Origin of the sequence: Brevibacterium sanguinis, assembly GCF_039528855.1 — a bacterium.
In the GTDB taxonomy this organism is placed as follows: domain Bacteria; phylum Actinomycetota; class Actinomycetes; order Actinomycetales; family Brevibacteriaceae; genus Brevibacterium; species Brevibacterium sanguinis.
Map to the genome: position 1 here is coordinate 45,298 of NZ_BAAAMB010000005.1, position 48,081 is coordinate 93,378.

At 69.6% G+C, this 48,081-nt stretch carries 45 protein-coding genes and 1 tRNA gene; 14 read left to right on the forward strand and 32 right to left on the reverse strand.

What is annotated here, in order from left to right; translation table 11 throughout:
* On the forward strand, nucleotides 1–1,641 hold a 1,641-nt coding region (locus ABD154_RS05050), incomplete at its 5' end, for a preprotein translocase subunit SecA (RefSeq protein ID WP_344250457.1).
* Between the two features lie 54 nt (nucleotides 1,642–1,695).
* Here the strand turns inward: ABD154_RS05050 and ABD154_RS05055 are convergent.
* The 5 genes from ABD154_RS05055 to ABD154_RS05075 form a co-directional block, all read right to left on the reverse strand.
* A complete protein-coding gene (locus tag ABD154_RS05055) occupies nucleotides 1,696–4,386 on the reverse strand; it encodes a DEAD/DEAH box helicase (RefSeq protein ID WP_344250459.1) in 2,691 nt (896 codons plus the stop codon).
* Complete coding sequence (gene tatC, locus ABD154_RS05060; RefSeq protein ID WP_171006939.1) at nucleotides 4,383–5,171, reverse strand: twin-arginine translocase subunit TatC; 789 nt, start codon at nucleotides 5,169–5,171, stop codon at nucleotides 4,383–4,385. Before tatC ends, ABD154_RS05055 begins: the two co-directional genes overlap by 4 nt.
* A gap of 56 nt (nucleotides 5,172–5,227) precedes the next feature.
* Entirely contained in the window at nucleotides 5,228–5,509 is a 282-nt protein-coding gene (gene tatA, locus ABD154_RS05065) for a Sec-independent protein translocase subunit TatA (protein WP_232623596.1), read from the reverse strand.
* 74 nt (nucleotides 5,510–5,583) lie between these two features.
* The gene (locus tag ABD154_RS05070) at nucleotides 5,584–6,471 is read right to left on the reverse strand and encodes a WYL domain-containing transcriptional regulator (RefSeq protein ID WP_198498779.1); all 888 of its coding nucleotides are present in this window, start codon (nucleotides 6,469–6,471) and stop codon (nucleotides 5,584–5,586) included.
* Nucleotides 6,455–7,468, reverse strand: coding sequence for a helix-turn-helix transcriptional regulator (locus ABD154_RS05075; RefSeq protein WP_232623597.1), 1,014 nt, complete (start codon nucleotides 7,466–7,468; stop codon nucleotides 6,455–6,457). Before ABD154_RS05075 ends, ABD154_RS05070 begins: the two co-directional genes overlap by 17 nt.
* Nucleotides 7,469–7,519: 51 nt before the next feature.
* Between ABD154_RS05075 and ABD154_RS05080 the strand changes: the two genes are divergently transcribed.
* Entirely contained in the window at nucleotides 7,520–8,656 is a 1,137-nt protein-coding gene (locus ABD154_RS05080; RefSeq protein ID WP_198498780.1) for a DUF3866 family protein, read from the forward strand.
* Between the two features lie 12 nt (nucleotides 8,657–8,668).
* Here the strand turns inward: ABD154_RS05080 and ABD154_RS05085 are convergent, their stop codons facing one another.
* From ABD154_RS05085 to dop, 7 genes are all read right to left on the reverse strand, one after another.
* Nucleotides 8,669–9,043: an FKBP-type peptidyl-prolyl cis-trans isomerase gene (locus ABD154_RS05085; RefSeq protein WP_198498781.1), complete on the reverse strand. Its 375-nt coding sequence runs from the start codon at nucleotides 9,041–9,043 to the stop codon at nucleotides 8,669–8,671.
* 61 nt (nucleotides 9,044–9,104) lie between these two features.
* On the reverse strand, nucleotides 9,105–10,061 hold the full coding sequence (locus tag ABD154_RS05090; protein ID WP_232623598.1) for an FKBP-type peptidyl-prolyl cis-trans isomerase: 957 nt from the start codon (nucleotides 10,059–10,061) through the stop codon (nucleotides 9,105–9,107).
* A 33-nt stretch (nucleotides 10,062–10,094) separates the two neighbouring features.
* Nucleotides 10,095–11,501 (reverse strand): Pup--protein ligase, encoded by a 1,407-nt coding sequence (pafA, locus tag ABD154_RS05095; protein WP_198500973.1) that lies wholly within the window; start codon nucleotides 11,499–11,501, stop codon nucleotides 10,095–10,097.
* Complete coding sequence (gene prcA, locus ABD154_RS05100) at nucleotides 11,498–12,187, reverse strand: proteasome subunit alpha (RefSeq protein WP_198498782.1); 690 nt, start codon at nucleotides 12,185–12,187, stop codon at nucleotides 11,498–11,500. Before prcA ends, pafA begins: the two co-directional genes overlap by 4 nt.
* On the reverse strand, nucleotides 12,184–12,984 hold the full coding sequence (prcB, locus tag ABD154_RS05105) for a proteasome subunit beta (RefSeq protein WP_198498783.1): 801 nt from the start codon (nucleotides 12,982–12,984) through the stop codon (nucleotides 12,184–12,186). The genes prcA and prcB overlap by 4 nt, the downstream gene beginning before the upstream one ends.
* A 1-nt stretch (nucleotide 12,985) precedes the next feature.
* Entirely contained in the window at nucleotides 12,986–13,177 is a 192-nt protein-coding gene (locus ABD154_RS05110) for a ubiquitin-like protein Pup (protein WP_095375555.1), read from the reverse strand.
* Nucleotides 13,177–14,715, reverse strand: a complete 1,539-nt coding sequence (gene dop / locus ABD154_RS05115; protein ID WP_198498784.1) for a depupylase/deamidase Dop — start codon at nucleotides 14,713–14,715, stop codon at nucleotides 13,177–13,179. Before dop ends, ABD154_RS05110 begins: the two co-directional genes overlap by 1 nt.
* Before the next feature lie 32 nt (nucleotides 14,716–14,747).
* Here dop and ABD154_RS05120 point away from each other — a divergent pair, with 32 nt between their 5' ends.
* Nucleotides 14,748–15,143: a DUF3054 domain-containing protein gene (locus tag ABD154_RS05120; protein WP_198498785.1), complete on the forward strand. Its 396-nt coding sequence runs from the start codon at nucleotides 14,748–14,750 to the stop codon at nucleotides 15,141–15,143.
* Nucleotides 15,144–15,183: 40 nt separating this feature from the next.
* On the opposite strand, the gene arc is transcribed toward ABD154_RS05120, so the two are convergent.
* The 3 genes from arc to ABD154_RS05135 are packed head-to-tail and all read right to left on the reverse strand — an operon-like array spanning nucleotide 15,184 to nucleotide 19,158.
* Nucleotides 15,184–16,830: a proteasome ATPase gene (gene arc, locus ABD154_RS05125; protein ID WP_198498786.1), complete on the reverse strand. Its 1,647-nt coding sequence runs from the start codon at nucleotides 16,828–16,830 to the stop codon at nucleotides 15,184–15,186.
* Nucleotides 16,827–17,951 carry a tRNA (adenine-N1)-methyltransferase gene (locus tag ABD154_RS05130; protein ID WP_232623599.1) on the reverse strand — a complete coding sequence of 375 codons (1,125 nt, stop codon included), beginning with the start codon at nucleotides 17,949–17,951 and terminating at the stop codon, nucleotides 16,827–16,829. The genes arc and ABD154_RS05130 overlap by 4 nt, the downstream gene beginning before the upstream one ends.
* Before the next feature lie 46 nt (nucleotides 17,952–17,997).
* Nucleotides 17,998–19,158 (reverse strand): site-2 protease family protein, encoded by a 1,161-nt coding sequence (locus ABD154_RS05135; protein ID WP_198498787.1) that lies wholly within the window; start codon nucleotides 19,156–19,158, stop codon nucleotides 17,998–18,000.
* A gap of 153 nt (nucleotides 19,159–19,311) precedes the next feature.
* On the opposite strand from ABD154_RS05135, the gene ABD154_RS05140 reads away from it, so the two are divergent.
* Nucleotides 19,312–20,121 carry a RecB family exonuclease gene (locus tag ABD154_RS05140; RefSeq protein WP_344250472.1) on the forward strand — a complete coding sequence of 270 codons (810 nt, stop codon included), beginning with the start codon at nucleotides 19,312–19,314 and terminating at the stop codon, nucleotides 20,119–20,121.
* Here the strand turns inward: ABD154_RS05140 and ABD154_RS05145 are convergent.
* Nucleotides 20,099–20,758 (reverse strand): HAD family hydrolase, encoded by a 660-nt coding sequence (locus ABD154_RS05145; RefSeq protein ID WP_198498789.1) that lies wholly within the window; start codon nucleotides 20,756–20,758, stop codon nucleotides 20,099–20,101. The two genes, ABD154_RS05140 and ABD154_RS05145, sit on opposite strands and share 23 nt — an antisense overlap.
* Before the next feature lie 22 nt (nucleotides 20,759–20,780).
* Here ABD154_RS05145 and ABD154_RS05150 point away from each other — a divergent pair, with 22 nt between their 5' ends.
* A complete protein-coding gene (locus ABD154_RS05150; protein ID WP_198498790.1) occupies nucleotides 20,781–21,611 on the forward strand; it encodes a proteasome assembly chaperone family protein in 831 nt (276 codons plus the stop codon).
* A 1-nt stretch (nucleotide 21,612) separates the two neighbouring features.
* Here ABD154_RS05150 and mshC read toward each other — a convergent pair whose 3' ends face one another.
* From mshC to ABD154_RS05165, 3 genes are read right to left on the reverse strand one after another with little or no spacing between them, the layout of a single operon-like run.
* Nucleotides 21,613–22,872, reverse strand: coding sequence for a cysteine--1-D-myo-inosityl 2-amino-2-deoxy-alpha-D-glucopyranoside ligase (gene mshC / locus ABD154_RS05155; RefSeq protein ID WP_198498791.1), 1,260 nt, complete (start codon nucleotides 22,870–22,872; stop codon nucleotides 21,613–21,615).
* 40 nt (nucleotides 22,873–22,912) lie between these two features.
* Nucleotides 22,913–23,746: an SCO1664 family protein gene (locus ABD154_RS05160; protein ID WP_232623600.1), complete on the reverse strand. Its 834-nt coding sequence runs from the start codon at nucleotides 23,744–23,746 to the stop codon at nucleotides 22,913–22,915.
* Nucleotides 23,733–24,296 carry a DUF3090 domain-containing protein gene (locus ABD154_RS05165; RefSeq protein WP_137824063.1) on the reverse strand — a complete coding sequence of 188 codons (564 nt, stop codon included), beginning with the start codon at nucleotides 24,294–24,296 and terminating at the stop codon, nucleotides 23,733–23,735. The genes ABD154_RS05160 and ABD154_RS05165 overlap by 14 nt, the downstream gene beginning before the upstream one ends.
* 95 nt (nucleotides 24,297–24,391) lie before the next feature.
* On the opposite strand from ABD154_RS05165, the gene ABD154_RS05170 reads away from it, so the two are divergent.
* Nucleotides 24,392–24,700 carry a hypothetical protein gene (locus tag ABD154_RS05170; protein ID WP_198498792.1) on the forward strand — a complete coding sequence of 103 codons (309 nt, stop codon included), beginning with the start codon at nucleotides 24,392–24,394 and terminating at the stop codon, nucleotides 24,698–24,700.
* Between the two features lie 54 nt (nucleotides 24,701–24,754).
* On the opposite strand, the gene ABD154_RS05175 is transcribed toward ABD154_RS05170, so the two are convergent.
* Nucleotides 24,755–25,654 carry an aldo/keto reductase gene (locus ABD154_RS05175; RefSeq protein ID WP_198498793.1) on the reverse strand — a complete coding sequence of 300 codons (900 nt, stop codon included), beginning with the start codon at nucleotides 25,652–25,654 and terminating at the stop codon, nucleotides 24,755–24,757.
* Between the two features lie 72 nt (nucleotides 25,655–25,726).
* On the opposite strand from ABD154_RS05175, the gene ABD154_RS05180 reads away from it, so the two are divergent.
* On the forward strand, nucleotides 25,727–26,560 hold the full coding sequence (locus ABD154_RS05180) for an undecaprenyl-diphosphate phosphatase (RefSeq protein WP_198498794.1): 834 nt from the start codon (nucleotides 25,727–25,729) through the stop codon (nucleotides 26,558–26,560).
* 2 nt (nucleotides 26,561–26,562) lie between these two features.
* Here the strand turns inward: ABD154_RS05180 and ABD154_RS05185 are convergent, their stop codons facing one another.
* Nucleotides 26,563–27,294 (reverse strand): histidine phosphatase family protein, encoded by a 732-nt coding sequence (locus ABD154_RS05185; protein WP_198498795.1) that lies wholly within the window; start codon nucleotides 27,292–27,294, stop codon nucleotides 26,563–26,565.
* 54 nt (nucleotides 27,295–27,348) lie between these two features.
* Between ABD154_RS05185 and ABD154_RS05190 the strand changes: the two genes are divergently transcribed.
* Together ABD154_RS05190 and ABD154_RS05195 are read left to right on the forward strand one after the other, a co-directional pair.
* A complete protein-coding gene (locus ABD154_RS05190; RefSeq protein ID WP_232623601.1) occupies nucleotides 27,349–27,552 on the forward strand; it encodes a DUF5703 family protein in 204 nt (67 codons plus the stop codon).
* Nucleotides 27,553–27,560: 8 nt separating this feature from the next.
* Nucleotides 27,561–28,538, forward strand: a complete 978-nt coding sequence (locus ABD154_RS05195) for a DMT family transporter (RefSeq protein ID WP_232623602.1) — start codon at nucleotides 27,561–27,563, stop codon at nucleotides 28,536–28,538.
* Here ABD154_RS05195 and ABD154_RS05200 read toward each other — a convergent pair.
* The 5 genes from ABD154_RS05200 to ABD154_RS05220 form a co-directional block, all read right to left on the reverse strand.
* Nucleotides 28,492–29,799, reverse strand: coding sequence for a M20/M25/M40 family metallo-hydrolase (locus ABD154_RS05200; protein ID WP_211979219.1), 1,308 nt, complete (start codon nucleotides 29,797–29,799; stop codon nucleotides 28,492–28,494). The two genes, ABD154_RS05195 and ABD154_RS05200, sit on opposite strands and share 47 nt — an antisense overlap.
* A 112-nt stretch (nucleotides 29,800–29,911) precedes the next feature.
* Nucleotides 29,912–29,999: transfer RNA gene (locus tag ABD154_RS05205), tRNA-Leu, on the reverse strand.
* 137 nt (nucleotides 30,000–30,136) lie between these two features.
* Entirely contained in the window at nucleotides 30,137–30,997 is an 861-nt protein-coding gene (locus ABD154_RS05210) for a MaoC/PaaZ C-terminal domain-containing protein (RefSeq protein ID WP_211979218.1), read from the reverse strand.
* The gene (locus ABD154_RS05215) at nucleotides 30,997–32,352 is read right to left on the reverse strand and encodes a 3-oxoacyl-ACP reductase (protein ID WP_211979217.1); all 1,356 of its coding nucleotides are present in this window, start codon (nucleotides 32,350–32,352) and stop codon (nucleotides 30,997–30,999) included. The genes ABD154_RS05210 and ABD154_RS05215 overlap by 1 nt, the downstream gene beginning before the upstream one ends.
* The gene (locus ABD154_RS05220; protein WP_211979216.1) at nucleotides 32,349–33,638 is read right to left on the reverse strand and encodes an acetyl-CoA C-acetyltransferase; all 1,290 of its coding nucleotides are present in this window, start codon (nucleotides 33,636–33,638) and stop codon (nucleotides 32,349–32,351) included. Before ABD154_RS05220 ends, ABD154_RS05215 begins: the two co-directional genes overlap by 4 nt.
* Nucleotides 33,639–33,700: 62 nt before the next feature.
* On the opposite strand from ABD154_RS05220, the gene ABD154_RS05225 reads away from it, so the two are divergent.
* Both ABD154_RS05225 and ABD154_RS05230 read left to right on the forward strand, forming a co-directional pair.
* A complete protein-coding gene (locus ABD154_RS05225) occupies nucleotides 33,701–34,354 on the forward strand; it encodes a TetR/AcrR family transcriptional regulator (protein ID WP_211979215.1) in 654 nt (217 codons plus the stop codon).
* Between the two features lie 54 nt (nucleotides 34,355–34,408).
* Entirely contained in the window at nucleotides 34,409–36,445 is a 2,037-nt protein-coding gene (locus ABD154_RS05230) for an acyl-CoA dehydrogenase family protein (RefSeq protein ID WP_211979214.1), read from the forward strand.
* Between the two features lie 13 nt (nucleotides 36,446–36,458).
* On the opposite strand, the gene metX is transcribed toward ABD154_RS05230, so the two are convergent.
* From metX to ABD154_RS05260, 6 genes are all read right to left on the reverse strand, one after another.
* On the reverse strand, nucleotides 36,459–37,493 hold the full coding sequence (gene metX, locus ABD154_RS05235; RefSeq protein ID WP_211979213.1) for a homoserine O-acetyltransferase MetX: 1,035 nt from the start codon (nucleotides 37,491–37,493) through the stop codon (nucleotides 36,459–36,461).
* A 1-nt stretch (nucleotide 37,494) separates the two neighbouring features.
* The gene (locus ABD154_RS05240) at nucleotides 37,495–38,817 is read right to left on the reverse strand and encodes a bifunctional o-acetylhomoserine/o-acetylserine sulfhydrylase (RefSeq protein WP_198498802.1); all 1,323 of its coding nucleotides are present in this window, start codon (nucleotides 38,815–38,817) and stop codon (nucleotides 37,495–37,497) included.
* A 130-nt stretch (nucleotides 38,818–38,947) separates the two neighbouring features.
* Complete coding sequence (locus tag ABD154_RS05245; RefSeq protein WP_211979212.1) at nucleotides 38,948–42,361, reverse strand: error-prone DNA polymerase; 3,414 nt, start codon at nucleotides 42,359–42,361, stop codon at nucleotides 38,948–38,950.
* The gene (locus ABD154_RS05250) at nucleotides 42,361–44,004 is read right to left on the reverse strand and encodes a DNA polymerase Y family protein (RefSeq protein WP_211979211.1); all 1,644 of its coding nucleotides are present in this window, start codon (nucleotides 44,002–44,004) and stop codon (nucleotides 42,361–42,363) included. Before ABD154_RS05250 ends, ABD154_RS05245 begins: the two co-directional genes overlap by 1 nt.
* Nucleotides 43,994–44,713, reverse strand: a complete 720-nt coding sequence (locus ABD154_RS05255) for a P-loop NTPase family protein (protein WP_249121064.1) — start codon at nucleotides 44,711–44,713, stop codon at nucleotides 43,994–43,996. Before ABD154_RS05255 ends, ABD154_RS05250 begins: the two co-directional genes overlap by 11 nt.
* Nucleotides 44,714–44,869: 156 nt before the next feature.
* Nucleotides 44,870–45,799 (reverse strand): cation diffusion facilitator family transporter, encoded by a 930-nt coding sequence (locus tag ABD154_RS05260; protein ID WP_211979210.1) that lies wholly within the window; start codon nucleotides 45,797–45,799, stop codon nucleotides 44,870–44,872.
* A 200-nt stretch (nucleotides 45,800–45,999) separates the two neighbouring features.
* Between ABD154_RS05260 and ABD154_RS05265 the strand changes: the two genes are divergently transcribed.
* Genes ABD154_RS05265 through ABD154_RS05275 form a run of 3 tightly spaced genes read left to right on the forward strand, consistent with a single transcriptional unit; the run spans nucleotide 46,000 to nucleotide 48,035 of the window.
* On the forward strand, nucleotides 46,000–46,686 hold the full coding sequence (locus tag ABD154_RS05265; RefSeq protein WP_211979209.1) for a class I SAM-dependent methyltransferase: 687 nt from the start codon (nucleotides 46,000–46,002) through the stop codon (nucleotides 46,684–46,686).
* Between the two features lie 24 nt (nucleotides 46,687–46,710).
* Nucleotides 46,711–47,175: a tRNA (cytidine(34)-2'-O)-methyltransferase gene (locus ABD154_RS05270; protein ID WP_211979208.1), complete on the forward strand. Its 465-nt coding sequence runs from the start codon at nucleotides 46,711–46,713 to the stop codon at nucleotides 47,173–47,175.
* Nucleotides 47,176–47,210: 35 nt separating this feature from the next.
* On the forward strand, nucleotides 47,211–48,035 hold the full coding sequence (locus ABD154_RS05275; protein WP_198498808.1) for a PfkB family carbohydrate kinase: 825 nt from the start codon (nucleotides 47,211–47,213) through the stop codon (nucleotides 48,033–48,035).
* Nucleotides 48,036–48,081: the final 46 nt, after the last annotated feature.

Below are 48,081 nucleotides of genomic sequence, written 5' to 3' on the forward strand. Positions count from 1 at the left end.
GCCGACTCCGTCCTCATCGACGAAGCCAGGGTCCCCCTCGTCCTCGCCGGCTCCTCGAGCATCGAGGACGGCAACGAGCGCATCGCCGCGCTCGTCGAGACCCTCCACCCGGGCGTCGACTACGAGATCAGCCCCGACCGCCGCGCGGTGTCCCTGACCGACGACGGCGTCACCCGCGTCGAGGACGAACTCGGGGTCGAGCTCTACGGCGACGGCGCGGCAGACCTCGCCGCCGTCAACCTCGCCCTCTACGCCAAGGCGCTCGTCAAACGCGACGTCGACTACCTCGTCGTCGACGGAGCGATCAAGCTCATCTCCGCCTCCCGCGGCCGCGTCGCCGAACTCCAGCGCTGGCCCGACGGCCTCCAGGCCGCCGTCGAGGCCAAGGAGAAGCTCGTGACCACCGAGAGCGGGGAGATCCTCGACCAGATGACGGTCGAAGAGCTCATCCACGGCTATGCCACCGTGTGCGGGATGACCGGAACGGCGCTCGCCGTCGGCGACGACCTCCGCGAGTTCTACTCACTCGAGATCGTCCCCGTCGACACGCATCTGCCCGTCATCCGCGATGACGAACCCGACCGGCTCTACACGTATCAGGAGTCGAAGGAGCGGGCCATCGTCGAGGAGGTCGTCGAGAACCACACGAAGGGCCGCCCCGTGCTCATCGGCACCTCCTCGGTGGCCGAAAGCGAATCCCTGGCCGCCCGCCTCATCGACCGCGGCGTCGACGTCGCCGTCCTCAATGCCAAGGACGACTCGGCCGAAGCCGCGATCATCGGCGATGCCGGACGCGCCGGCGCCGTGACCGTGTCGACCCAGATGGCCGGGCGCGGCACCGACATCCGCCTCGCCGACGACGAGGTCGCCGAGGCCGGCGGGCTGCTCGTCATCGGCGCCGGACGCTACCTCTCCTCCCGCCTCGACGACCAGCTGCGCGGTCGTGCCGGACGGCAGGGGGATCCGGGATCATCGGTGTTCTTCACAAGCCTCGAGGACGAGCTCCTCACCCGCGTCCCGGAGATCCAGCGCTTCGTCACCGAGGGCGATGAGAACGGATGGATCGAATCGAAGCGGGCCCTCACCCTCGTCGAGCACGCCCAGCGGGTCGCGGAGGGGCAGAACACGGCCCTGCACCGCGACACGTGGCGGTTCAACGAGCTCATGGCCAAGCAGCGCGAACTCGTCCTCGCCCGCCGCCGGGAGCTGCGGGAGGACAACGAGGCGATCGACGAGCTCAGGGAGCGCCTCGGGGACACGGTGACCGACCTCGAGAAGGAGCATTCGACCGACCTCATCGATGAGAGCCTGCGCTCCGTGCTCCTCTTCCACCTCGACGCCCGGTGGGTCGACCATCTCGCGTTCCTCAACGACCTGCGGGAGGGCATCCACCTGCGCACCTTCGCGAAGGAGAAGCCGCACGAGGCGTTCAACACGGAGTCGATCCGCGTGTTCTCCTCGTTCTGGTCCGATGTCCTCGACGACTCGCAGGCCACGGTCGAGGAAGCGGAGTTCACCGACACCGGGATCGACCTCGCCTCCCACGGCCTCAAGCGCCCCTCGTCGACGTGGACCTATCTGACGACGGAGAACGCCTTCGGCTCCGACATCGAGAACATCGTCAAGCGCATCCGCCGCTGAGGCGCCGGCTCGCGAGGCAGGGGTACGCGAGCCGGCGGCTCGCGCGTCGTCGCCTCAGGAGTCGTCGGCGACGACGCCGCGGCGCACCGCATCGATGGTCCGGCGGATGCGCACCGCGGTCTCCGGGGTGACGACCTCGGTGAGCTGTCCGAGGAGGTCGAGCGTCTGCTTCGCCCAGCGGACGAAGTCGCCGGCGGCGATGTCCGTGCCCCGCAGGGACTCGGCGAGGTTCTTGCCCTCCGTCCACCGGTACATCGGAGTGAACAGCCCGCGGTCGGGTTCCGGCGTCGGGGTCAGCGCGTGCTGCTCCTCGAGCCGGTAGAGCTCCTTCCACAGGTCGATCGCCTCATCGCCTGCGACCTTGAGGTCGCGGCTGGGGGCGCGTTCGGCGTGGAAGCTCTCGCTGCGCCGGGCCTGGTAGACGAAGCTCGAGGCGAAGGCCGCGAGTTCGGGTTCCGTGAGCCTGTCCCAGAGGCCGGCGCGGACCGTCAGCGCCACGAGGAGGTCGCGCTCCCCGTAGATGCGGCGCAGCATGTCAGAATGCTCCGGGTCGAACCCGAGCGTCGCCAGCACCTCCTGCACGCGTTCGAAGACGAGGGCGATCGAGGTCGTGCGTCCCTCGATGCGCTTGATGAGCGACGCGTTCTCCTTCTGCAGCTTCGCCGCGCGATTGGCCCACCGGGCGTGCATCTCGCGGTCGGGACAGTCATGGCAGGGATGGGCCCGCAGCCGCGCCTGGAGTTCGGCGACCGTCGTGCTCACCCCGGTGCCCGTCGGGGTCGAGACCCAGTGCGCGTCACGGTCGACGCGGCCGTCGGCGATCGCCTCGGCGAGGATGCCGAGCAGCACCCGCCGGTCGGCGGCCTGCCGGTGATTGAACTTCTTCGGCACCTTGATCCGCCCCATCGAGGCGACCGGTTCGGTGACCTCGTGGGGACGCAGATGCCAGACCTTGCCCTGTTCGGTGAGCACCGTCGGCAGCCGGGAGACCCCGTCGCGGGAGCTCATCGGGGCGATGATCACCGCGGTGCCCTCGACGCGCTTCGTCGGCAGGGTGATGACATCGCCGACCTTGAGCGCGGTCAGCGATTCGACGATGTCCCGCTGCTTCGTCTTCGACTTCGTCCGCGTCTCCTGCTTCTCCGTCTCGGAGATCTGCTGCCGCAGCCGCGCGTACTCGCCGAAGTCGCCGCGGTCGCACTGCATCGACGTCTCGTACGCCGCGATCGTCGCTTCGTTCTTCCGGACCTTCCGGGCCAGACCGACGACGGCCTTGTCGGCCTGGAACTGGGCGAACGAGGTCTCGAGCACCTTCGCCGCGTCGGCGGGACTCATCCGGGAGAGCAGGTTCGCCGTCATGTTGTATGTCGGACCGAACGCCGAGCTCAGCGCGTACGAGCGGTTCGAGGCGAGACCGGCGACCTCGCTGATGTCCATCGTCGGATGCCACACGACGACGGCGTGGCCGATCCGGTCGATGCCGCGGCGGGCGGCGCGGCCGGTCAGCTGCGTGTACTCCCCCGGGGTGATCGACGCATGGGCTTCGCCGTTGAACTTCACGAGCTTCTCGAGGACGACGGTGCGGGCGGGCATGTTGATGCCCAGCGCCAGGGTCTCCGTGGCGAAGACGACCTTGATGACGCCGGCGGAGAAGAGCTCCTCGACGAGTTCCTTGAACTGCGGGATCATCCCGGCATGGTGGGCGGCCACGCCGAGGAGGAGCCCCTCGCGGAACGAGTGGTAGCCGAGGATTCCGAGGTCCTCGGCGGGCAGTTCGTCGCGCAGTCGCTCGAGCGCGGCGTTGACGATGACCTTGTCCTCACGCGTGTTGAGGTCGGCCCCTGTGGCGATGTACTGCTCGACGGCTTCGTCGCAGCCGTTGCGGGAGAAGATGAACATGATCGCCGGCAGCATCCCCGCCTCGGCGAGGGAGGCGACGATCTGCGTGCGGCTGGGCCGGCGGAAGCGGGCCTTGGCCCCGCGCTCGCGCTTCGACCGCGGTCCCCCGTACGTCCGGGTGGCGTGGGAGAGGGCGGGATCGATGCGCTCGGAGTCGTGGTGGGTGAAGAGGTCGTACATGCGGTGCCCGACGAGCGCGTGGTTGACCAGCGGCACCGGACGGTGCGAGGTCGAGATCACCGTCGTCGGCCCGCGGACCTCGCGCAGCCACGCCCCGAACTCCTCGACGTTCGACACCGTCGCCGAGAGCGAGACGACCTGGACGCGTTCGGGCAGGTGGATGATGACCTCTTCCCACACGGGCCCGCGGAAGCGGTCGGCGAGGTAGTGGACCTCGTCGAGGACGACGAAGCCGAGGTCGTCGAGGCCCTCGGGGTCGTTGTAGAGCATGTTGCGCAGCACTTCGGTCGTCATGACGATGATCGGCGCATCGCGCCGGATCGACGTGTCACCGGTGAGGAGGCCGACGTTCTCCGCCCCGTGGACGGCGACGAGATCGGCGAACTTCTGATTGCTCAGGGCCTTGATCGGGGTCGTGTAGAAGACCCGCTTGCCCTCGTCCATCGCGAGGTCGACGGCGAATTCGGCGATGATCGTCTTGCCCGCCCCGGTGGGCGCGGTGACGAGGACGTCCTTGCCCTCCTGCAGTTCGGTGCAGGCCTCGAGCTGGAAGTCGTCGAGGGCGAAGTCGGTGCGGGCGATGAACCGTCCCAGCGGCGTCTGGTCGCGTTCGGCGCGGGCCCGGAACTCCGCATACGCGGCGGCCGGACTCTGGGAGTCGTTCATCGCTGTCCCTTCTCATCGTCGTCGTCGAGTTCGTCCGGGTCGACCCAGACGCCCTGGGCGACGAGCTTGCGCTTGCGTCTGCGGTCGCCGAGCACGCAGATCCCCCACGCCAGGCAGAAGAGCGTGAGCATGGGGATGACGAGGAAGAACATCGACATCGCATCGGGGGTGGGGGTGGCGACGGCGGCGAAGACGAAGGTGATCATCACGATGATGCGCCAGGACTTGCGGATCCGCGTCGCCGAGAGGATGCCGAGCATGTTGAGTCCGACCATGAGGACGGGCAGCACGAAGGCGAGGCCGAAGACGACGATGATGACCATGACGAAGTTGAGGTAGTCCTGCGCCGGGATGATGTTCGTCGCGCCAGAGGGCGTGAACGAGGTCAGGGCCTTGACGGCGTTCGGCAGCGCGAAGAACGCCATCGCGGCGCCCGCGAGGAAGAGCGGGACGGCGGCGCCGAGGAACCCGAACGAGTAGCGCTTCTCCTTCTTCGTCAGGCCGGGGACGACGAACGCCCAGACCTGATAGAGCCAGATCGGGCACGAGATGAAGAGGCCGATGAAGAACGAGAGCTTGATCTTCATGTCGAACGGCGAGGCGACGCCGGCGAAGTTGACCTGCGCCACCCGACCGGTGGAGTCGTTGATCGTCCTCACCGGCTCCTGGAGGATGTCGAGGACCGGGTCGTAGAGGAACCAGCCGCCGATGGCGCCGAGGAGGATGGCGACGGCCGCGATGACGAACCGGTTGCGCAGTTCGATGAGATGCCCCATGACGGGCATCTTCTTCTCAGGGTTCTTCTTCCGTGAGGACAGGCCGCTCCGTTCGCTGTGGGATTTCACTTCTCGCGAGACTGCGGATCCTGGTTCGGCTGCGCCGCGGACGGGTTCGGCGCGGCATCAGGCGTGGTGCGCGGGGCCGACTGGTCGGACTCTCGTCCCAGCTGACCCGGTTCGGTGGTCTTCTCTTCGTTGTCATCGCTGCGGAGGTCCTTGACCTCGGACTTGAAGATCTTCAGCGACTGGCCGAGGCTCCTGGCCAGCATCGGCAGCTTGGGAGCACCGAAGATGAGGATGATGACGATGACCACCACGGCGATGTGCATGGGGCTTAAGTTCATGAGAGCTCCTAGGCTTGTGACTGCTCCTGGCAATTCTACGCTGTGCGGCTGAGCCTTTCATCCGCGCGCGCCGATCAGCCGAGGCGCTCCCGGGCGGCGGCCACCGCGGCCGGCGCGTCGATGGCGGAGACGACGTCGGCATGGCCGAGGAGGAACCGGGCCAGCCAGTCGCGGGAGTGAACGGTGAGACGGATCTCGACGCTGCCGTCGCCGTCGACGCCGTACGTCCGCTCACGGACGTCGAGCTCGTCGGCGAGCCACGCCCCGGCCGCGGTCAGGGTCATCGTCACCTCGGTCGGCGCCTCGGGGGCGGCACCCTCGTGCATCGGCGGATGCGCGGTCTCCGTCCAGGCGCGGATCCGGGACAGGGCGAAGCGGCGCGGGCCCTGCGCGGAGTAGCACCACGCATCGAGATACCAGTCGGCCCCGGGCACGAGCCGCGTGGGGGCGATGGTGCGCGTGGTCAGTTCGTCGCGGGACTCGACGTAGTAGTCGATCTCGACGGCCGCCTCGGCGGCGATGAACCCCTTGAGCGCGCTCATCAGCTCCTCGTCGGCGGGGACGGGATCGACGTCGACGGGGGTGTGGAGGTTCTCCCCTGCCGCGACCCGCAGCTTCGCCGCCGCCGTGCGCACCGCCTCGGCGTCGAGTCCCGGCAGGGCGGCGATGAGCTCGAGGGCGAGGACGAGGACACCGGCCTCCTCGGCGCTCAGGCGCACGGGGACGGAGACCTCCTCGGCGTTGGAGATAAAGATCTTCCCGCCGTCCCACGTCGCGTCGATGAGGTCGTCGGGCATGTGGCCGGGACGACCGGTGACGAAGAGGAGCTCGAGGTCGTCGATGAGGGTCGCCGCGTCGATGCCGAAGTACGCCGCCGTCTCCTCGAGGTCGGCGCCGGGGTGGGCGTCGAGGTAGGGCACGAGGCTGAGCAGCCGGGTGAGCCTCTCACGCGCTGAGGACACTGCGACCTCCCAAGCGGTCGAGGGAATCGGCGATCGTCTCCCGGCGCGCCTGCACCGCGCGGACGAGCTCGGCGGGCCCGCGGACCTCGACGGCGTCGCCGAAGCCGACGATCTCGGCGGCGAGCGTCTGGGCGTCGGAGTACTCGACGATGATGTCCTCGCCGTCCTCGCGCACCCGGCGCCGGCGCAGCGGATCGGCCCGGTGGGCGGCGAGGCGCAGCCGCGCCTCGGTGACGACGGCCATCTCGGTGCTCGCCTGGAGGCTGACCGCGGGCGCGAAGTCGGCGGGGATCTCGTAGTCCCCGGGCTCCCGTCCGCCGAGCTTGGTGAGCTTCCCCTCGATCCGGGTGAGCCGGAACGTGCGTTCGGCACCCCGGTCGAGGTCGAAGCCGATGAGGTAGACCCGGTCCCCGCGGCTGAGCAGGGCGTAGGGTTCGAGGCGCACCTTCCGCGGGCTCTGCCCGGGCTTGTGGTACTTGAAGCTCACCGCTTCCCGGGCGTTGATGTGGTGGAGGGCGGTGGCGAAGTTGACGTTGCCGAGTTTGCTCGCCGCCCCCGGGCCGATGCTCAGCCCCTGCCCGGCGGTGAGCTCGATGCCGAGCGCCCGCAGCTTCGTCAGGGCCTGCGCACTCGAGGCGCCGAGTTCGGTGTCGGACCAGAAGCGCGCGGCCACGGCCACCGCTGCCGCCTCGGCGGGGGTGAGATCGACATCGCCCATCGCATAGTCGTCGGTGGAGATCCGGTACCCGGTCTCCCCGACATCGGAGTACGCGTCGTGCTCGCCGCGGGTCGCGATCGTGATCCCCATGTGCCGCAGCAGCTCCTTGTCGCGGGAGAACTTGCGGTCGAAGGCGGCGTCGTCGAGGTCGCCGTAGCCGTCGATGGCGCTCATCAGGGTCGTCCGGGACACCCAGCCGCGGGCCGCCCGCAGGGCGATGAGCAGGTTCATCAGCCGCTCGGTCTGCTGCCGCTGGCGGCTGGCGCGTTGTGTGTTCACAGCATCCACCGTAACCCACCGCCACAGGGATCGGGCGATAGGGTTGGGACCATGATTCATTGGCGCACAGGCACTGTCGCAGGCATCCGCTCCTCCCGTCCCGGCCTCACCGAGGTCGACGCCGACCTCGATCGGCCGCTGCCGGGCACGGATGTGGCCCGGATCAGGGCGATCGCCTACACCGAGGCGGTCGGCACGCCGCAGGTCGGCGACACCGTCCTGCTCAACGTCTCCGCGCTCGCGAAGCGGCTCGGCACCGGCGGCTTCGGCCTCATCGTGGCGTTGCCCGACCGTCTGCCCGCGGACCCGGCCCCGGGTCCCGGCCATCTCGTCAAGGACCGCTACTCCCCCCTGCAGACGATGGTCCTCGGCGTCGACGATCAGGAGTCGGAGCATCATGAGACCCTCGCCGCGGCGGACTCGATCGACGGCATGCCCGTCGTCGTCGCCGACCTCCACTCCGCGCTGCCGGCGATCGTCGCCGGCATCCGCGCCGTCGATCCGACGCTGCGCATCGCCTACATCCTCACCGACGGCGCGGCGCTGCCGGCCGCGTTCTCCCAGGCCGTGGCCGGTCTCACCGCTGCCGGGTGGATCGCCGGCAGCATCAGCACGGGTCAGTCGTGGGGTGCTGATCACGAGGCGGTGACGATCCACACCGGCCTGCTCGCGGCCAAGCACGTCCTCGGCGCCGACATCGCCGTCGTCGCGCAGGGACCGGGCAACCTCGGAACGGGAACGAAGTACGGGTTCTCCGGTCTCGTCGTCGGCGAGCACCTCAACGCCGCCGCCCTCCTCGGCGGCATCCCCGTCGGGGTGCTGCGGATGTCGAACGCCGACGCCCGGGGCCGGCATTTCGGGATCTCCCACCATACGCTCACCGCGCTCGCCGAGGTGGCCCGTCCGGGCGTGCGGGTGCCGGTGCCCGACTTCGCGACGCTGCCGGAGACCGACCGCGCCGCCATGGATCCCGACCCGCAGGTCATCGCCGAAGTGGTCGCCGACCAGCTGCCGCAGCTGCGCGACCATGAGCTCGTCGACGTCGATCTCACCGGGCTGTGGGCGGCCCTGGAGGACAGCCCCGTGGGCCTGTCGACGATGGGACGCAGACTGCCCGCCGATGCGGCAGCGTTCCTCGCTGCCGCCGCGGCGGGCAGGTATGCGGCGGGGCTCGTCTCCCCCGCCTGAGTCGGCGTCGGCTCAGCGGACGCCTTCGAGGTCGCAGACGAAGATCAGCGACTCGCCGGGCTTGATGACCCCGCCGGCACCCTGATCGCCGTAGGCGAGGTGCGCGGGGATCTGCAGGGTGCGGCGGCCGCCGACCTTCATCCCCTGGATGCCCTGGTCCCAGCCGGCGATGACCATGCCGGAGCCGAGACGGAACTCGAGCGGGGTGCCGCGGTTGTACGAGGCGTCGAACTCCTCGCCCGTCGAGTGGGCGACGCCGACGTAGTTGACGCTCACGGTGTCCCCGGGCTTCGCCTCGGGGCCGTCGCCGATGATGTCGTCGACGATGACGAGCTCCGTGGGAGCCTCCCCGCCGGGGAATTCGACTTCGGGCTTCTGCTTGGCCATGGTGTTCCTCCTTGGTGGTGGACTGCAGCGCCTGACCGGGCGGTCGAGCGCTCGTGCCGTCTCAGCCGTCGGCCGAGAGGATGTCGATGACGAAGATCAGCGTCGCGTTCTCCGGGATCTTCGGCGGGCTGCCGGCCGAGCCGTACCCCTTGTCCGGGGGAATGACGAGGACGATCTGGCTGCCGACCTTGTGCCCGATGAGGCCTTCGTTCCAGCCGTCGATGACGTTGGCCTGACCCACCGGGGAGACGGGGAACGGCTGGCTGCCCTCGGGCCAGTTCGAGTCGAACGGCTGCGACGTGTCGTCCCACAGCCATCCGGTGTACTTCACGGCGACGGTCTGGCCCTCCTTGACCTCGGGGCCGGTGCCCTCGATCGTCGTGAACGACTGGAGGTCGCTCGGCTTGTCGCCGGTGGGAGCGGTGATCTTCGGTTCGCCGTTGTCCTCCCACGTCACGGTCACGGGGTTGCCGGACTGGTCGGCCTCCTCGCCCTCGGCGCGGGTGAGCGGCTGCGAGGTCTTCTCGATGTCGATGACGTAGATGAGCGTCTGGCTCGGCTGACCCTGCTGGGGGCTGCCGTTGAGGGTCATGAGCACCCGGGAGCCGACCTTCTTGCCCTCGATCGCGGTGTAGAGGTCCTCGGAGATCTGGGACTTGTCCATGGGGAACCCGGCGGGCGAACCCGAGTCGTAGCTCGACTCGATGACCTCGCCGGTGACGCCGGAGACCAGCGTCATCTGCGCGGTGACCTGCTCGCCGGCGGCCACCGGATCGCCGTCGCCCTCGCTGAGCACCTTCGCCTCGGTCGATTCGACGACGAGCGGGGCGGTGAACTCCACTGTCGGCTTCTCGCCCGGATCGCCGTCGACGGTGATGTCGTCGAGGCTCGTCGACTTCGCGTCCTGGGCGGGCACGGAGGCCGGAGCGCTCGCTCCGCTGTCGTCGGGCTCGGACGACCCGCAGGCCGAGAGCAGCAGCACGGCTGCCGCGATGGCGCTGAGCACTGTGGTGCGCACGTGGTTCCTTTCGTCGGAATGTTCCAGACGATCCTACAGGCCGGCGATGAGAGCTTCCGCCTGCGGATGCGTCGGAGAGAAGGGATCCTTGAGCGCCACGGCGCGGCCCGATTCGTCGTTGAGGCGCAGGTGGACCCAGTCGACGGTGTAGTCGCGGCGGGCGTCGTGGGCGGCGCGGATGAACTCTCCGCGCACGGCCGCCCGCGTCGTCTGCGGCGGAGCCTCCTTCGCCGCGTCCTGGGCCTGCCGGCTGACGAGGCTCTTCGCCAGGCCCGCCGCCTCGAGTCTGGGGAAGAGCCCGGTGGCCGGGGTGATGTCGTGGTAGGCGATGTCGAGACGCTGGATCTGCGGGTCGCTCAGCCCGATGTCACCGCGGGCCATCGCCCGGTCGATGAGCGTGCGCTTGATCACCCAGTCGATCTCGGTGTCGACGCCCGCGAAGTCCTGCGCCTCGACGGCGGTGAGCATCCGCGACCACAGGTCGATGACGTAGGCGGCCAGCGCCTCGTCGCCGAGGCTGTGGTCACCGGTCTCGACGAGGTGGGCCGCCCGGTCCCGGTAGTCGGCGAGCAGTCCCAGCGGCGTCGTCGTCGACCCGTCGCTGCGTTCGAGGACGGTCCTGCCCGTGAGGTCGCGGGCGATGACGCGGATGTCGCGGACGGGGTGGCGCAGCCCGTGGTCGGGGAGGCGCGCCCCCTGTTCGATGAGGTCGAGCATGAGCACGGCGGAGCCGAGCTTGAGCGCCGAGGTGGCCGTCGACATCGAGGAGTCGCCGACGATGACGTGGAGCCGGCGGTACTTCTCCGCATCCGCGTGCGGTTCGTCGCGGGCGTTGATGATCGGCCGCGACCGGGTCGTCGCCGAGGACAGGCCCTCCCACATGACATCGGAGCGGGCGGAGAGGCCGAAGGTCATGTCCGTGCGCGTGACGTCCTCGTCGGGATGGAAGGAGGAGGTGCGGGGAATGATCGCCCCGGCCCCGACGAGCAGCTGCCGGGTGACGAGGAAGGGCAGGAGCACGGTGGTCAGCCGGTTGAAGTCGAGGCCGCGCCGGATGAGGAAGTTCTCGTGCGAGCCGTAGGAGTTGCCCGCCGCATCCGTGTTGTTCTTCACCATGTGGATCCGCCCGGTCAGCCCGTCGGCGGCCAGGGCCTCCTGCGCCTGATCGAGGAGGTCGATCATCAGCGCCTCGCCGGCCCTGTCCTGGGCGAGCAGGTCGGGCAGCGAATCGCATTCGGCCGTCGCGTACTCCGGGTGGGAGCCGACGTCGAGGTAGAGGCGGGAGCCGTTGGGGAGGAAGACGTTCGACGACCGCCCCCAGCTGACGACCGGTCGGAAGAGGTAGCGGGCGATCTCCTCGGGACCGATCCGCCGCCGGTCCTCCCCCGGGGTGTGGGCGAGCCCGTACTCGGTCTCGAGCCCGTAGATGCGGGCCATCAGTCCGACCTGAGCTCGGCCAGGGCGGCATCGGAGAGCCGCCGGAAGGTGCGATGTCCGGGCACCTCGCGGTCGAGCACGGCGGCTTCGAGGTCGTCGACGGGCAGCGGACCCGAACCGGCGGCCTTGAGCGCCTCGACGCCGAGGTCGACGACCGCGGTGAGCGGCTTGGCGCTCGTGACGATCCCCTTGAGGCGGGCGGTGATCGCATCGGCCTGACCGCCGATGGCCACGTGCTCCGTCTCATCGATGACGGACCCGTCGTAGGTGATCCGATAGAGCTGGTCGGTCGCGGCGGTCCGGCCGAGCTCGGCGACGACGAGTTCGACCTCGAAGGGCTTCGACTCGGTCGTGAACACCCCGGCCAGTGTCTGGGCGTAGGCGTTCGTCAGTCCCCGGGCGGTGACGTCGCTGCGGTCGTAGGAGTAGCCGCGCAGGTCCGCGTAGCGGACCCCGGCCTGCCGCAGCGTCTCGAACTCGTTGTACTTGCCGACGGCGGCGAAGCCGATGCGGTCGTAGATCTCGGCGATCTTGTGCAGCGTCGGCGAAGGGTTCTCGGCGAGCAGGAGGATGCCCGTGTCGTAGCGGAGGACGACGACGGACCGGCCGCGGGCGATGCCCTTGCGCGCGAAGTCCGCCCGATCCTTCATCAGCTGTTCGGGTGAGACGTAGAACGGTGCCTGAGTCATGCCTGTGCCTTCCGCGTCCGCTCCGCGACCACCTCGGCGGCGGTGGCGAGCACCCGGTCGGCGGGGACCTCCCTGACCCCGGTGCCGAGTTCGACGGTGAAGACCGTCGGGGCGAGCTTCCGCACGAAGTCCGGTCCCCCGGTCGCCGAATCGTCGTCGGAGGCGTCGAAGAGGGCTTCGACGGCGACGGTGAGCGCGGCATCGGGCTCGAGTCCGGGCTCCCAGAGCTTCTTCAGCGCACCCCGGGCGAACCCGGAGCCCGAGCCGATCGCGTGGAAGCGGTGCTCCTCGTACTTGCCGCCGGTGATGTCGAAGCTGAAGATCTGACCCTGGGGGCGGGAGTCGTCGACGCCGGCGAACATCGGCACGACGCTCAGTCCCTGCATCGCCAGTCCGAGGTTGCCGCGCAGCATCGCCGCGAGCCGGTTGGCCTTCCCACCGAGGGAGAGCCGGGCGTCCTCGATCTTCTCGTAGTGCTCGAGCTCGAGCTGGAAGAGCCGGATGAGGTCGAGGGCGACACCGGCGGTGCCGGCGATGCCGATGACGGAGTAGTCGTCGGCGGGACGCACCTTCTCCATCGCGTGGGAGGCGATCATGTTCCCGATCGTCGCCCGCCGGTCGCCGGCCATGAGGACGCCGGAGCCGGTGTGGAACGCGACGATCGTCGTCGCGTGCGGCAGCTGCTCGCTCATCGCAGAGCCCTGCGGCTGCGGCAGCGCGTCCGGGGCGAGGTCCCGGATGAGGTCGATGAAGGAGTTGCTCGTCGAGCTGAGGAATGCAGGCGGGAACCCTGCCATCTCATTGGCCGCCCTTCTGCACGAAGTTGCGGACGAACTCTTCGGCGTTGGACTCGAGCACGCTGTCGATCTCGTCGAGGATCGAATCGACGTTCTCGGTGTTGATCTGGGCGGACACCGCCTGCGGCGGATCGACCGGCGGCTCGTCCCCACCGGCGGAGTGGTCCTTGTTGATCTGTTCGTTCGAGCTCATCACAGCCTTCTCTCTTGCGTCTTGGCGCTCAGTCTAGTCACTCCCAGGGCCGTGAGCAGGCCGTCGACGTCGTCGACGCCGGACAGCCGCTCGGCGAGCAGGGCGCGGGTTCCCTTGCGGGGTTCGCTCATCGGCAGGCGCACCAGCCCGGCGGCCCCGGCGTCGAAGACGAGGGAGTCCCAGCTGGCGGCGACGAGGGCGTCGGAGAACCGCGTCACCGCGAGTCCCCTGAGGTAGGCCCGGGTGCCCTCCGGCGGGGTGGTGACGGCGGCCTCGACCTCCTCCGGCGTCGTCAGACGGGTGATCCGCCCGGCCCTCTCGAGCTTGTGGAAGAGGCCCTTCTCGGGGCGCACATCGTGGTACTGGACGTCGATGAGGGCGAGCTTGGGATGATCCCAGGACAGTCCCTCCCGCTGCCGGTAGCCGTCGAGGAGCACCCATTTGGCGACCCAGTCGATCGAATCGGCGAGCGTGGTGGGATCGGTCGCGAGACCGTCGAGGAAGCGACGCCATTCGGCGAGCACCTCCTGCGTCTCCGGGTCATCGCCCGCGTGCTCCCGGCACGCGGTCCAGTAGAGGTCCTGGATCTCCAGGGCGGTCAGGTGAGACCCGTCGGCCAGCGGCAGGCGGGTGCTCAGCTGGAGATCATGGGAGACGTCCCAGAGCGCCTGGAGCGGGTCGGCGAGCTCGATCCGGGGGGCCAGACCCGCCTCGATGAGGCCGAGGACGAGGGCGGTCGAGCCGAACCGGACGAGGGTCGCGGGTTCGGCGAGGGTGGCGTCGCCGATGATGACGTGGAGTCGGCGGTACCGGTCGGGATCGGCATGCGGTTCGTCACGGGTGTTGACGATGGGGCGGCGCAGGGTCGTCTCGAGTCCGACCTGGGCTTCGAAGAAGTCCGCCCGCGAGGAGATCTGGAAGCCGGGGGTCTCCGCTTCGCGGCCGATCCCGACCCGACCGGAGCCGCAGAGGATCTGCCGGGTGACGAAGAACGGGATGAGCCCGGCGACGAGGTCGTCGAAGTCGACGGTGCGGTCGACGAGGTAGTTCTCATGGGTGCCGTAGGAGGCGCCCTTCGAATCGGTGTTGTTCTTGTAGAGGTTGACCGGCGCGTCGGTGGCGGCCAGCCGACGGACGGAGGCCAGGGCGACGAGATCCCCGGCCCGGTCGTAGGCGACGAGGTCACGCGGGGTGAGCACCTCGGGAGAGGAGTACTCGGGGTGGGCGTGGTCGACGTAGTAGCGGGCGCCGTTCTCCGTGACGACGTTGGCGAGGTACTCGGCTTCGACCGCCTCGGCGGGCAGGTGCGTGAGCTGGGAGGCGTCGGCGTCGGCGACGTTCATGAGGAACCCGCGGGCATCGGCGAGCGGGGACTCGGTCTCGAAGTCCCAGAAGCTCTGGGACGACTTGAGACCGCGCGGTCCCGCATATGCGTCGACGACGCGCGCGGAGTCGCGCATCGGGTTCGCCCCGGGGTTGCCCGGCTGGCTCAGCCCGAACTCGGTCTCGGCTCCCATCACCCGGTGCACCGTGATCATGACCTGCTCCCTCCACCGTTAGACTCGCACTCGTGGCTGCGAAGAAATCTCATCTCCCGATCGCCCTAGTCGTCGACCTCGTGCTCGTGATCCTCTTCACGATCATCGGGCATTACACCCACTCTAACGACCTCGACCCGCAGGGCATCGTCACGACCGCCTGGCCGTTCGTCGCCGCCCTCGTCGTCGCGTGGGTGCTCGCCGCGGTGTGGGACCGACCGCTGTCCCCGCTCGCCTCGGGCACGGGGATCTGGGCGATCACCGTGCTGCTCGGCCTCGTCATCCGCGGCCTCACCGGCGCCGGCGGGGATCCCGGGCAGGTTCCCGTGAGCTTCATGATCGTCGCCACGACGCTCAACTTCATCACCCTCGTCGGCTGGCGGGTCATCGCCACCGCCGTCTCCGGCGGCGGCAAGCGCCGCCGCTGAGCCGCAGACCACGACCCACAAGCCCGGACCCGGTCCGGCCTCAGAGCAGGTCGGGGTTCGGGGTCGCCTCGGCGATCTCGGACTCGAGCGTCGGGGCTCCGCGGGTCGTGTCGAGGTGCATCATCCGCAGATGGGTGACCCGCTCGCCCTTGCGCCCGGAGATCCGCGCCCACTCGTCGGGGTTCGTCGTGTTCGGCAGGTCCTCGTGCTCGCTGAACTCCTCGGCGATCGCCTCGGCGAAGTGCTCGGGATGCAGACCCCGCTGCCCGGTCTCGAGCAGTGACTTGATCGCCCCTTTCTTCGCCCGGTCGACGATGTTGTGGATCATCGCGCCCGAGGCGAAGTCGGAGAAGTGGAGGACCTCGCGGGAGCCGTCGGCGTAGGTGGCCTCGACGAACTCGTTCTCCGGCACGCTCGCGTACATCCGCTCGACGCAGTAGTCGATGAGGGCGCTGACCGTGGCTTCGGCTCCGCCGTGTTCGGCCACGAGGCTCTCCCGCAGCGGCAGCGCCGGGGTGAGGTACTTGCCGAAGATGTCGCGCGCGGCCTCGGCGTCGGGCCGTTCGATGCGGATCTTCACGTCGAGGCGACCGGGCCGCAGGATCGCGGGGTCGATGAGGTCCTCGCGGTTCGAGGCGCCGATGACGATGACGTTGTCGAGCTGCTCGACGCCGTCGATCTCCGTGAGCAGCTGCGGAACGATCGTCGTCTCGACGTCGGAGGACTTGCCGGTGCCGCGGGTGCGGAACAGCGATTCCATCTCGTCGAAGAAGACGACGACGGGGAACCCGGCCGAGGCCTTCTCACGGGCTCGGGCGAAGATCAGCCGGAGCTGCCGCTCCGTCTCCCCGACGTACTTGTCGAGGAGTTCGGGGCCCTTGATGTTGAGGAAGTAGGTCTTCCGCGCCCGTTCCGAGCTGCGTTCGGCGAGCGAGTTCGCGACCGCCTTGGCGATGAGCGTCTTGCCGCAGCCGGGCGGACCGTAGAGGAGGATGCCCTTGGGCGGTTTGAGCCCGTGCTCGGTGTAGAGCTGCGGGTGCTCGAAGGGCAGTTCGACGGCGTCCTGGATCTGCCCGATCTGATCGGCGAGACCGCCGATGTCCGAGTACGTGATGTCGGGGACCTCTTCGAGCAGGAGCGAGGACACCTCCGGCTTCTCGACGACCTCGAGGGCGAAGTGGGTGCGGGTGTCGACGACGACGGCATCGCCGAGGCGGACGCCTGAGTCGAGGACCTCCTGCGTGAGGACGTAGACCTGCTCGTCGTCGCCGGGAGCGCCGACGAGGATGCGGGTGTCGTCGATGAACTCGCGGACGGTGACGACGCTGCCGACCGAGCCGAAGTCGCCGGTGCCGATGATGACGAGGCCCTCGGACAGGAGCACCTCGGTGCCGGGACGCAGCGACTTCGCCTCGACCTCGGGACCGACCGCCACCCGCATCCGCCGTCCGCCGACGATGACATCGGCGAACAGGCCCGCGTCGTCGACGGCGATGAGGGTCCCCCAGCTGTTCGGGGGCTCGGTCAGCCGCCTGGCCTCCTCCTTGATCCGCCCGAGCTCCTCCCGGGCGGTGCGCAGCGTCTTCGACAGCGCCTCGTTCCGCTTGCCGGCGGTGAACAGCTGCTGACGCAGGGAGGCGGTGTCCTCCCGCAGCTTCTTCACCTCGCTCGTCGGTGTCTCTGTCATCGGCTGTCCTCCTTCTGCTCTGGGTCCGTGGCCGCTGCGGCCGGCTGGTCTGCGGCAGGCTGTGCCGGGTCGGTCTGGTCTCCGGCAGGCGGCGCCGGGTCAGGCTGGTCTGCGGCTGGCTGTGCCGGATTGGTGCCGGGAGTCTCGAGTCGTCTGCCGGCCTCGCGCATCACCCGACGCAGCTTCTTGCCGGTCGCCACCCGGGTGCCGATCGCCGTCTCCGTCACCTCTCCTCCGGTCCACGCCTCGACGTCGGCGGTCGAGGCCGGCGCACCCTGGGGGCGTTTCTTCTTCTCCAGGGGCACCTCCCCCGGTGCCATTCTGCGGGCGATGACGAGGAAGCCGGTGTGGGCGATCATCCTGTGGTCGGGACGGACGGCGAGTCCGTCGACGTGCCAGCCGCGGACCATCGACTCCATCGCGCTAGGTTCGCTGAAGCACCCGGTCTCCCGGACCGCCTCGACGAAGCGCGAGAGCTGCGGGACGGTCGCGACGTAGGCGATGACGACGCCCCCGGGAGCCAGCGCCTCCGTGACGGCGGCGAGCACGTTCCACGGGGTGAGCATGTCGAGGACGACGCGGTCGACCGTGCCGGGGGCGAACTCCGCGGGCAGGGTCTCGGCGAGGTCGCCGACCGTGACCGCCCAGTTGTCGGGGGCGCCGTCGAAGAAGTCGGCGATGTTGCCCGCGGCGATGTGGGCGAACTCCTCGCGCAGCTCGAAGGAGTGGAGGCGGCCCTGGGGCCCGACGGCGCGCAGCAGGGCGATCGACAGGGCGCCCGACCCGACGCCCGCCTCGACGACGGTGGCTCCGGGGAACACGTCGCCGAGGGTGACGATGAGACCCGAGTCCTTCGGGTAGACGACGGCGGCCCCGCGCGGCATCGAGAGCACGAAGTCCTCGTAGAGGGGGCGGAAGACCTGGAAGTCCACACCCCCGGAGTTCGTCACGACGATGCCCTCGGGACGGCCGATGATGTCGTCGTGGCTGATGAGTCCCTTGTGGGTGTGGAACACCTCTCCGGAGGCGAGCACGATCGTGTGCATCCGGCCCTTGGGATCGGTGAGTTGGATCTTCTCCCCCGCGCGCAGTGCGGTGTCGGGTCGGTGAGGCTGAGTCATGATGCTTCTACTCTACGCTGGTGAGGTGTGCCTTACGCACACCGGTTCAGGCCGCGAGAAGCTCGTCGAAGAACTCCTGCAGATCGATGACGCCGACGAGCGTGTTGCCGTCCATGACCAGGCAGAACTGCGCCTTGGGGCGGTGGGTGAGCGACTCGAGCAGATGCGGTGCCGTGATGTCCTTGGGCACCCCGATCCAGCCGGCAAGGGGCCTGGCCACTTCGCCGACGGGGATGTGGGTCATCGATTCGGCAAGGCGACCGGCCGCGGCGTGGCGGTCGACGAGACCGTAGGGCAGCCCCTTCTGGTCGAGGACGACGATGAGCGTGCGCTCCTTGGCATGGCCGAGCGTGTTCGCATAGTCGAGGGTGTCGGCGAGATCGGCGTCCCAGGTCGCGGCGATCGCCGGCTGGATGACCTGCCGCAGATCGTAGGTCTCCATCTTCCGGGCCCGCTTCGCATGGGTCGCGGCATCCCCGGCGGAGAACCACAGCATGATGGCGATGAGCGACATCCAGGCGACGTTGAGCGGATCGGGCCGCTGACCGGCGAGCAGCGGGGTGATGACCGACCAGCCGATGAAGCCGATCGCGATGATCCGCCCCACCCAGCTCGCGACGATCGTGCCGAGGTACTGGGACCCGGTGATCCGCCACATCAGCGCCTGCAGCGCCCACCCGCCGTCGAGCGGGATGCCCGGGAGCAGGTTGATCGCGCCGAGGGCGACGTTGGCGAAGGTGATCGCGACGAGGAGCAGCCACGGCACCGAGTACGGGGTGACCGCGCTCAGGCACCACCACCCGAGGAGGGCGAGGACGATGTTGACGATGGGCCCGACGATGGAGATGACGAAGCTCGTCATCGCCGCCTTGTCGCGCGGGTTGTCGACCTGCGGTTCGAAGCGGGTGAAGCCGCCCCAGATGTTGAGCTCGATCGCCGCGACCTTCTGCCCGTAGAACTGGCCGGCGACGCCGTGGGCGAGTTCGTGGAGGAACACCGAGGCGAAGAGGAGGACGGCGTAGGCGAACGCCACCGCCCACGACCACAGCCCGAGGTCGGGGCGCACCGTGTGCACCCACGGGGCGAAGAGGATCGTGATGACGATCGCGGCGAGGAACCACGACCACGCGAGGATGACGGGGGCGCCGAGAACGGTCCCCAGGCGCACGCCGGATGAGGCGCCGGTCTGGTGGTTCTTCGCGGCCATGAAAAGGACATCCTCTTGCACGTTGGGGTCGGGATTCTCAGCCTAACAGCGGCAGAGGCCTTCACCATGTCAGACGCGTCGTGTCCGCTCAACTCGACGGGGCCTGCCGCGTCGTGCCCGGCCCGTGTCAGGACCCCTCGTTAGAGTGGGTGCATGGCCGAGCTCACCAGTCTCTCTCCGTCCCGTGCGAACGACTTCGTGCAATGCCCCTTGAAGTTCCGCTTCCGCAGCATTGACAGGCTTCCGGAACCCCCTTCACAGGCGGCATTCAAGGGCACGCTCGTCCACTCCGTGCTCGAGCAGCTCTTCACGCTGCCGGCGGCCGAGCGCACCGAGGACGCCGCCCAGGCGATGCTCTCCCCGAGCTGGGACGCCCTGGTGGAGAAGGACCCGACCGTGCTCGAGATCTTCGCCGATGATCAGGAGAAGGAGACATTCTTCACATCCGCCCACAACCTCGTGCGCGCGTACTTCACCCTCGAGTACCCCGAGCATCTCGAACCGGAGACGACGGAGAAGTACGTGACGACGACGCTGGACAACGGGCTCGAGCTGCGCGGGTTCATCGACCGGGTCGACGTCGCCCCGGGCGGGGAGAAGCGCCTCGTCGACTACAAGACCGGCAAGCAGCCGAAACCCCAGTACGGGCGGGAGGCGAAGTTCCAGATGGGGTTCTACGCGCTCGTCGAGTACCGGCTCACCGGAGAGCTCGTCCACACGCTCCAGCTCATGTACCTCGGCTCGCGGAGCATCCTCAAATCCCATCCGACTCCGGCCGATCTCGAGGCCAGCGAATTCGAGATCGCCGCGATCTGGAACGACATCTTCGCAGCCGCCGAAGCCGATCGCTGGCGTCCCCGGAAGTCCCCGCTGTGCAACTGGTGCTCGTTCAAGCCCCTGTGCCCGGCCTGGGGCAACGCCGCTCCCCCGACCCCGGAGATCACGCGGATAGTCGGGACGTGAGCGCGCGCAGATCGTCGACGTCGTGTCCGGCGAGGCTCGTCCACAGGGTCGTGCCGGGGGCGGGGTCGAGGTCGACGAGGTGCGGGATGCCGATCGCGATCGTGCCCGCCGCCTCGGCGCTGGCCAGTCCGGGCCGGGAGTCCTCGAGGGCGATGCACCTGCCGGGATCGAGACCGAGCAGCGCGGCTCCCGCGAGGTAGGGCTCCGGATCGGGTTTGCCGGCGCTGACCTCGTCACCGGAGATGAGCCCGACGAAGCTGTCGGGCGGGCACGCGGCGATGACCGCCTCGGCGAGGCTGCGGTAGGACATCGTCACCATCACACACGGAATCCCCTCCTCCCGCAGCGCGCTCAGCAGCTCGAGCGCGCCGGGCCGGAAGGGCACGGACTCCGCGATGCGGGCGATGACGGCCGCGAGCAGCGTGTCGACGATGACGGGGGCGGGCAGGTCGAGTCCGGCCTCCCGCATGAGGCTGCCGGAGGTGAGGAGATCGTTGCCGACGAACTCGAGGCCCTGCTCCTCCGACCACGGCAGTCCATGGGCGGCCATGAGCTCGGTCTCGGCCTCGATCCAGTACGGTTCGGTGTCGACCAGGGTTCCGTCCATGTCCCAGAGGACCGCGCCAGGATTCGTCATGGTTCCAGCGTAATGTGGTCGCATGACATTTCTCCCATCAGGTCACGGTGCGCTCGTCTTCATCGCCTTCGAGGGGCAGGACGCCGATGCTTCGGAGGCGGCGAGCTCGCTGGTCAAGGACATCATCGACACGTGGGGGCTCGACGACAGCGAGATCCTCGACACCGACGGCTTCTACGAGTTCCGCTTCTCCGAACCGGAGATCGAACGCGATGAGACGGGACGCGCGAGCATCGCGTGGCCCGGCGTCGAGGTCCACCGCGGCACCCATGAGGGACGTGCCGTCACCGTCATCCACGGGCACGAGCCCGGACTCAAATGGCGGGAGTTCCTCTCCCTCATCCTCGCCGAGGTGGGTGAGGACGATTCCGTCGTCCTCCTCGGCGGCCTCCACGCCGAGGTGCCCCACACCCGGCCGCTGCCGGTCGTCGCGAACACCGAGGACCCCGACCTCGCCGCGCAGCTGGGCATCGAGATCAACAGCTACGAAGGGCCCATCGGCATCCTCGGACTCCTCGGGGTCGCGTGCTCGTGGCGGCAGCTCACCGCGATCAACCTCTGGGTGGGCGTGCCCGACTACCTCGGGGACTCGCCGTCGCCGAAGGCCGAACTCGCACTCGTCCGGGCCGTCGAGAAGACCACGGGGATCGAGATCGACATTCCCATCCTCGAGGAGGAGAGCCGAGCCTGGGAGCTCGGCGCCGATGAGGTCGTGTCGGGCAATCCGCAGCTGGCCGAGCTGCTCGGGCGCCTCGAGCAGCGCATCGACGCGACCGAGCTGCCCGAGGCCAGCGGCGAGGCGATCGCCGCGGAATTCGAACGCTACCTGCGCGGACGCGGCCGCGAGCGCTGAGTCAGTCGCGCAGCCGGATGCCGAGCAGGGCGTCGACGGCGTCGGCGACCCGCTCCCCGGTCACGGCGCCGGGCTCCCCGGCCGGTGTGTCGGCGTAGTGCTCGGCCCATTCGTCGAGGATCCCCAGGGCCCGGGGGCTGTCGAGGTCGTCGGCGAGGGCTTCGCGCAGGAGGCCGATGATGTGGGTGCGCAGCCCCTCCCGGCACTCCGATTCGCACGTCGCCGCGTGCTTCCATGCGGCGAGGCGCTCGGCCGCGGAGTCGAGGAGGTCGCGGGTGAAGTTCCAGTCGCTGCGGTAGTGGTTCGACAGGAGCACGGTGCGGATGACCATAGGGTCGACGCCCTCGGCGAGCAGCTGCGAGACGAGGACGAGGTTGCCCTTCGACTTGCTCATCTTCTCGCCCTCGAAGCCGACCATGCCCGTGTGCATGAACGTCCGCGCCAGCGGCGTGCGCTGCCACGCCGCGGCGTGGGCGGCGCCCATCTCGTGGTGCGGGAAGATGAGGTCGCTGCCGCCGCCCTGGACGTCGACGGGCAGGCCGAGACAGTCGTCGGCGATGACCGTGCACTCGATGTGCCAGCCCGGGCGTCCGGGACCGAGCGCCCCGCCGTCCCAGGAGGGTTCGCCGTCGCGGGCCGCGCGCCACAGCAGCGGGTCGAGCGGATTCTCCTTGCCGGGGGTCTCCGGGTCGCCGCCGCGCTCGGCGGACAGGCGCAGCATCGTCGCCCGATCGTCGTGGCTGACGCTGCCGAACGGCGGCTGAATCGGGGTGTCCACCCGGTAGTAGACGTCACCGTTGTCCAGGGTGTACGCGGCCCCCTCGGCGAGGAGGGCGCTGACGGCGGCGGCGATCCGCGGAATCGATTCGACGACGCCGACGTAGTCCTGGGGCGGGATGACGCGCAGCGCCTCCATGTCGTCGCGGAAGAGCTGGATCTGCGACTCGGCGAGTTCGCGCCAGTCCACGCCCGTGGCCGCGGCGCGTTCGAGCAGCGGGTCGTCGACATCGGTCGTGTTCTGGACGTAGACGACGTCGAGGCCGGCATCGCGCCACACCCGGCCCAGCAGGTCGAAGGCGACATAGGTCGCGGCATGGCCGAGGTGGGTCGCATCGTAGGGGGTGATCCCGCAGACGTAGAGGGCTGCTCTGCCGTCGCGTCCGCTCAGTCGCCTCGGGCTGCGCGCCCCGGTGTCGAAGACGGTGGGGACTGTGCCGGTGGTGGACAGCTGGGGCAGCTCAGGTGCGGACCATGATTTCACGCAGACCAGCCTAACCGAGACCGGCGGTCGCGAGCACGTCCTAGATCGGCGGCCAGGGAATCGCCGTCCTGTCCTCGGGCGGAGGGGGGAAGATCCCGGTGTCGGCCAGGGTCTGCGCCCGCTGCGCGAGCGCTGTGATCTCCGTCTCCCGCAGGCACTCGGTGAGCGCGTCGACGAGCACCGCGGGCATGGCCGCGACCTCGTCGAGGGCCGCGCGCTCGGTGTCATCGAACGCGGAGTCGGCGAATCCCCAGAGCACCGTGCGCAGCTTCTCCTCCGGGTGGAAGCTCAATCCGTTGTCGATGCCGAACGTCCCGAACCCCCCGGTCACCCCGGGCAGCACGCTGCCAGTGATGATGTGCCCGGCCTTGCGGTCGGCGTTGCCGGCGAGCAGATCGAAGAAGGCGACCCGGCGCAGCTCCTCGCCGAGGCTGTGGGAGAGGACGAGGTCCCGTCCGTCCTCGGTGCGCAGGGCGAACATCGGGGCGAACGCCTCGGGGATCCCGTCGATCTCGGTGAGCGCGACGTCGGCGTCGTCGCCGGCGTCCTCGACGTAGGCCTGGAGGGAGCCGGGACCGTGCGGCAGATCGGTGCGGAGCACGGTGGGCGGGACGACCCGCAGGCCGAGGTGGGCGCTGAGCCGGTACGCGGCGACTTCGCGCAGCCCCAAGGTGCCGTCGGGGAAGTCGTGGAGGGGTCTCTCGCCGGCGATCGGCTTGTAGACGGCCTTGAGCACGCGGTCGGCGTGGTCGACGACGACGAGCGAGGTCGAGTTGCTCGCCCGCGGGATGTCTCCCATGAGCGTGGGCTCCCCGCCGGTCAGCGCGGATTCGACGAGGCGGTCGACCGCCGCCGGGCCGTCAGGCTCGTGCAACACCGTTGGCGCGCGGGCAGAGGTGGCCTTCGGGTTCGAGCGGCAGCGAGCAGAACGGGCAGTCCCCGCGCCCGGCGGAGACGACCTGCTCGGCGCGGCGCGCGAACTCGCGGGCACCGGCCGCATCGAGGACGGTGCGCAGCACATCGCGCTCGACCTCGTCGTCATCGGGGTCGGCCGAGGTGCCGGCCTGCGCGTCCTCCTCGGTGAGTTCGAAGCACTCGACGACGAGTTCGTGGGCGACGGTGTCCCACCCCAGGCTCATCGTCCCGACCCGGAACTCGGGGTCGATGGGGACGTTGAGCCCGGCATTGTCGATGCGGTCGTCGATCGCCGTCTGCGGCACGCGGGCGGCGGGGTCCTTGATCATCACCATGTCGAGGAGCTCGGTGATGCGGTCGGCGAGGATCTCGACCTGCTCCTTCTCGACGATCACCGTCGTCAGGGCGTCGCCGGACTTCGCTTGGAGGAGGAAGGTCCGCTCCCCCGGCAGGCCGATCGTGCCGACGACGAAGCGGTCGGGTGTGGGGTGATCGTAGAGTGAGGCCATGTGGCCCAGCCTAATCCACTGCCGCCCGGCCGTCGGAACCCCGGCCATCTGCGCCGACCCTAGGCGTGACCGTCGTGCTGGGATACATTTGACTCATGAGCACAGATCCTCGTGAGGCCCTGGACGCATTCCTCGAAGCGGTGAGGGAGCACTTCGCCGCATCCGCACATCGCAATGGAGACCAAGACCCCCGAGTCGAAGCCGCGTACATGGCTTTGGCCGACGCCTTCGAGATCTACGAAGACGCCATCTACACCGCGTATGACGAAGTCACCCCGTTCGAGCTCTTCGACGACGTCGAGGATGCGAAGGCCGACGACGAAGACGAGGACTACGACGAGTTCGGCGTCGCCGATGACGACGATGACGAGGACGAGGACGACATCGACGACGCCCGGCGCTGACGCCTCACGAGGGCTGACCCTCACGAGGACCGGTGCCTGCCGGGAGCCGAGACTTCAGGAGATCTGCTCGAGCACCTCGGCGATCTCCGGTTCGAGGGTGACGTCGCTGCTCATGATCTGACCCAGCTGCTCCGGGGTGCGCGCGGAGACGAGGGTGGAGGCGATGCCGCGTTCGCGGTTGAAGGCCAGGGCGATGTCCGTCGTGCTCACCCCGAGGGCCGCCGCGGCCCGGCGCACGCCCGCGAGCACCCGCGACGCCCTGTCGTCGAGGTAGGGCGAGACGTAGTCGGAGAGCTCCCCCGCCAGCCGGGAGTCCTGGGGAGTGCCGCGCTGGTACTTGTCCGCAAGCACCCCGCGGCCCAACCCGGCACCGGCGATGAGGCCGATGCCCGCATAGTCGCAGGCCGGTCCGAGCTCGGCATCGGCGTCGCGGTTGAGCAGGGAGTATTCGCTGATCGCGCACGCGATCGGAATGCCGGCCCCGCGCATCTCGGCGAGCTGCCATCCCGTGTGGTGGGAGACGCCGACGTAGCGGACGGTGCCGAGCGTGAGCAGGGTGTCGATCGCCGAGGCGGTCTCGGACCTGTCGACCTCGGCGTCGAAGACGTCGAGGACGAGGACGTCGAGGTGCTCGCGGCCGATCGCGCGCAGCAGCTCGGCGACCTGGTCGAGGATGCGGGCGCGCCCGAGCCCGAGCTCGATGTGGGAGGACTCACTCAGCGACACCCCGACCCTGCCCATCACACTCACCGCGTCCGGCAGGTCGACCTGTCCGAGGACTTCGGCCGCATGGAGGCCTGAGCTGGGAAGTTCGAGGAGATTGCCGCCCGCCTCGGCGTAGGCGTCGACGAGCCTCTGCGCGTCCCGCCCGTCGACCCGATGCCCCCACTCGAAGGTGCCCAGACCCACATCGCTGACGTCAAGACCGGTCGTTCCCAGGCGGTTGGAGTTCATGATTCTTGAGGTTACCCGATTCGCCGACTACCGTGGTCACGTTCCCGCCAACCCTCTTCTCCTAGGAGACGCATGTACGAATGGCTCGTGGCCGCCGTGCTCGGAATCGTCCAGGCACTCACGGAATTCCTGCCGATCTCATCGTCGGCGCACGTGCGCATCGTCGGCGAATGGCTCCTGCCGGGTCGGGATCCGGGGGCGTTCTTCACCGCGATCATCCAGATCGGCACCGAGCTCGCCGTCGTCGTCTACTTCTGGCGCGACATCGTCTCCATCATCTCGAAGTGGTGCCTGGCGCTCGTCGGCAGGCATGACCGCAAGGACCCCGAGGTGCGCCTGGGCTGGCTCATCATCGTCGGGTCGATCCCCATCGTCATCCTCGGACTCCTCTTCCAGGACTACATCGAGACGACCTTCCGCAGTCTGTGGATCACCGCGACGATGCTCATCGTCTTCGGCCTCATCATCGGCCTCGCGGACTGGGTGGGGAAGAAGCAGTACACGATCGAGGACATGACCTGGGGACAGGGCATCGTCTACGGCTTCGCGCAGGCTCTCGCCCTCATCCCCGGCGTCTCCCGCTCGGGAGGCACGATCATGGCCGGCCGGTTCATGGGCTTCGACCGTCCCGCCGCTGCGCGCTACTCGTTCCTGCTGGCGATCCCCGCCGTGCTCGGGTCGGGCTTCTACGGCATCGTCAAGAGCCTCGGCGACACCGAGATGGTGCTCGGCTGGGGTCCGACGATCCTCGCCACCGTCATCGCGTTCTGCCTCGGCCTCGCCGTCATCCACTGGTTCCTGCGCTACATCCAGACGAAGTCGTTCGCGATCTTCGTGTGGTACCGCGTCGCGCTCGGCATCCTCCTCTTCATCCTCCTCGGCACCGGCGTCCTCGCCGCAGGCTGAGGTCACTCGGGGTCGCTGAGACCGCCGCCGCCGGGCACACCGGCCTCCGCAAGCCCGGCGGCGGTCACCGACATCGCCGTGAGCACCGGGAACGGCCCGGAGTAGTCGATGATCGTGAACGAGCCGGGGGCGACCGCGAGCCGCTGGAAGTCATCGAGCGGCATACCGAGCGCCTCGGCGATGATCGCCTTGATGATGTCGCCGTGGGAGACGATCATCCCCCACGCGGGCTTCGGCTTCTCCCCCGCTGCCGACGATTCGCTCGGCGGCTCGGGTCGCTGCGCCGCTTCCTGCTCCAGCCTCTCGAGCTCCCGGAGTTCGCCGACGAGGAACCGCACCCCGGACACGGCCCGGTCGGCCGCCTCGGCGATGGCCTCGCCGGCGGGGAACCGCATCGCCGAGGCGCGCCGGCTCACCGTCTCCCAGTCGGGTGTCGTGACGAGGTCGGCGAGGCTGCGCCCGGTCCAGTCCCCGTAGTCGAGTTCGACGAACTCCTCGCCGATGCGGGTCTCGGTCACCTCGATGTGCGTCTGTGCGATCTCGGCGGTCTGCACGCACCGCAGCAGCGGTGAGTGGATGAGGCGGGCGAAGGAGGTGTGCGGAAGCATCCGCAGCGTCGCCTCCAGTGCCCGGGTCCCGTCCTCGGTCAGCGACACGCCGGGGGTGCGTCCGGCGAGGATCCCTGCCGTGTTCGCGCTCGAGAGTCCGTGTCTGAGGAGGACGATGACGGGCATACGATCCAGATTAGCCCACATCGTCTACAGTGGCCCTATGAAGGAGGTGGGCGCATGAAACGCCAGCGACCGAGGATGACCTACGAGTTCCGGAAGGTCTCGTTCTCCAAGGACGTCCCGCGCTCCGTCAGTCTCCAGGAGCTCAACGACCAGGCCGAATACGGTCAGTGGGAGCTCGCACGGACCCGGATCTCCGCCGGGGGCACCCGCACCGTCTGGCTGCGCCGCAAGATCATGCCGCTGCCGACCGCCGGCTGATCGCGGGGTTGGCAACGCACTCGGGCTTCCTCTCCCTCCTCCTCGCCGGCTCCGCGACGATCCTCGCGGGGGCGGCGATGTCGCTGCAGGGACGCGCCAACGGTCTGCTCGGGGCGGTGCTCGGAGGCGCCGTCTTCGCCGCGCTCATCTCCTTCGCCACGGGTCTCCTCGTCGTCGGCGCAGTCCTCGTCGCGAGCGCGTCGTCGCGGGCCGCGGCCCGTGAACTCGTCGTCTGGGTGCGCTCGGGCCGGCTGCCGTGGTGGATGCTCCTCGGCGGGCTCAACGGCGCGTTCGTCGTCGTCGCCCAGGCGGTGACGGTCCCGCTCATGGGCGTCGCGATGTTCACGATGGCCTTCGTCGCCGGTCAGGTCGCCGGCGGCATCATCGTCGACGGCACGGCGCTGCCGCCCGGCGGCCGTCAGCGGCTGACGGTGCTGCGCATCCTCGGGGTCCTCATCGTCCTCGGGGCCCTCGTCGTCGGCGCCGCCGAGCGGCTCGACCTCGGGGTGCCGTGGTGGGCACCGGTGCTGCCGTTCATCGCCGGCGGTCTCGTCAGTGTCCAGCAGGCCTTCAACGGCCGCGTCCGGGCGGCATCCGGATCGGCCGTCGTCGCGACGACGGCGAACTTCGCGACCGGGTTCGTCGCCCTCCTCGCGGCCACCGCCGTCGTCATGGCCGGCGGTGCGCGGTGGCAGGGGTTCCCCACGGCGCCGGAGGAGTGGTGGCTGCTGCTCGGCGGAGCCTTCGGGGTGATCTTCATCGGGATCACCGCGCTCACGGTCGGTCGCCTCGGCGTGCTCCTCCTCAGCCTCTTCTCGCTGTTCGGGAACCTCCTCGGCGCGCTCCTCCTCGACTACCTGCTGCCGCTGCCGGGATCACTGGTGAGCGTGACGACGGTGCTCAGCGCCGCGCTCGTCCTCGTCGGGATCGCGGTGACGATCACGCCCGCATCAGGAAGTCGCCGAGGACGCGGGTCCCGAACCTGAGCGCGTCGACGGGCACGCGCTCGTCGACGCCGTGGAACATCGCCGGGAAGTCGAGGTCCCCGGTGAGCCGGAGAGGTGCGAACCCGTAGCCGGCGATCCCGAGCTCCGACAGCGACTTGTTGTCGGTGCCGCCCGAGAGCGTGTACGGCAGCACCCTGGCGTCCGGGTCGGCGGCGAGCAGGCTCGCGTTCATCTGGGCCACCAGCGGGGTCTGATAGTCGGCTTCGAGGGCAGGGCCCTGTTCGCTGACCTCGATGTCGATGCCCGGTCCGGCGAGTTCCTTGATCGTGAGCATGACGTCCTCGTGCTGGCCGGGAAGCGTACGGCAGTCGACGTATCCGGTCGCCGTGCCGGGGATGACGTTGTGCTTGTAGCCGGCCTCGAGGAACGTCGGGTTCGACGTGTTCTGCAGGGTCGGGGCGACGAACTTCGCGACGGAGCCGAGCTCGGTGAGCAGTTCGCCGATCGTTTCCGAGGTGAAGGCGATCCCGGTGATCTCCGAGACCCCTTCGAGCAGCTGTCGTGTCGCCGGGGGGATGTCCTGCGGCCATTCGTGCTCGCCGATCCGGGTGATCGCCGCGGCGAGCCGGGTGACGGGGTTGTCGTCGTTGCGCTGGGAACCGTGGCCGGCGGAGCCGTGGGCGATGAGGTTGAGCCATGCCAGCCCCTTCTCCGCTGTCTGGATGAGGTAGACCCGCTGTCCGCGGATGTCGACGGAGTAGCCGCCGACCTCGGAGATCGCCTCGGTGGCGCCGGCGAAGAACTCGGGGTGGTTGCGCACGACGTAGCGGGCCCCGTATTCGCCTCCGGCCTCCTCGTCGGCGAAGAAGGCGACGATGAGGTCGCGGCGGGGCTGGAGGCCCTGGCGGACCATGTCGCGGATCGCCGCGATGATCATCGCGTCCATGTCCTTCATGTCCACGGCCCCGCGTCCCCACAGCAGACCGTCCTTGATGACACCGGCGAAGGGGTCGACGCTCCAGTCCTCGGCGGCGGCCGGGACGACGTCGGTGTGGCCGTGGACGACGAGGGCCGGAGCCGTCGCATCGACGCCGGCGATCCGGGTGACCAGCGACGCCCGGCCGGGAGCGGATTCGACGATCGTCGACGCCAGCCCCACCTCGGCGAACCAGCTCTCGATGAGCTCAGCGGCCGGGCGTTCCGGGTTCGCCTTGTTCATCCCCCAGTTCTGGGTGTCGATGCGGATGAGCTGCTGGCACAGGGATGTGACCTCGTCCTCGGCGGCACTGAAATCAAACATGGAGACTCCCCTTCGACACGACGGTGCTGAACAGGATCAACGTTAACGCACGGGCGCGACGGGGAATGAGCGAAGGCCCTCCCGGATTCCTCCGGAAGGGCCTTCCCTGTTGTGCGCGAAGGGGGACTTGAACCCCCACGTCCGATAATTTGGACACTAGCACCTCAAGCTAGCGCGTCTACCAATTCCGCCACCCGCGCTGGCAACAGGAATTACTCTACACGCGTTCGGCGGCGGCGCAAAATCGAATCGGCCGTTTGTGACCGACCTCACTGCACACCGTCTCTGACCTCAGGCGATGCCTGTAGGCCGGCTCAGGCGATGCCGCCCGACAGCCTCAGGCGCTGCCGCTCGGTGCGGCCACCTCGGTGACGCTCGAGAGCACGTGCGGCTTGCCCTTAGCCGGGTCGAAGACCGCGAAGTCCGCCGCCTCGTGCCGCGCTCCCCCGGTGAAGGCGAACCCGACGGTCGCGGGAAGCAGGATCGGCTTCGCGAAGGAGACGTCCCAGCGGTAGGACTCGAGCCTGGGGTCGGCCGCAGCCAGCGCCCGGGACGCGGTGTACATCCCGTGCGCGATGACCTTGGGGAACCCGAAGCCGCGCGCGGCGAGCCCGTTGAGGTGGATGGGGTTGTAGTCGCCGGAGACCTTCGCGTAGCGCTGCCCGATGATCGGGTCGAGCCGCCAGCGCGCGGTCGGCAGCGGCGCGACGAAGTCCTCACGCGCCGGCTGCGGCTGCTCCTGCGCACCGGCGAGTCGCTTGCCCTTCGCCAGGTACGTCGTCGTCTCCGTCAGCACCGTCTCACCGTCGACCTGGGCGGTGACCTCGACGTCGATCGTCGTCCCCGCCGGATGCGCGAAGGGGCCGGCCAGCGAGACGGAGAAGTCGACGACATCGCCGATGCGCACCGGGCGGATGACCTCGACCCGATTGCGGATGTGGACCATCCCGACGAGCGGCAGCGGCACGGCGGGATCGCTGAGGAGCTGCATGCTCAGCGGGAACGCGAGCACGTGGAGGTAGCCGGGATGGACGACGTCGCGCAGCGGAGCCTCGATGACCTTCGCGAACCCCGCATAGGCGGTGGCGTCGATGGCGATGCTGCGCGCGATGGTCCTGTCCGGCAGGTCCGTGCCGGGACGCGTGCCGAACGGCAGGGCCTTGAGCACGGCCTTCGCGTAGACGGGAAGCATGCTCATCACGCACCCACCATGTTCTGCCCGCACACCCGCAGGGTCTGGCCGTTGATGCCGCGCGCCGAGGCGGAGGCGAGGAACGCGATCGTCTCGGCGACGTCGACGGGCAGTCCGCCCTGCTGGAGGCTCGAGAGCCGGCGCGCGACCTGCCGGGTGAGCGGGGGCATCGCCGCGGTCATATCGGTTTCGATGAACCCGGGGGCAACGGCGTTGGCGCTGCCGCCGAGTGCCGCGAAGTCCCCCGCCGAGGCGGCCGTGAGTCCGATGACCCCGGCCTTCGACGTCGCATAGTTCGTCTGCCCGCGGTTGCCGGCGATGCCGGAGGTCGAGGCGAGCGACACGACCTGCGCGCCCTCGGCGAAGCGTCCGGTCTCGAAGAGGCGGGAGTTGATGCGCGCCTGCGAGGCGATGTTGACCGCGATCACTGAGTCCCAGCGGGAGGCGTCCATGTTCGCGAGCAGCTTGTCACGGGTGATCCCGGCGTTGTGGACGAGGATGTCGACGGTGCCGTCGGCGGCCTCGGCGATCGCGTCGGCGGCCCCGTCGGCGGTGATGTCGAGCTGGAGGGACTTGCCCCCGACCTCGTTCATCACCTGCGCCAGCGCCTGCCCGGCCTGGGGCATGTCGACGCCGATGAGGTGGGCGCCGTCGCGGGCGAGCACGCGAGCCACCTCGGCGCCGATGCCCCGGGCGGCCCCGGTGACGACGGCGGTGCGCCCGGCGAGCGGACCGGTCTGACCGGTGGCGAGGAACTCGGCATCGGTCACGCTCTCGCCGGCACCCGAGGTCACGGTGATGAACTGGCCGTCGACATACGCCGATTTGCCCGACAGGAGGAACCACAGCGCCGACGCCACCGACGGCGCGTCGATGCCGACGCCGCGCCCGAGGAGGATCCCGTTGGCTGTCGCGCCGCGCCGCATTTCATGGGCCAACGACCGGGTGAGACCGGTGATGCCCTGGGTGGCGGCGGCCACCTGCGGCTCCTGAGCGGTCGGGTCGGGTGCTGCCGAGATCGTCACGACGCGACCGCATTTGGCCAGCGACCGCACCGCTCCGCCGAGGCCGAGCACGGTCTCGGAGAGCTCGGAGGGCGAGGTCACGTCGTCGAGGACGGCGATGATCGCCCGCAGCGACTCATCGGGGGCCGCGTGCCGCCTGACCTCGAATCCGTTGTCGAGGAGGAGGTCGGCGATCGTCTGGGCCCCGCTGCCGGAGCCTGTGACGAGGACGGGCCGGCGCAGATAGGACTCGGGGGTCGAGCCGAAGCGCTGGAGTTCGACGGGCTGCGGGAGACCGAGGGTCTTCGCGATCTTCCCGAGCGGTCCGCCCATGAGTTCGAGGTACTTGTCCTTCATGCTGCCTCCACGATCGCCGTGAGTCCCTGTCCGCCTGCTGCGCAGATCGAGACGAGGGAACGCTTCTTGCCGGTCTCCTTGAGGTACTTCGCGGTCGTCGCGATGATGCGTCCGCCGGTCGCGGCGAACGGATGTCCCGCCGCGAGCGAGGAGCCGAGCGGGTTGAGCTTCGACCGGTCGAGGGTTCCGAAGGCCCCGTCGAGACCGAGCTTCTCGCGTCCGAACTCCTCGGACTCCCAGGCGGCCAGATGCGCGAGCACTGTCGAGGCGAAGGCCTCATGGATCTCGAAGACGTCGAAGTCGTCGAAGGTCAGACCGTTGCGGGCGAGCAGCCGGGGCACGGCGTAGGCGGGAGCCATGAGCAGGCCCTCGGCTCCGTCGACGAAGTCCACAGCGGCCGCCTCGGCGTCGATGAGCCGGGCCAGCGGGGTGAAGCCGTGCTCGGCCGCCCACTCCTCGCTGCCGAGCAGGACCGATGCGGCCCCGTCGGTGAGCGGGGTCGAGTTGCCCGCGGTCATCGTCGCCGCGGTCGGCAGGCGCTTGCCGAAGACCGGGGAGAGCTTCGCGAGCGATTCGAGTGTCGAGTCGGGGCGGAGGTTCGTGTCGCGGCTGACTCCGAGGTACGGGGTCACGAGGTCGTCGAAGAAGCCCTCGTCCCACGCCCTGGCCAGTCCCTGGTGGGAGGCGAGGGCGAGTTCGTCCTGGGCCTCCCGGCTGATCTGCCATTCGGCGGTCGTGATCGCCTGGTGCTCACCCATGCTCAGGCCGGTCCGCGGCTCCCCCGTCGACGGCGCCTGCGGAGCGAGGTAGGCGGGGCGGATCTGCGCGGCGATGCGCACGCGCTGCGTCAGCGTCTTCGCCCGGGAGAGCTCGAGGAGGATCTCCCGCAGCGAGTCGTTGACGACGATCGGCGCGTCCGAGGCCGAGTCGACGCCCGCGGCGATGCCCGATTCGATCTGCCCGGCGTTGATCTTGTTCGTCAGGCTGACGACGGTCTCGAGGCCCGTGGCGCAGGCCTGGCCGATGTCGTAGGCCGGTGTCGTCGGGGACAACGCCGAGCCGAGCACGGCCTCGCGGGTGAGGTTGAAGTCCTTCGAATGCTTGAGGACGGCACCGCCGGCGACCTCGCCGATCGTCTCCCCGGCCAGCCCGAAGCGGGCGACGAGGCCGTCGATCGTGCTCGTGAGCATGTCGAGATTGCTCGCCTTCGCGTACTGCTTGTTCGACCGCGCGAAGGGAATGCGGTTGCCGCCGAGGATGACGGCGCGTGAGGTGGGTGCGGGCATGAGCGCCTCCGTGTCTGTCGAGGAATTAGCTGTTACCGACAGTACCTGATACCGTCTGTATCATGAAATCGCTCACAGACGGCCGCTCGACGCGGTGGCAGGAGCATCGCGACAGTCGCCGCCGCGAGCTGCTGCGGACGGTCCGCCATGTCGTCGACGAACACGGTGACGATCTGTCGATGGAGCAGATCTCCGAGCACTCCGGGACGACGAAGGCCGTGCTCTACCGCTACTTCACCGACCGCGCCGGGCTCCAGGAGGCGATGGGCGGCTGGGCGATGCAGGTGATCGCGAACTCGCTCGACGAAGCGAGCGCCTCCCGCGTCCCGATCGCAGACTCCGCCGGTCCGACCCCTGACCGCCGCGAGACCCTCGAGGCGATGATCCGCGCGTTCGTCAGCCTCGCCGCCGAGTCGCCGAGCATCTACCGCTTCTGCGACCAGGCCGTGGGGCGATTCGATCCCGGTGAGGAGGGCGGCTTCTTCCGCGAGGTCGCCGACCTCCTCGCCGAGCGCCTCGACCTCGATGTCACCGACGGACGGTTCGCCGGTGACGACGGGAAGCTGTGGGCCGCCGGCGCCATCGGCTTCGTCCGCGCCGCGACAGAGACGTGGCTCTCGGCCCCCGGCTCCCCCGAGGCGTTCGCCGCCTCGGTGAGCACGTGGCTGTGGGCGTCCCTGCCGCCCGAGGCCAGGGGCGCCCCGCCGACAGCCTGAGACACCCTTACGATTCGACCACGCACCGCCATCGCACAGACCAGGAGCACACGCATGACCGACTTCGCGCTCGACCTCGACCCCACCGCCATCCAGACCGTCCTCGACGGACGCTGGGCAGAGGCCCGCCGCCAGGGACGCAGCCTCGCCCTCGACGAGTCCACCCACCTCGATCCCGCTGACGACCTCGAGACCACCCGCGCGAACACGCTTGCCGCGGTCGGACTCATGGCCGGCACGAAGCTGCCGATGGCCGCGCTGCCGGAGACGCTCGGGGGCACGAACGAACACGCTAAGACCGTCGCCGGCTTCGAGGAGACCGTGACCGCCTCGCCGAGCCTGCAGATCAAGGCCGGAGTGCAGTTCGGACTCTTCGGCGGGGCGATCCTCCACCTCGGCAACCCCACCCAGCACGCCGACTGGCTCGTGCCCGCCCAGCAGGGAGAGCTGCTCGGATCGTTCGCGATGACCGAGATCGGCCACGGCTCCGATGTTGCCGCGATCGGCACGACCGCGACCTACGATGCCGCGACCGAGGAGTTCGTCATCGACACCCCGTTCCGGGCCGCGACGAAGGAGTACATCGGCAACGCCGCCCGAGACGCGCGGGCCGCCGTCGTCTTCGCCCAGCTCATCACCGCCGGGGTCAACCACGGCGTGCACGCGTTCTTCGTGCCCATCCGCACCGCCGACAGCCAGCCGCAGCCGGGCGTGAGCATCGAGGACGACGGTTACAAGGGCGGGCTGCGGGGAGTCGACAACGGTCGCTTCGCTTTCGACGCCGTGCGCATCCCGCGCACGAACCTCCTCGACCGCTACGGCGCGGTGACCGCCGACGGCGAGTACTCCTCCCCCATCGACTCGCCCGGACGCCGGTTCTTCACGATGCTCGGCACCCTCGTCCAGGGTCGCGTCTCCCTCGACGGGTCCGCGGTCGTGGCGAGCAAGCTCGCCCTCGACATCGCCGTGCGCTACGGGCTCGAGCGCAAGCAGTTCACCACCGTCGACGACTACACCGAGACGACGCTGCTCGACTACCAGCAGCACCAGCGCCGGCTCATGCCCGGCCTCGCCGCGGTCTACGCCTCGAGCCTCGCCCATGAGAAGCTGCTCACCTCGTTCGAGGAGGTGTTCTCCGGCGTCGACGACAGCGAGGAGAACCGCGCCCTGCTCGAGACCCGGGCCGCGGCGTTCAAGGCCGACTCGACATGGATGGCCCTCGACGTCATCCAGGAGTGCCGCGAAGCCTGCGGCGGTGCCGGCTTCATGGCGGAGAACCGCCTCGTGGGCCTGCGGGCCGACCTCGACGTCTACGTGACGTTCGAAGGCGACAACACGGTCCTCCTCCAGCTCGTCGCCAAGCGCATCCTCGGGGACTACGCCAAGGAGTTCGCACACATCGACGTCGGCGGGGCCGCCCGCTTCATCGGCACCCAGGCCGCCGAGCACACGCTCTACCGCAGCGGCCTGGCCAATGCCGGGCGCGCGATCTCCGACGTCTTCACCCCCAATCTCAGCGAGAGGCGGATCCGTTCGGGTCGCCTCCAGCGCACCCTGCTCGAGACCCGTCTCGAGGTCATGGTCTCCGGGCTCGCCGCAGCGCTGCGTCCGGCGGCGAAGATGCCGGCGGCGCAGGCGGCCGAGCTCTTCAACTCCCAGCAGCACGAACTCGTCGAGATGGCCCGCGCCTACGTCGAACTCGAGAAGTGGAAGGCCATCGACGAGGCGATGCGGGAGCAGAAGGATCCCGCCCAGGCGAAGATCTTCCGCCGTCTGCGCGACACCTACGGGCTCAGCCTCATCGAGAAGCACATCGGCTGGCACCTCATGTACGGCCGTCTGCCGATGTCGCGGGCACGGCAGGTCGGTGAGACGCTCAACCGCCTCTGCGCGAAGCTCGCGGCCAACGCCCTCGATCTGGTCGACGCCTTCGGCTACGGGGATGATCACCGGCGGGCGACGATCGCCACCGGCGTCGAAGCCGAGCGGCAGGCCGAGGCCGCCGCCCACTACCGGCGAGCCCGCGCCCAGCGCGACTACCCGGTGCCGGAGAAGCAGCTGAAGAAGGCCGCGAAGTCCCGCACCGCCTGATCAGCCGGGTGCCTCACGCGGTGAGGAAGTCCCGCAGCGCCGCGGACACGGCGGCGGCCTCGGTGAGGAAGCCGTCGTGTCCGACCGGGGAGTCGATGACCCGGTAGTCGACCCGCCCCGGCAGATGCTCCGCGAGCTGTTCGACCTGGGCCGGCGGATAGAGCCGGTCCGAGGACACGGAGACGACGAGGCTGTCGGTGCACGCCTGCGCGAGTGCCGTGCGCAGGTCGGCCGAGCGTCCCGTGCGCACATCGTGATCGCGCAGCGCCTTCGACAGGAGGACGTAGCTGTGCGGGTCGAAGCGCGCGGCGAGCTTCTTCGCCTGATGGTCGAGGTACGAGGTGACCTCGTAGTACCCGGCTGAGCGCAGCCGCCGGGAGAAGCGCTCATTGAGGTCGGCGTCGTTGCGGTAGGTCAGGTGCGCGATCTGCCGGGCGAGTCCGAGGCCGGCGGCGGGGAACCTGCCGATCGCCGCATAGTCGCCGCCGCAGTAGTCGGGGTCGAGTTCGATGGCCCGCTCCTGCGTCATCGCCCACGCGATCTGGTCGGCCTCGGAGAACGCGGGGGCGGCGATGATCGCGCACTTCGCGGTCTTGCGCGCATCGAGGAGACCGAATTCGAGGGCCCGCGCCCCGCCCATCGATCCGCCGATGACGGCATGCCAGGTCTCGATGCCGAGGATCTGCGTGAGATTGTGCTCGAGGCGCGCCATGTCCCTGATCGTCACCACAGGAAAGCGCGACCCGTAGGGCAGACCGTCGCCGAAGGCCGACTGCGGACCGGTCGTGCCGCTGCACCCGCCGAGCGCGTTCGCACAGACGACGAAGTACTCGTTCGTGTCGACGGCCCTCCCCGGTCCGACGACCCCCGACCACCAGTCGGTGGCCCGGGTGTCGCCGGTGAGCGCGTGCTCGACGAGGATCGCGTTCGACCGATCGGCGTTGAGGGTGCCGAAGGTCTCGTAGGCGATCTCGACGGTCCCGAACGTGTGTCCGGAATCCGTGGTGAAGCCGAGGATCGACTCCACGGACGTGCTCTGGGTGGTCATCTCAGGCGGCGGTCTCGGCCGTCGCCGCTGCGGCGGCGAAGCCCGCATCGAGGTCGGCGAGGATGTCGTCGATGCCCTCGAGGCCCACCGAGAGGCGCACGAGGGCGGGGTTGACCCCGGAGGCGGCCTGCGCCGCGTCGTCGAGCTGCGAATGCGTCGTCGAGGCCGGGTGGATGACGAGCGAGCGGACATCGCCGATGTTCGCGACGAGGGAGTGGAGCTCGAGGGCGTCGACGAACGCGACAGCGGCATCGTAGCCGCCGGCGATGTCGAAGGCGAGGACCGATCCGACGCCCTGCGGCAGGTACGTCTTCGCCCGGTCGTGCCACGGGCTGGATTCGAGGCCGGCGTAGGCGACGCGCGTGACCTGGTCGTGGCCTTCGAGGTAGGCGGCGACCCGCTCGGCGTTCGCGACGTGGCGTTCGATGCGCAGGCTCAGCGTCTCGAGACCCTGGGCGATGAGGAAGGCGTTGAACGGGCTGACGGCGGGACCGAGGTCGCGCAGCAGCTGGACGCGGAGTTTGAGGCCGTAGGACACGTTCGCCCCGAACGCGGAGTCCGCGCCGAGGTCACGGGCGTAGACGAGACCGTTGTACGACTCGTCGGGGGTGTTGAAGCCGGGGAAGCGCTCGGGGTGGGCACCGTAGTCGAAGGTGCCGCCGTCGACGACGACGCCGGCGATCGCGGTGCCGTGGCCGCCGAGGTACTTCGTCGCGGAGTGGATGACGACGTCGGCGCCGTGTTCGATCGGGCGCACGAGGTAGGGGGTGGCAAGGGTGTTGTCGACGACGAGCGGCACCCCGGCGGCGTGGGCGATGTCGGCGACCGCGGTGATGTCGAGGACGTCGGAGCGGGGGTTGGAGACCACCTCGGCGAAGAAGAGCTTCGTGTTGTCTTCGACGGCGTCGCGCCAGGCGTCGAGGTCGTCGACGTCGACGAAGGTCGTGGAGATGCCGAGCTTGCGCAGGGTGACGTCGAGGAGGTTGTACGTGCCGCCGTAGAGGCTCGAGCTGGCGACGATGTGGTCACCGGCTTCGGCGATGTTCGCGATCGCGAGGAACTCGGCGGACTGGCCGGAGGCGGTGAGCACGGCGTGGACGCCGCCTTCGAGGTCGGCGATCCGGTTCTCGACGACCTCGGTCGTCGGGTTGGTGATGCGGGTGTAGATCGGGCCGAGTTCGGCGAGGGCGAACCGGTTCTTCGCCTGGTCGTTGTCGGCGAAGACGTACGAGGTCGTCTGGTGGATCGGCAGCGCACGGGAGCCCGTCGCGGGGTCGGGGACCTGTCCGGCATGGATCTGGCGGGTTTCGAATGACTGGGCCATGGCATCTCCTCTGAGTGAGCGGGTGCCTCCACTCTCACCCGTGACCGCCCCTGCTCTGCGCGTTCTCGTCATGGAGCTGTCACCGACCGTCATCTGCCGTCATGTGGCCGACCTCACCGAGGCGGCCCCGTCACCGGAAGTTGCGGGCCTTTGTCGGCAGCTGGACCTCGAGCGGGACGAGCTTGTGCGCATAGAGGCTCACGACGTCCCCGCCGCGCTGGATGAGCCCGGTGACGACGAGGGCGTTGCGGGAGGTCGCGACCGACCGGAACCGCTTCATCAGCCCGGCGGTGGCGACGACATTGAGCATCCCGAACTCGTCCTCGAGGTTGATGAAGGTGATCCCCGAGGCGGTCGCCGGGCGCTGCCGGTGGGTGACGAGGGCGGCGACGGTCATCCGCTTGCCGTCGGGAGCGGCGGCGGCATCGGCGGTCGAGGCGTACCCGCGTTCGCGCAGCGACTGCCGGAGGATCTCCGTGGGGTAGCCGTCGACGGTGATCCCGGTGGAGAAGAGCTCGGCCAGGGTCGTCTCGAAGGCGTCCATCGTCGGCAGGGCCGGGGCGTGGGAGACGGCGCCCGTGCCCGGCAGCACGCCCGGATGGGATCCGGCGACTCCCCCGGCCAGCCACAGCGCCTGCCGCCGGTCGAGGTCGAAGCCGGACAGGGCCCCGGCGGTGGCGAGTCCTTCGAGGGCCTGCTTCCCGATGCCGGTGCGTTCGGCGAGGTCGGCCACCGAGGCGAACGGCGCATGTTCGCGTTCGGCGACGATCACCTCGGCGAAGGAGCCGACGTGGGAGACCGAGTCGAGACCGAGCCGGATCCCCAGCTCCCCGGTCTCCGTGGCCTCGAGGTCGGTGCCGGCCGAGGAGCGGCGGAGGTCGACGGGCAGGATCGGCACCGCGTGCCGGCGGGCGTCGGCGATGAGCGACTGCGGGGAGTAGAAGCCCATCGGCTGGGCACGCAGCAGGCCCGCGGTGAACGCTGCATGGTGATGGTATTTGAACCATGCGGACTGGTAGACGAGGTTGGCGAAGCTGATCGCATGCGATTCGGGGAACCCGTAGTTCGCGAACGCCGCGATCGTGTCGAAGATCTTCTCCGCGGTCTCCGCGTCGACGCCGCGCTCCTGTGCCCCGGTGCGGAACTTCTCCGCGAGCTCGGCCATCCTCCGCTGCGAGCGGCGCGAGCCCATCGCCTGCCGCAGCCGGTCGGCGTCGGCCCCGGAGAAGCCGCCGACGTCGATGGCCATCTGCATGAGCTGCTCCTGGAACAGCGGGACCCCGCACGTCTTGGCCAGGGACTTCTCGAGCAGCGGGTGGAGGTATTCGACCGGGTCGAGTCCCTGCCGTCGCCGGATGTAGGGGTGGACCGACCCGCCCTGGATGGGGCCGGGGCGGATGAGCGCGACCTGGACGGCGAGGTCGTAGAACTCGCGCGGTCGCAGCCGGGGCAGGGTTGCGAGCTGGGCGCGGGACTCGACCTGGAAGACGCCGACGGCGTCGGCCCGGCAGAGCATCTCGTACACCCGCGGGTCCTCATCGTCGATGAGGGCGCGGTCGATGCGCTCCCCGGTGTGCCGGTCGACGAGGTCGACCATTTCGTGGAGGGCGGTGAGCATCCCGAGGCCGAGGAGGTCGAATTTGACGAGGTCCATCGCCGCACAGTCGTCCTTGTCCCATTGGACGACGGTGCGATGGTCCATCGTCGCGTGTTCGATGGGCACGACCTCGCCGATGGGGCGATCGGCGAGGATCATCCCGCCGGAGTGGATGCCGAGGTGGCGGGGTGAGCCGAGCAGGTCACCGGCGACGTCGATGACCTGGGCCGGCACCGGGGAGTCCGCGGCCTCGGGCAGGGTCGACCAGCGGTTGCTCGCCTTCGAGAACGCGTCCTGCTGCCCCGGGGCGAAGCCGAGGCTGAAGGCGGCGTCGCGGATCGCCGACTTCGCGCGGTAGGTGATGACGTTGGCGACCTGGGCCGCCCGCTCCCGCCCGAAGTGGTCGTAGACGTACTGGATGACCTCCTCCCGCCGGCCCGATTCGATGTCGATGTCGATGTCGGGGTAGCCCTTGCGGTCCGGGGAGAGGAAGCGGTCGAAGAGGAGGTTGTGCTTGACCGCGTCGACGGCGGTGATGTCGAGGACATAGCAGACCGCGGAGTTCGCCGCCGATCCCCGGCCCTGGCAGAAGATCGCCTCCCGATGGCAGAAGCTCGTGATGTCGTGGACGATGAGGAAGTACCCGCAGAACCCGAGCCGGGCGATCATGTCCATCTCCCGGTCGAGCTGCTCCCAGGCGCGCGGATGCTCCGCCCGCGTCCCGTAGCGGGCGAGACCGCAGTCGGTGACGAGCTCCCGCAGGTACTCCTCGGCCTCACGGTCATCGGGCATCGGCGCCTTGGGCAGTTCGGGGCGGGCCGAGCTCAGGGTGAACGCGCACTCCTCGCCGATCCGCACGGCCCCGTCGAGGGCAGCCGTGGGGAACTGCGCCGCCATCTCCTCTCCTGTGTGGATCCGGCCCGCCGCCGTCGCCGGCAGCCACCCGGCGAGGTCGTCGAGGGAGCGCCGCGACCGCACGGAGGCCCGCACCTGCGCCGAGCGCCAGTGCGCCCGCGTGGCGAAGTGGACGTTGCTGCTGGCCGCGGTCGGCAGTCCCGTCCGGGCGGCCAGGTCGGCCAGGTGACGCAGCCGCTCGTCGTCGTCCGGGGTGCCGTCGCGGCTGAGTTCGACCGCGACGCGGTCGGGGCCGAAGAGCGCGCTCAGCCGCCGCAGGGCGCCCAGCCCGCCGTCGGGGTCGCCCAGCGCCTGACGCAGGGGGCCCTTGCGGCAGCCGGTGAGGATCATCCAGTCCGCACTGGCCGCGGCGAGCTCCTCGAGGTCGAAGACGGGGCGGTTCTTCTCCCCGGCGAGGTTCGCCTGCGTGATCGCCGCCGAGAGGCTGCGGTAGCCTGCGACCCCGCGGGCGAGGACGAGCAGGTGCGTGGCCTCGGGGTCGGTCTGGCCGGGGATCTTCTCTCTCAGCCCGAGGGAGAGCTCGGCACCGAAGACGGTGGGCAGTCCCGCCTCGGCGGCGGCATGGGCGAAGCGGACGGCTCCGTAGAGTCCGTTGTGGTCGGTCAGGGCCATCGCGGACAGGCCCGCGGCGGCACCGGCGGTGACGAGGTCCTCGGGGTCGGAGGCGCCGTCGAGGAAGCTGAACTGGGAGTGGACGTGCAGCTCCGCCCATGGTCGGGTCGCCGAGGGCAGGAGGATCGGGCCGCCGACGCCGTTCGAGCTGTCTCCGAGGGCGCCCGGGTAGCGGGCGAGGCCGTCGGGGCCGCGCGGACCGACGGAGACCGGGTAGCGGTCCGGGCGGGAGAAGGCCGGGGCGTCGGAGCCGTCGGCGTGCTTGTCGACCGGGGTGCGGTTCGAACCGGAGGGATTCGGCGCGCCGTCTGCCTGCGTGCCGCCGGTCGGTGTGCCGCCTGCCCGAGTGCCGCCGGTCTGTTTGCCTTCGAGACGTCGGGCGAGCTCCGACCACGGGGTGCGCGGGTTCGAGAAGCCCATCAGCGGTACCGTCCCGTGAGATACCACTGGCCGGATTCGCGGCTCAGCAGCAGCGCCTGACCGGACTCCGTGACGACCTGCAGCCGCGTCCGGTACGTCGACCGGGACGGATCCCACCACCCGGATTCGATCGGCCACGATCCGGAGAAGTCGACGATCGCCTCGGTGGTCCCGGTCGGGAAGCGGATCGTCTGCGGGGCGGCGCCGAGGCCTGCGGGACGCGCCTCGACGGGGAGGCCTCCGGCGGCGAGCACATCGACGGCGACCCGGTCGACGGTCGTCGGCCGCGGGGTGCCCAGCGACCCCGGCCAGGGGGCCTGCGGGTCCCGGGCCGGGGCGGCGGTCTGCTGCCACGGGGTCCAGAGGTTCGTCTCGGCCGGATCCCAGCCGCCCTGCAGCCGGGGCACGAGGACCGCGTCGGGGCCGAAGAGGCCCTGCAGGCGTTCGAGGGTGTGGGTGATCTGCCCCGTGTTCTCGTCGAAGAGGCTCTTCGTCGCGCCCACCGGTGTCGTCAGCTCCGCGGCGATGAGGCCGAGCGCGGTGATCCCCTCCTCGGAGAAGTCCTCGGGATCGGGACCGGGGTCATCGCCGCTGTCGGTCGGGCCGCCGCCGATGTTTCGGCCACCGCCGACGGTCCTGCCTCCGCCGACGCTCCGGCCTCCGGTACCGGGACGGCCGAGGCCGGCCAGCCAGCCTTCGGCCTGCCACCGCAGCCGGTCGGCGATGGCGTTCTCGGTCATGTCCTCGATGCGCCATGTGCGCCGCGAGGAGCGGTCGCCGGCGGCGCGGAGGTCGATGGTGATCTGCGTGCACACGAGGCCTCTCGCACGCACCCGGGTCAGCAGGTCCGCGGCGAGCTGCCGGGCGAGGAAGCCGAGGGTGTCGCTGCGGGTGGTGGGGACGTCGAGGACGCTCTCGACCTGGAGGTCCTCCGTGCGGAGGTGATCGCGCAGGGGCCTGTCGGGACGGCCCGAGGCGAGGTCGTGGGCGCGCCGGCCGGCAGTGCCGAACCGGGACATCACATCGGTCGCGTCGAGGGCGGCCAGGGCGCCCAGACTCCGCAGCCCGAGGTGGACGAAGACGTCGATGAGGTCGGTCCAGCTCTCCCCGGTGACCTCGAGGGCGGTGATCGGCTGGGCGCTGAGGAACGCCACGGTCTCCCCCGGCGGGACACGGGTGGCCCTGCCGGCGGCGATCCGGGCGGCGAAGACGGTGTCGGCGATGCCGGGGAAGAACTCCCAACCGGTCGTCGCGACGAGCGCGGAGATCAGGGCCTCGACGGCGGCGGCTTCGTCGGCATAGCCGTGCCGCAGGGCGTCGAGGGGAACGGCGAGGGTCCCCGGAGCGAGCAGGGTGAACCGGGCGACGAGGTCTTCGAGCGCCTCCACCCCGGCCGAGAAGTGCCGGTTGTCGACGTCTTCGTCCCACACGAGGATCTGCGCCTCGGGACAGCGGAAGCCCGCGGCGCGCTTGTTGCTGCCCACGGCGATGCCGGCGGCCCGGGCCGGAGCATTGGCGGCGATGACCTTGCCGGCGTGGAGGACGGCGACCGGGGTGCCGGGACTGAGGTCATGCTCGATGCCAGCGGCCACCGCCGGCCAGTCGGGGACGGTGAGGACGAGGGTCCGCGTATCAGCTGACACTGCGGATCACCGGTCTCTGCTCGGGGCCGCGCCCGACGTCTGGTTCGGCATCCGCCCCAGGCGTCGGCACGGCATCCTGCCCGGCGGAGGCCGGCGCAGGCGTGCCCTCGGGTCCCGGGAGGAGGAAGCGGTGGACTCCGGTCTGCGAACGGGCTTCGACGAGGCACGAGCGCAGTCGGCCGTGCCCGTGATCGGTGCCCGACCAGTGGACGTCGGTGATCTCGATCTGCTCCGTGCTCCCCTGCAGCGGTGCGAGGCTGATGAAGCTCATCTTCCTCTCGCGCACCTTGGCCAGCAGGCGGGCGCGCTCGCCCGCGCTCGGCTGGTAGGCGGGATCGACGAGGAGGATGTCGAAGGATTCGATGAGGATCGAGGCCACCCGCAGCCAGTCCTGCGGCGGGGTGACGAGATTGACGAAATGGTCGAGGTCGACGCCGAGGTCGGCGATCGAGGACACCGCCGGTTCGCCGAGGCCGATGCCGGCGCACCACTTCTGCTCCCGGGTGGACTCGGCGATCGTCGCGAGAGCGCAGCTGAGCGACTGTCCGCCGGTCAGGGACACGATCTCCCCGCGCGGCAGACCGCCGCGACGGAAGATCGGCGCGAGCACAGGATGCACGGGCCGAGACGGATGGCCGTCGAACAGGGACGTTGCCGTGGAGATCCCCATCTCCCGGCTGAGCTGTTCGACGAGTGGTGCAGCGGACATGACATCTATTATCGAACTAGTGTTCGAAATAGGCAACATTCAGGCGGCAGCTGCGTTCGCTCGGGCGTGTCGCATCTTCGGCAGATACGGAATATACGGGTCCATACGGACCCGAGCACTGAGCACCAGGATCCGGGCGACTGCCCGCCCCCCGCCTCACTCGGGCAGTGCCGGGGCTTCCTTCGTCGTGAACGACACCGTGATCCACGCGTGCGGGTCGTCGCCGCCGAGGCGCGCCTCGGCCTCATCGCGGATGCGATCCCAGTCCTCGAGCGGGCGGGGAGGCAGACCGCGGGGAACATAGAAGACGATCTCGATCGTCCGCGCACGCCCCTGAGCCGTCGCATACACCCGGAAGTCGTCGAAGCCCTCGGCCGCGCAGATGTCTCGGGCGACCGCCTCGGCGTCCTTCCGCAGCGCGGGCGGGGTGACGAGGGAGACCTGGGCCAGGGCGCGGCGCGCCGTCGACAGCGGCACGGGGATGAGGACGGCGGCGACGACGGTGAGGACGGCCGGGTCGACGTAGGGCATGAGCCAGGCGGCGTCGGTGCCGTCGATGAGCATGCCGATGATGAACGCGATGAGCAGGGCGCCGGTGACGCCGCCGGCCATGATCCAGCCCTTGACGTCCATCGCGACGAACTCGGAGCCGATCCGCCGGTTCGCCCGGTGTTCGAGGGTGCCCATGACGGCGGTGATGAGGACGACGACCGCGGCATAGACGACGGCGGGGCCGAAGTCGACCGGGCGCCCGCCGCTGAGCAGCGCCGAGACCGCTTGGAACAGGGCGTAGGCGGCCACGCCCATCATGAGCACCGAATTGATGAGGAGGACGATCGGCTCGAAGTGCCAGAATCCCATCGTGAACGCGTTCTGCGTGCGCAGCGACAGTCGGTTCGTCACCGACCGAGAGATGAGACCGGCCACGGTGAGCGAGACGATCGACATCACCGCGTCCATGAGGGAGAAGACGCCGTCGAAGAGGATCGCGAACGACCCGGAGACGAGCCCGAAGCCGATCCCGAGCACGGACACGAGGAGGATCGCGACCAGGGAGACCTTGAGTGCCTGCTGTTCGGTGCGCATGTGACGGTGGGTCCCTTCACCTCGGCGGATGTCCGATCTCCATCCTAACGAGCGCCGAGGCGGTCGTCCGTCCGCACCGGACCGCCCCGCCCCTCCGGCCCGCACCCGCCCGCTGCGTCACCGCGGAGGACGGGTCCGTCAGGGCGCACTGTCCCCACGGGGACGTTTCGTTTGCGCCCGGCACGGTCTAGGCTCAGGGCATGAACGCCTCCGACTACGTGACCGCGACCCGCACGTCCTATGACGCGATCGCCAAGACCTACACGGACTGGGTCTCCGCCGAGCTCACCGCCAAGCCCCACGATCGCGCCGTTCTCGGCGCCTTCGCCGAACTCGTCCTTGCCACCGGGCACCCCGAGACCCTCGACCTCGGCAGCGGACCGGGCCGGATCACGGCGTTCCTCACCGGGCTCGGCCTCGACGCGACCGGACTCGACCTCTCCCCGGAGATGATCGCCGCCGCCCGCAGCCTCTACTCCGATCTCGAGTTCACGACCGGATCGATGACGTGCCTGCCGTATCCGGCCAGCAGCTTCTCCGGCCTCGTCGCGTGGTACTCGATCATCCACATCCCCGATGACGACCTCGATCAGGTCTTCGCCGAGGCGGCGCGGGTGCTCCGTGCCGGCGGGTACTTCCAGCTCGCCTTCCAGCTCGGCGACTCCGTCGACCACTTCTCCGACCTCGCCGGGTTCGACGTCGACCTCGACTTCCACCGCCGCAGCCTCGACGACGTCCTCGAGCGCCTCCGGCCCCACGGCTTCTCCCCTGTCACCCAGCTCGAACGCGAACCTGACGCCGCCGGCCGCTTCCCCGAGTCGACCAGGCAGGGATATCTCCTCGTGCGCCGGGACTCCGCTGACCGCCTCGGCGAGGATCATTACTGACCGGGGTGAGATGATGGCTGTCATATGAGCATCGACATCGTCTTCCACACCCCCGAGATCCCCGGCAACACCGGCAACGCAATCCGCCTGGCCGCCGTCACCGGGGCTCACCTCCACCTCGTCGAACCGCTCGGCTTCGATCTCACGGACGCGAAGCTGCGGCGGGCGGGCCTCGACTACCACGATCTCGCCCATGTCACGGTCCATCCCGATCTCGACCACCTGTGGGAGGTCCTCGGCGACCGGCGGGTCATCGCGTTCACGACGCACACGTCCGACTCCTTCGCCGAGGTCGCCTACGAGGACGGCGACGTCCTCCTCTTCGGTCAGGAGTCGACGGGGCTGCCCGATGCCGTCGTCGACGATGACCACGTCAACCTGCGGGTGCGGATCCCGATGCTGCCGGGCCGGCGCTCCCTCAACCTCGCGAACTCCGCCTCGATCGCCGTCTACGAGGCATGGCGTCAGCGCGGATACGCGGGCGCGTAGACTTCTCGTCGACAGTTTTTCCCGAAAGGACCACCATGACCGCCAAGTTGCTCACCATCGCCGGCTCCGACGTCTCCGGCGGGGCCGGACTCGAAGCCGACCTGAAGATGTTCGAGGAGTACGGTGCCTTCGGCACTGCCGTCGTCACCTGCATCGTCACCTTCGACCCGGAGGACTCGTTCAACCACGCGATCGACTTCATCGAGCCTGAGGTCGTCAATCGCCAGCTCGCCTCGGCACTCGCGATCCACCGCTTCGACGCGATCAAGTCGGGCATGCTCGGCTCCGTCGACTCCGCCCTCGTCCTCGCCGAGGACCTCAAGGACAATCAGCTGCCGTACGTCTTCGACCCCGTCCTCGTGTGCAAGGGCTCCGGGTCGATGGTCGACCTCCGGGATCTCTTCGTCGAGAACCTCGTGCCCCTGGCCACCGTCATCACCCCGAACCTCGAGGAGGCGGCCGTGCTCGCCGGCATCGACCCCATCGACTCCGTCGAGGGCATGATCGAGGCCGCGCAGATCATCCACGGGCAGGGAGCTCAGAACGTCGTCGTCAAGGGCGGAGCGCGCCTGGCCGGTGAGGACGCCATCGACATCCTCTTCGACGGGCAGACCGTGACGACCCTGCGCTCGCGCAAGGTCAACGACAAGCTCGTCAACGGCGCCGGCTGTTCGTTCGCCTCGTCGATCGCCGCCGGGATCGCCACGGGCCTGTCGATCCCCGATGCCGTCGTCAAGGCCAAGGAGACCGTCGCCCACGGGATCGCGGCGAGCCTGGACAACGCGACCGGCGTGTCCTCGCTCCTCCACCCGGCCGCCCGCACGACGCCGTCGGCCGAGGTCGCCGTCACCGTCTCCTGACCCTCACCGCGCCCGGGGCGTCCCTGCGGGGACGCCCCGGGATGCG

Coding starts and splice junctions, on each gene's coding strand:
- ABD154_RS05185 (WP_198498795.1), bottom strand. CDS start 27,294: ATGCCCGTCATCGTCCTCCTCAGACACGGACTCTCGAGCGCGAACACG.
- ABD154_RS05270 (WP_211979208.1), top strand. CDS start 46,711: ATGAGCATCGACATCGTCTTCCACACCCCCGAGATCCCCGGCAACACC.
- ABD154_RS05190 (WP_232623601.1), top strand. CDS start 27,349: ATGAAACGCCAGCGACCGAGGATGACCTACGAGTTCCGGAAGGTCTCG.
- prcB (WP_198498783.1), bottom strand. CDS start 12,984: ATGGCAGGGTTCCCGCCTGCATTCCTCAGCTCGACGAGCAACTCCTTC.
- tatA (WP_232623596.1), bottom strand. CDS start 5,509: ATGAACTTAAGCCCCATGCACATCGCCGTGGTGGTCATCGTCATCATC.
- ABD154_RS05110 (WP_095375555.1), bottom strand. CDS start 13,177: ATGAGCTCGAACGAACAGATCAACAAGGACCACTCCGCCGGTGGGGAC.
- ABD154_RS05170 (WP_198498792.1), top strand. CDS start 24,392: ATGAGCACAGATCCTCGTGAGGCCCTGGACGCATTCCTCGAAGCGGTG.
- ABD154_RS05210 (WP_211979218.1), bottom strand. CDS start 30,997: ATGAGCATGCTTCCCGTCTACGCGAAGGCCGTGCTCAAGGCCCTGCCG.
- ABD154_RS05085 (WP_198498781.1), bottom strand. CDS start 9,043: ATGGCCAAGCAGAAGCCCGAAGTCGAATTCCCCGGCGGGGAGGCTCCC.
- tatC (WP_171006939.1), bottom strand. CDS start 5,171: ATGCCCGTCATGGGGCATCTCATCGAACTGCGCAACCGGTTCGTCATC.
- ABD154_RS05140 (WP_344250472.1), top strand. CDS start 19,312: ATGGCCGAGCTCACCAGTCTCTCTCCGTCCCGTGCGAACGACTTCGTG.
- ABD154_RS05135 (WP_198498787.1), bottom strand. CDS start 19,158: ATGGCCGCGAAGAACCACCAGACCGGCGCCTCATCCGGCGTGCGCCTG.
- ABD154_RS05150 (WP_198498790.1), top strand. CDS start 20,781: ATGACATTTCTCCCATCAGGTCACGGTGCGCTCGTCTTCATCGCCTTC.
- ABD154_RS05080 (WP_198498780.1), top strand. CDS start 7,520: ATGATTCATTGGCGCACAGGCACTGTCGCAGGCATCCGCTCCTCCCGT.
- metX (WP_211979213.1), bottom strand. CDS start 37,493: ATGACCACCCAGAGCACGTCCGTGGAGTCGATCCTCGGCTTCACCACG.
- ABD154_RS05175 (WP_198498793.1), bottom strand. CDS start 25,654: ATGAACTCCAACCGCCTGGGAACGACCGGTCTTGACGTCAGCGATGTG.
- ABD154_RS05145 (WP_198498789.1), bottom strand. CDS start 20,758: ATGACGAATCCTGGCGCGGTCCTCTGGGACATGGACGGAACCCTGGTC.
- ABD154_RS05255 (WP_249121064.1), bottom strand. CDS start 44,713: ATGTCCGCTGCACCACTCGTCGAACAGCTCAGCCGGGAGATGGGGATC.
- ABD154_RS05230 (WP_211979214.1), top strand. CDS start 34,409: ATGACCGACTTCGCGCTCGACCTCGACCCCACCGCCATCCAGACCGTC.
- ABD154_RS05265 (WP_211979209.1), top strand. CDS start 46,000: ATGAACGCCTCCGACTACGTGACCGCGACCCGCACGTCCTATGACGCG.
- ABD154_RS05245 (WP_211979212.1), bottom strand. CDS start 42,361: ATGGGCTTCTCGAACCCGCGCACCCCGTGGTCGGAGCTCGCCCGACGT.
- ABD154_RS05275 (WP_198498808.1), top strand. CDS start 47,211: ATGACCGCCAAGTTGCTCACCATCGCCGGCTCCGACGTCTCCGGCGGG.
- prcA (WP_198498782.1), bottom strand. CDS start 12,187: ATGACTCAGGCACCGTTCTACGTCTCACCCGAACAGCTGATGAAGGAT.
- ABD154_RS05215 (WP_211979217.1), bottom strand. CDS start 32,352: ATGAAGGACAAGTACCTCGAACTCATGGGCGGACCGCTCGGGAAGATC.
- ABD154_RS05130 (WP_232623599.1), bottom strand. CDS start 17,951: ATGACTCAGCCTCACCGACCCGACACCGCACTGCGCGCGGGGGAGAAG.
- ABD154_RS05225 (WP_211979215.1), top strand. CDS start 33,701: ATGAAATCGCTCACAGACGGCCGCTCGACGCGGTGGCAGGAGCATCGC.
- arc (WP_198498786.1), bottom strand. CDS start 16,830: ATGACAGAGACACCGACGAGCGAGGTGAAGAAGCTGCGGGAGGACACC.
- ABD154_RS05055 (WP_344250459.1), bottom strand. CDS start 4,386: ATGAACGACTCCCAGAGTCCGGCCGCCGCGTATGCGGAGTTCCGGGCC.
- ABD154_RS05200 (WP_211979219.1), bottom strand. CDS start 29,799: ATGTTTGATTTCAGTGCCGCCGAGGACGAGGTCACATCCCTGTGCCAG.
- ABD154_RS05240 (WP_198498802.1), bottom strand. CDS start 38,817: ATGGCCCAGTCATTCGAAACCCGCCAGATCCATGCCGGACAGGTCCCC.
- ABD154_RS05260 (WP_211979210.1), bottom strand. CDS start 45,799: ATGCGCACCGAACAGCAGGCACTCAAGGTCTCCCTGGTCGCGATCCTC.
- ABD154_RS05165 (WP_137824063.1), bottom strand. CDS start 24,296: ATGGCCTCACTCTACGATCACCCCACACCCGACCGCTTCGTCGTCGGC.
- ABD154_RS05220 (WP_211979216.1), bottom strand. CDS start 33,638: ATGCCCGCACCCACCTCACGCGCCGTCATCCTCGGCGGCAACCGCATT.
- dop (WP_198498784.1), bottom strand. CDS start 14,715: ATGATCACGGTGCACCGGGTGATGGGAGCCGAGACCGAGTTCGGGCTG.
- ABD154_RS05180 (WP_198498794.1), top strand. CDS start 25,727: ATGTACGAATGGCTCGTGGCCGCCGTGCTCGGAATCGTCCAGGCACTC.